The 57,671-nt window shown below is 45.4% G+C and carries 58 protein-coding genes (1 of these 58 running past the window's edge); 35 read left to right on the top strand and 23 right to left on the bottom strand.

Translation table 11 applies throughout. The annotated features are described in order from the left end of the window. The 10 genes from kdsC to mgtE all read left to right on the top strand — a co-directional run. A protein-coding gene (kdsC, locus tag ACX5KA_RS14835) for a 3-deoxy-manno-octulosonate-8-phosphatase KdsC (RefSeq protein WP_458731521.1) crosses the window boundary here: on the top strand, positions 1-360 show its 3' portion. 189 nt of this gene lie to the left of the window's left edge; the window shows 360 of its 549 coding nt (coding positions 190-549); its start codon lies beyond the left edge, outside the window; it ends in the stop codon at positions 358-360. Then, entirely contained in the window at positions 357-935 is a 579-nt protein-coding gene (lptC, locus tag ACX5KA_RS14830; protein ID WP_039219635.1) for an LPS export ABC transporter periplasmic protein LptC, read from the top strand. Before kdsC ends, lptC begins: the two co-directional genes overlap by 4 nt. Continuing rightward, positions 904-1,449: a lipopolysaccharide transport periplasmic protein LptA gene (lptA, locus tag ACX5KA_RS14825; RefSeq protein WP_039219637.1), complete on the top strand. Its 546-nt coding sequence runs from the start codon at positions 904-906 to the stop codon at positions 1,447-1,449. Before lptC ends, lptA begins: the two co-directional genes overlap by 32 nt. 2 nt (positions 1,450-1,451) lie before the next feature. Next, positions 1,452-2,177 carry an LPS export ABC transporter ATP-binding protein gene (gene lptB / locus ACX5KA_RS14820; protein WP_014948343.1) on the top strand — a complete coding sequence of 242 codons (726 nt, stop codon included), beginning with the start codon at positions 1,452-1,454 and terminating at the stop codon, positions 2,175-2,177. A 73-nt stretch (positions 2,178-2,250) separates the two neighbouring features. Continuing rightward, a complete protein-coding gene (locus tag ACX5KA_RS14815; RefSeq protein WP_458731520.1) occupies positions 2,251-3,732 on the top strand; it encodes an RNA polymerase factor sigma-54 in 1,482 nt (493 codons plus the stop codon). Positions 3,733-3,762: 30 nt separating this feature from the next. Continuing rightward, the gene (hpf, locus tag ACX5KA_RS14810) at positions 3,763-4,050 is read left to right on the top strand and encodes a ribosome hibernation promoting factor (protein WP_012517338.1); all 288 of its coding nucleotides are present in this window, start codon (positions 3,763-3,765) and stop codon (positions 4,048-4,050) included. A 13-nt stretch (positions 4,051-4,063) separates the two neighbouring features. Then, the gene (gene ptsN / locus ACX5KA_RS14805) at positions 4,064-4,507 is read left to right on the top strand and encodes a PTS IIA-like nitrogen regulatory protein PtsN (protein ID WP_039219648.1); all 444 of its coding nucleotides are present in this window, start codon (positions 4,064-4,066) and stop codon (positions 4,505-4,507) included. Positions 4,508-4,591: 84 nt separating this feature from the next. Then, positions 4,592-5,437, top strand: a complete 846-nt coding sequence (gene rapZ, locus ACX5KA_RS14800) for an RNase adapter RapZ (RefSeq protein ID WP_039219650.1) — start codon at positions 4,592-4,594, stop codon at positions 5,435-5,437. Continuing rightward, positions 5,437-5,709, top strand: a complete 273-nt coding sequence (locus tag ACX5KA_RS14795) for an HPr family phosphocarrier protein (RefSeq protein ID WP_014948339.1) — start codon at positions 5,437-5,439, stop codon at positions 5,707-5,709. Before rapZ ends, ACX5KA_RS14795 begins: the two co-directional genes overlap by 1 nt. Before the next feature lie 174 nt (positions 5,710-5,883). Further along, positions 5,884-7,242 carry a magnesium transporter gene (gene mgtE / locus ACX5KA_RS14790; protein WP_039219653.1) on the top strand — a complete coding sequence of 453 codons (1,359 nt, stop codon included), beginning with the start codon at positions 5,884-5,886 and terminating at the stop codon, positions 7,240-7,242. Between the two features lie 51 nt (positions 7,243-7,293). Here the strand turns inward: mgtE and ACX5KA_RS14785 are convergent, their stop codons facing one another. Next, the gene (locus ACX5KA_RS14785; RefSeq protein WP_039219654.1) at positions 7,294-8,046 is read right to left on the bottom strand and encodes a response regulator transcription factor; all 753 of its coding nucleotides are present in this window, start codon (positions 8,044-8,046) and stop codon (positions 7,294-7,296) included. Between the two features lie 222 nt (positions 8,047-8,268). On the opposite strand from ACX5KA_RS14785, the gene ACX5KA_RS14780 reads away from it, so the two are divergent. Next, entirely contained in the window at positions 8,269-9,084 is an 816-nt protein-coding gene (locus ACX5KA_RS14780) for a spondin domain-containing protein (protein ID WP_110288463.1), read from the top strand. A 12-nt stretch (positions 9,085-9,096) separates the two neighbouring features. Beyond that, a complete protein-coding gene (locus ACX5KA_RS14775; RefSeq protein WP_039224559.1) occupies positions 9,097-9,945 on the top strand; it encodes a spondin domain-containing protein in 849 nt (282 codons plus the stop codon). Positions 9,946-10,140: 195 nt separating this feature from the next. Here the strand turns inward: ACX5KA_RS14775 and ACX5KA_RS14770 are convergent, their stop codons facing one another. The 7 genes from ACX5KA_RS14770 to rplM all read right to left on the bottom strand — a co-directional run bounded on the left by ACX5KA_RS14770 (position 10,141) and on the right by rplM (position 15,312). Next, positions 10,141-10,614, bottom strand: coding sequence for a ClpXP protease specificity-enhancing factor (locus tag ACX5KA_RS14770; protein ID WP_014997382.1), 474 nt, complete (start codon positions 10,612-10,614; stop codon positions 10,141-10,143). Next, positions 10,611-11,243, bottom strand: coding sequence for a stringent starvation protein SspA (gene sspA / locus ACX5KA_RS14765; protein ID WP_012517332.1), 633 nt, complete (start codon positions 11,241-11,243; stop codon positions 10,611-10,613). The genes ACX5KA_RS14770 and sspA overlap by 4 nt, the downstream gene beginning before the upstream one ends. A gap of 168 nt (positions 11,244-11,411) precedes the next feature. Further along, positions 11,412-12,146: a cytochrome c1 gene (locus ACX5KA_RS14760; RefSeq protein ID WP_014948333.1), complete on the bottom strand. Its 735-nt coding sequence runs from the start codon at positions 12,144-12,146 to the stop codon at positions 11,412-11,414. After that, on the bottom strand, positions 12,143-13,408 hold the full coding sequence (locus ACX5KA_RS14755; RefSeq protein ID WP_458731519.1) for a cytochrome b: 1,266 nt from the start codon (positions 13,406-13,408) through the stop codon (positions 12,143-12,145). The genes ACX5KA_RS14760 and ACX5KA_RS14755 overlap by 4 nt, the downstream gene beginning before the upstream one ends. A 1-nt stretch (position 13,409) precedes the next feature. Then, positions 13,410-14,042, bottom strand: a complete 633-nt coding sequence (gene petA / locus ACX5KA_RS14750) for a ubiquinol-cytochrome c reductase iron-sulfur subunit (RefSeq protein WP_458731518.1) — start codon at positions 14,040-14,042, stop codon at positions 13,410-13,412. A 436-nt stretch (positions 14,043-14,478) separates the two neighbouring features. Continuing rightward, positions 14,479-14,871, bottom strand: a complete 393-nt coding sequence (rpsI, locus tag ACX5KA_RS14745; protein ID WP_014948330.1) for a 30S ribosomal protein S9 — start codon at positions 14,869-14,871, stop codon at positions 14,479-14,481. A 12-nt stretch (positions 14,872-14,883) separates the two neighbouring features. After that, positions 14,884-15,312, bottom strand: coding sequence for a 50S ribosomal protein L13 (gene rplM, locus ACX5KA_RS14740; protein WP_014948329.1), 429 nt, complete (start codon positions 15,310-15,312; stop codon positions 14,884-14,886). 271 nt (positions 15,313-15,583) lie between these two features. On the opposite strand from rplM, the gene ACX5KA_RS14735 reads away from it, so the two are divergent. The 16 genes from ACX5KA_RS14735 to ACX5KA_RS14660 all read left to right on the top strand — a co-directional run bounded on the left by ACX5KA_RS14735 (position 15,584) and on the right by ACX5KA_RS14660 (position 30,495). Then, a complete protein-coding gene (locus tag ACX5KA_RS14735) occupies positions 15,584-16,483 on the top strand; it encodes an ABC transporter substrate-binding protein (protein WP_015066272.1) in 900 nt (299 codons plus the stop codon). Between the two features lie 74 nt (positions 16,484-16,557). Beyond that, a complete protein-coding gene (locus ACX5KA_RS14730) occupies positions 16,558-17,223 on the top strand; it encodes a response regulator (protein WP_014975721.1) in 666 nt (221 codons plus the stop codon). A 1-nt stretch (position 17,224) separates the two neighbouring features. Continuing rightward, entirely contained in the window at positions 17,225-18,514 is a 1,290-nt protein-coding gene (locus tag ACX5KA_RS14725) for a sensor histidine kinase (RefSeq protein WP_458731517.1), read from the top strand. Next, the gene (locus tag ACX5KA_RS14720; RefSeq protein ID WP_239240137.1) at positions 18,498-18,863 is read left to right on the top strand and encodes a cupredoxin domain-containing protein; all 366 of its coding nucleotides are present in this window, start codon (positions 18,498-18,500) and stop codon (positions 18,861-18,863) included. Before ACX5KA_RS14725 ends, ACX5KA_RS14720 begins: the two co-directional genes overlap by 17 nt. Then, positions 18,853-19,617 carry an FTR1 family iron permease gene (locus ACX5KA_RS14715; RefSeq protein ID WP_239240135.1) on the top strand — a complete coding sequence of 255 codons (765 nt, stop codon included), beginning with the start codon at positions 18,853-18,855 and terminating at the stop codon, positions 19,615-19,617. The genes ACX5KA_RS14720 and ACX5KA_RS14715 overlap by 11 nt, the downstream gene beginning before the upstream one ends. Continuing rightward, on the top strand, positions 19,614-20,315 hold the full coding sequence (locus ACX5KA_RS14710; protein ID WP_283626961.1) for a hypothetical protein: 702 nt from the start codon (positions 19,614-19,616) through the stop codon (positions 20,313-20,315). Before ACX5KA_RS14715 ends, ACX5KA_RS14710 begins: the two co-directional genes overlap by 4 nt. Before the next feature lie 90 nt (positions 20,316-20,405). Then, entirely contained in the window at positions 20,406-21,143 is a 738-nt protein-coding gene (locus tag ACX5KA_RS14705) for a glycosyltransferase family 2 protein (protein WP_283625827.1), read from the top strand. Beyond that, positions 21,133-21,810 (top strand): TVP38/TMEM64 family protein, encoded by a 678-nt coding sequence (locus tag ACX5KA_RS14700; protein WP_458731516.1) that lies wholly within the window; start codon positions 21,133-21,135, stop codon positions 21,808-21,810. The genes ACX5KA_RS14705 and ACX5KA_RS14700 overlap by 11 nt, the downstream gene beginning before the upstream one ends. Then, entirely contained in the window at positions 21,807-23,618 is a 1,812-nt protein-coding gene (locus tag ACX5KA_RS14695; RefSeq protein WP_202941149.1) for an ArnT family glycosyltransferase, read from the top strand. The genes ACX5KA_RS14700 and ACX5KA_RS14695 overlap by 4 nt, the downstream gene beginning before the upstream one ends. A 116-nt stretch (positions 23,619-23,734) precedes the next feature. Then, positions 23,735-24,478, top strand: a complete 744-nt coding sequence (locus ACX5KA_RS14690; RefSeq protein ID WP_458731515.1) for a thermostable hemolysin — start codon at positions 23,735-23,737, stop codon at positions 24,476-24,478. After that, complete coding sequence (locus ACX5KA_RS14685; RefSeq protein WP_458731514.1) at positions 24,468-25,982, top strand: AMP-binding protein; 1,515 nt, start codon at positions 24,468-24,470, stop codon at positions 25,980-25,982. Before ACX5KA_RS14690 ends, ACX5KA_RS14685 begins: the two co-directional genes overlap by 11 nt. 3 nt (positions 25,983-25,985) lie before the next feature. Further along, the gene (locus ACX5KA_RS14680) at positions 25,986-26,657 is read left to right on the top strand and encodes a TenA family transcriptional regulator (protein ID WP_014975712.1); all 672 of its coding nucleotides are present in this window, start codon (positions 25,986-25,988) and stop codon (positions 26,655-26,657) included. A gap of 65 nt (positions 26,658-26,722) precedes the next feature. Continuing rightward, positions 26,723-27,568, top strand: coding sequence for an SDR family oxidoreductase (locus ACX5KA_RS14675; protein WP_239245018.1), 846 nt, complete (start codon positions 26,723-26,725; stop codon positions 27,566-27,568). A 15-nt stretch (positions 27,569-27,583) separates the two neighbouring features. Beyond that, positions 27,584-28,285, top strand: coding sequence for a tetratricopeptide repeat protein (locus ACX5KA_RS14670; RefSeq protein ID WP_168533657.1), 702 nt, complete (start codon positions 27,584-27,586; stop codon positions 28,283-28,285). A gap of 188 nt (positions 28,286-28,473) precedes the next feature. Next, positions 28,474-29,121 carry a tetratricopeptide repeat protein gene (locus tag ACX5KA_RS14665; protein ID WP_458731513.1) on the top strand — a complete coding sequence of 216 codons (648 nt, stop codon included), beginning with the start codon at positions 28,474-28,476 and terminating at the stop codon, positions 29,119-29,121. A gap of 207 nt (positions 29,122-29,328) precedes the next feature. Continuing rightward, positions 29,329-30,495, top strand: a complete 1,167-nt coding sequence (locus ACX5KA_RS14660; protein WP_458731512.1) for a hydroxymethylglutaryl-CoA reductase — start codon at positions 29,329-29,331, stop codon at positions 30,493-30,495. A 91-nt stretch (positions 30,496-30,586) separates the two neighbouring features. On the opposite strand, the gene ACX5KA_RS14655 is transcribed toward ACX5KA_RS14660, so the two are convergent. The 12 genes from ACX5KA_RS14655 to djlA all read right to left on the bottom strand — a co-directional run bounded on the left by ACX5KA_RS14655 (position 30,587) and on the right by djlA (position 43,272). Further along, positions 30,587-30,955, bottom strand: a complete 369-nt coding sequence (locus ACX5KA_RS14655) for a YbaN family protein (protein ID WP_458731511.1) — start codon at positions 30,953-30,955, stop codon at positions 30,587-30,589. Positions 30,956-31,264: 309 nt separating this feature from the next. After that, positions 31,265-32,218, bottom strand: coding sequence for a nucleoside triphosphate pyrophosphohydrolase (gene mazG, locus ACX5KA_RS14650; RefSeq protein ID WP_458731510.1), 954 nt, complete (start codon positions 32,216-32,218; stop codon positions 31,265-31,267). Further along, on the bottom strand, positions 32,196-34,379 hold the full coding sequence (gene relA / locus ACX5KA_RS14645; protein WP_458731509.1) for a GTP diphosphokinase: 2,184 nt from the start codon (positions 34,377-34,379) through the stop codon (positions 32,196-32,198). Before relA ends, mazG begins: the two co-directional genes overlap by 23 nt. Positions 34,380-34,391: 12 nt before the next feature. After that, on the bottom strand, positions 34,392-35,852 hold the full coding sequence (gene rlmD, locus ACX5KA_RS14640) for a 23S rRNA (uracil(1939)-C(5))-methyltransferase RlmD (protein ID WP_039219708.1): 1,461 nt from the start codon (positions 35,850-35,852) through the stop codon (positions 34,392-34,394). A 101-nt stretch (positions 35,853-35,953) separates the two neighbouring features. Continuing rightward, the gene (gene acpS, locus ACX5KA_RS14635; protein ID WP_014948318.1) at positions 35,954-36,334 is read right to left on the bottom strand and encodes a holo-ACP synthase; all 381 of its coding nucleotides are present in this window, start codon (positions 36,332-36,334) and stop codon (positions 35,954-35,956) included. Between the two features lie 27 nt (positions 36,335-36,361). Continuing rightward, complete coding sequence (gene pdxJ / locus ACX5KA_RS14630) at positions 36,362-37,099, bottom strand: pyridoxine 5'-phosphate synthase (RefSeq protein WP_014975702.1); 738 nt, start codon at positions 37,097-37,099, stop codon at positions 36,362-36,364. A gap of 165 nt (positions 37,100-37,264) precedes the next feature. Beyond that, a complete protein-coding gene (gene recO, locus ACX5KA_RS14625) occupies positions 37,265-37,978 on the bottom strand; it encodes a DNA repair protein RecO (protein WP_039219713.1) in 714 nt (237 codons plus the stop codon). A gap of 55 nt (positions 37,979-38,033) precedes the next feature. Next, entirely contained in the window at positions 38,034-38,315 is a 282-nt protein-coding gene (locus ACX5KA_RS14620; protein ID WP_333970583.1) for a hypothetical protein, read from the bottom strand. Positions 38,316-38,388: 73 nt separating this feature from the next. After that, a complete protein-coding gene (gene recJ, locus ACX5KA_RS14615) occupies positions 38,389-40,110 on the bottom strand; it encodes a single-stranded-DNA-specific exonuclease RecJ (RefSeq protein WP_458731508.1) in 1,722 nt (573 codons plus the stop codon). A gap of 243 nt (positions 40,111-40,353) precedes the next feature. Then, the gene (gene dsbC / locus ACX5KA_RS14610; RefSeq protein ID WP_458731507.1) at positions 40,354-41,076 is read right to left on the bottom strand and encodes a bifunctional protein-disulfide isomerase/oxidoreductase DsbC; all 723 of its coding nucleotides are present in this window, start codon (positions 41,074-41,076) and stop codon (positions 40,354-40,356) included. Between the two features lie 405 nt (positions 41,077-41,481). After that, entirely contained in the window at positions 41,482-42,408 is a 927-nt protein-coding gene (xerD, locus tag ACX5KA_RS14605) for a site-specific tyrosine recombinase XerD (protein ID WP_458731506.1), read from the bottom strand. After that, on the bottom strand, positions 42,409-43,272 hold the full coding sequence (gene djlA / locus ACX5KA_RS14600) for a co-chaperone DjlA (protein WP_458731505.1): 864 nt from the start codon (positions 43,270-43,272) through the stop codon (positions 42,409-42,411). It lies immediately after the preceding gene. A 495-nt stretch (positions 43,273-43,767) separates the two neighbouring features. On the opposite strand from djlA, the gene ACX5KA_RS14595 reads away from it, so the two are divergent. The 7 genes from ACX5KA_RS14595 (at position 43,768) to ACX5KA_RS14565 (ending at position 52,711) form a co-directional block, all read left to right on the top strand. Further along, entirely contained in the window at positions 43,768-46,020 is a 2,253-nt protein-coding gene (locus tag ACX5KA_RS14595; protein ID WP_458731504.1) for an LPS-assembly protein LptD, read from the top strand. A gap of 29 nt (positions 46,021-46,049) precedes the next feature. After that, on the top strand, positions 46,050-47,363 hold the full coding sequence (surA, locus tag ACX5KA_RS14590) for a peptidylprolyl isomerase SurA (RefSeq protein ID WP_276203238.1): 1,314 nt from the start codon (positions 46,050-46,052) through the stop codon (positions 47,361-47,363). A gap of 13 nt (positions 47,364-47,376) precedes the next feature. Beyond that, positions 47,377-48,363: a 4-hydroxythreonine-4-phosphate dehydrogenase PdxA gene (pdxA, locus tag ACX5KA_RS14585; protein WP_039219722.1), complete on the top strand. Its 987-nt coding sequence runs from the start codon at positions 47,377-47,379 to the stop codon at positions 48,361-48,363. Beyond that, complete coding sequence (rsmA, locus tag ACX5KA_RS14580) at positions 48,360-49,187, top strand: 16S rRNA (adenine(1518)-N(6)/adenine(1519)-N(6))-dimethyltransferase RsmA (protein WP_039219724.1); 828 nt, start codon at positions 48,360-48,362, stop codon at positions 49,185-49,187. The genes pdxA and rsmA overlap by 4 nt, the downstream gene beginning before the upstream one ends. 8 nt (positions 49,188-49,195) lie before the next feature. Further along, entirely contained in the window at positions 49,196-49,570 is a 375-nt protein-coding gene (gene apaG / locus ACX5KA_RS14575; RefSeq protein WP_039219726.1) for a Co2+/Mg2+ efflux protein ApaG, read from the top strand. A 7-nt stretch (positions 49,571-49,577) separates the two neighbouring features. Beyond that, positions 49,578-50,405 carry a symmetrical bis(5'-nucleosyl)-tetraphosphatase gene (locus ACX5KA_RS14570; protein ID WP_039219728.1) on the top strand — a complete coding sequence of 276 codons (828 nt, stop codon included), beginning with the start codon at positions 49,578-49,580 and terminating at the stop codon, positions 50,403-50,405. Positions 50,406-50,686: 281 nt separating this feature from the next. Further along, positions 50,687-52,711: a HAMP domain-containing methyl-accepting chemotaxis protein gene (locus ACX5KA_RS14565; RefSeq protein WP_039219729.1), complete on the top strand. Its 2,025-nt coding sequence runs from the start codon at positions 50,687-50,689 to the stop codon at positions 52,709-52,711. A 69-nt stretch (positions 52,712-52,780) separates the two neighbouring features. On the opposite strand, the gene lysC is transcribed toward ACX5KA_RS14565, so the two are convergent. The 3 genes from lysC to acnB all read right to left on the bottom strand — a co-directional run bounded on the left by lysC (position 52,781) and on the right by acnB (position 57,324). Continuing rightward, positions 52,781-54,130, bottom strand: a complete 1,350-nt coding sequence (lysC, locus tag ACX5KA_RS14560; RefSeq protein WP_014948303.1) for a lysine-sensitive aspartokinase 3 — start codon at positions 54,128-54,130, stop codon at positions 52,781-52,783. Between the two features lie 60 nt (positions 54,131-54,190). Next, positions 54,191-54,640 (bottom strand): DUF192 domain-containing protein, encoded by a 450-nt coding sequence (locus ACX5KA_RS14555; protein WP_014948302.1) that lies wholly within the window; start codon positions 54,638-54,640, stop codon positions 54,191-54,193. A 71-nt stretch (positions 54,641-54,711) separates the two neighbouring features. Beyond that, positions 54,712-57,324: a bifunctional aconitate hydratase 2/2-methylisocitrate dehydratase gene (gene acnB / locus ACX5KA_RS14550; RefSeq protein ID WP_458731503.1), complete on the bottom strand. Its 2,613-nt coding sequence runs from the start codon at positions 57,322-57,324 to the stop codon at positions 54,712-54,714. Positions 57,325-57,671 lie beyond the last annotated feature (347 nt).

Below are 57,671 nucleotides of genomic sequence, written 5' to 3'. Positions count from 1 at the left end.
GTGAATGTCGCAGTTATCACAGGGCGACGGTCAGCAATTGTAGAAAATAGAATGAAAGCCCTTAACGTTGCGTACATTATTCAAGGCGAGGAAAATAAAGCAGACGCACTGAGTGAACTGATGCAAAGCCTAGAGTTAGCCCCTAATGAAGTTGCAGCGGTAGGTGATGACATGCCTGACACAGGTATGTATCAGCATGTTGCTGTTAAAATTGCAGTGGCCGATGCTCACCCTCACGTCGCCAAACAAGCCAGTTGGATAACTACACTTCCAGGTGGGTTTGGCGCGGTCCGAGAAATATCAGACACTATTTTGCAAGCCAAAGGGGTAGCAAACGAGATTTTTGGAGCGAGTGTATGAGCCTATTTGGCTTCAATCGCTTAGGTCTAAGTATATCGGCGCTATTTATCTTAGCGCTTTTGATGTACATCCCTACGTGGATGGAAGAGCAGCCTGAAACTCAAGGCAGTAGCGAAAATGACGCCTTGAAGCCAGCATATAAGGCTAAAAACCTAACGACTACGTTATACAATCAAGACGGTGAGTTGAACCACAAAGTCTTTGCAGAGTCGATGGAGCACTATGACCAGCTGGGTTTTGTTTTATTTCAACAGCCAAAGTACACCTTGTACACGGAAAACGCTTCATCACCTTGGGTTGTCACGGCACAAGAAGGAACGCTTTATAACAATGAGCTGATTCAACTAGAAAACAGCGTTGTTATTGAAAATCAAACCAGCGATGACTTTGTCAAAAGGTTATCAACTGAATACATACAGATAAATTTAGAAACGAAACAAATGACATCTGATCAACCCGTTGAGATACTGGGTACACAATACCTTATTTTAAGTAATGGGTTTAATGCGAACTTACGCACACAAGAATACGAGCTTTTAGATCATGTACAAACGACTTATTCCCCTAGCAACTAGTTTTATGCTTGCCATCGCTAGTGGTGCGGTGCTTGCCAGTGAAGACGACTTTTCACAACCTATCAAAATAGGGTCGAACACCCAGTTTATTGACGGTAAAAACAAAACTGCGCTTTACAAAGAAGACGTCCTTATCACGCAAGGTTCGCTTGTCATCAAGGCTGATGAGGTCGAAGTTATCGCTACAGACGGTAGCGGACGAGAAATATTTATCGCACGAGGTAAACCTGCTAGCTATTCTCAATCGCTTGAGGACGGTACGCCAGTGTCAGCAAAGGCCAATGAGATACGCTATGAAGTTGTTAATCGTACCATCTCTCTGGCAGGCAGCGCTGAGCTACAGCAGGACACCAGTAAAGTGCAAGGCGACAAGATTACCTTTGATATGATTACCGAGCAATTACTTGCAACCGGTGGAGCGGGTAAAAATGGCGAAGGCCGGGTAACTACGGTATTTACGCCGGAAACTATTCGCAAAACATCGTCAAAGAAAGATAACAAGGACAATGAATAGCAATGGCTACTTTGAGTGCTAAAAACCTTGCTAAAGCCTACAAGTCACGACAGGTTGTTCGCGATGTGAGTCTTTCTGTCTCAACGGGTCAAATAGTCGGCCTTCTTGGGCCTAATGGCGCTGGTAAGACCACTACATTTTATATGATTGTCGGCTTGGTAAACCTAGATAAAGGCAAGATTGAGATTGACGACAACGAACTCACTCACCAACCAATGCACGAGCGTGCACGCCGCGGAATTGGCTACCTTCCACAGGAAGCATCAATTTTTAGAAAGCTTACGGTACATGAAAATATCATGGCTATTTTACAAACCCGTAAAGATTTAAATTCACAGCAGCAAGAAGAAGAAGCTGACGCCCTACTTGATGAATTTAATATCAACCATATACGTAATAGTACAGGGATGAGTTTGTCAGGGGGCGAGCGCCGTCGTGTTGAAATTGCACGCGCTTTGGCCGCAAAACCACAATTTATTTTGTTAGACGAACCATTTGCTGGTGTTGATCCAATATCAGTTAATGATATAAAGAAGATAATACAACATCTTCGGGATAGGGGCATTGGTATCCTTATCACAGACCATAACGTACGCGAAACATTGGATGTTTGCGAGAAAGCGTACATTGTGAGTCATGGCGAGCTTATTGCGCAAGGAACGGCGGAACAGGTTTTAAGTAATCAAAAAGTAAGGGATGTATACCTAGGCGAACAATTCAGGCTATAGTTAGTGTAACCGAATTGTCATTTTTCAGTTTAGCTCTGGTATATTTAATTTAGAGCATTTAAATAAGACGTAGATGAAACCATCTTTACAGCTAAAATTTAGCCAACAACTTACCATGACACCACAGCTTCAGCAGGCAATTAAACTGCTGCAGCTTTCTACGCTTGATCTCCAGCAAGAGATACAAGAAGCACTCGATTCAAATCCACTATTGGAAGTGGAAGAAGGCAGTGACGAGCCACAGCTAGAAAAGAACAATATCGACAACGATGACAGCGGCTCTGAGGCCACTGCTTCTGCGTCTAGTGACACGTTAGAAGCGGGTGATGCATTAGAGAAAAATGACCTTCCCGACGAGCTACCTATCGATAGCACGTGGGATGAATATTACTCAGCTTCATCTGCGCCAGCGCCAGGCCCGTCTAATGACGACGAGCAAATCTTTCAAGGCGAAACCACTGAAGATATTCAAGAACATCTTCTTTGGCAAATGCGCCTTACTCACTTTTCAGACACTGACCGCGCAATTGCCACTGCTATCATCGACTCTATAGACGAATCCGGTTATCTAACCGTTACCCTTGAGGATATTTTAGAAGCAGTAAATGACGACGACTTAGAAGAGCCAATAGAGATGGACGAAATAGAGTGCGTACTTAAACGCATTCAGATGTTTGACCCCATTGGCTCAGGTTCCCGAACGCCTCAAGAATGCCTTATGGTGCAGTTACGTCAGTTTTCAGACGATACACCGTGGCTTGCTGAAGCAAAGCAACTGATTGAAGAGTACTCTGACTTACTGAGCAGCAAAGACTATCGTACGCTTATGCGTAAAAGCCGATTGAAAGAAGATCAGCTACGCGAGGCAATGCGTTTACTGCAAACCTTGAATCCTCGCCCAGGTAGTGCTTTAGTTACTAAAGAGCCTGAGTACGTTATTCCTGATGTCTCAGTAACCAAGAAAAATGGCCGTTGGGTGGTTGAGCTGAACCCCGACAGTCTGCCTAAATTAAGCGTTAATCAACAATACGCTGCAATGAGTCGCCGTGCCAAGAATAGTAGCGATTCACAATTCATCCGCTCACACATGCAAGAGGCTAAGTGGTTCATAAAGAGCCTTGAATCTCGTAACGAAACCTTAATGAAGGTTGCAAACTGCATTGTGCAGCAGCAAATGGGCTTTTTTGAGCACGGCCCGGAAATGATGAAACCAATGGTGCTAAATGATGTCGCAGAAATGGTAGATATGCACGAATCCACTATTTCGCGAGTGACAACGCAAAAGTACATGCATACGCCACGTGGAATCTTCGAATTGAAGTATTTCTTCTCAAGCCACGTTGCAACAGAGTCTGGTGGTGAATGTTCATCTACAGCGATTCGTGCATTGATCAAGAAATTAGTGGCTGCGGAAAATCCTAGTAAGCCGCTAAGTGATAGCAAGATTGCTTCATTGTTGGCCGAACAAGGCATTAAAGTTGCCCGGCGAACAATAGCAAAGTACCGGGAATCGTTGTCGATCCCGCCGTCGAACCAACGCAAAAGCCTTATTTAATCGGGCTTAATAATATAAGGAAGACGAAATATGCAAATCAACCTTACTGGTCATCATGTCGAAATCACCGACTCTTTGCGTAATTATGTCGATACGAAGTTCAGCAAACTTGAACGTCACTTTGATCACATTTCTAATGTGCATGTCATCCTGAACGTTGAAAAATTAAATCAAAAAGCCGAAGCGACCGTTCATTTAAGTGGCGCTGAAGTATTCGCATCCTCAGAAAATACCGACATGTATGCGGCGATTGACAGCATGGTTGATAAACTCGACCGGCAGGTAATCAAGCATAAGGAAAAACTGAAAAAACATTAGTAGTTAATTAAGCATGGATATACAAGCCATCGTAAGTCTGGACCGCACCGAGTGTGCGGTTCAGTGTAATAGTAAAAAGCGAATTCTTGAGATCATCGCTGATATCGCTGCCAAGCAAAACGAAAACATTGACCAGGCAACGGTACTTAATAGCTTAATGGCTCGAGAACGTATGGGTAGTACAGGCATTGGTAATGGCATCGCTCTGCCCCACGGACGCCTGCCGGGCCTTGAGAAAGTGATTGCCATTGTTGTAACCAGCACGCCAGCTATCGACTTTGACGCCCTTGACGAAAAACCCGTAGACATCTTTTTTGCACTGCTTGTTCCCGAGGAACAAACAGAAGGACACCTTCAAACGCTGGCTACCGTGGCGGGTAAACTTAGCGACAAAGAAACGATTAAGGCAATACGTCGCGCAACGACGAGCGACGATATTCTAACTGCATTAAGTTAATCGTTGTGCGCCTAAGTATTGATAGTTAGGTGTGTTATTCGACAACGAGTATGCGATAAAACCAGAGTATTAGGGAGAAATTAGGTGAAGCTGATCATTATCAGTGGTCGTTCGGGTTCTGGTAAGTCTGTCGCACTTCGCGCATTGGAAGATTTAGGTTATTACTGTGTTGATAATATCCCGGTAAACTTACTTCCCACCTTAACCCATACAGTTGTTGACGAATACGATCAGGTAGCGGTAAGTATTGATGTTCGCAATTTGCCTAAGAACCCTGACGACTTGGTCGAAATTCTAGATTACTTACCTTCTTCGTGGTCGATGACTATCGTTTACATTGACGCGAGCGATGATGTACTAGTTAAGCGTTTTAGCGAAACACGTCGTCTTCACCCTCTCGCCAAGCTTAATAAATCGCTTTCAGAAGCCATCAAAGCCGAATCAGCTCTACTTGCGCCTATTGCTGAACGCGCAGATTTATATTTAGATACAGATAAGCTTACCATTCACCAACTGGCAGAGTTAATTCGAGAGCGTATCCTAGGTAAGAAAAGCTCACGCCTTGTGCTTGTTTTTGAGTCGTTTGGCTTTAAGCACGGTATTCCTAAAGATGCGGATTACGTTTTTGATGCCCGCTTTTTACCTAACCCCCACTGGGAGCCCGATCTTAAACATCTGACCGGTTTAGACGCACCGGTGGAGGTATTTTTGGGCTCGCAACCCGTAGTTACGAAGTTTATTTGGCAGATTCAAAACTTAATGACCACATGGCTTCCCCATTTAGAGCGCAATAACAGAAGTTACGTAACCGTAGCGATTGGCTGCACTGGCGGCCAACACCGCTCGGTTTATATCGCACAGACCCTGTCGAAAACCTTCAGTGAAATACACCCTGATGTTCAAATTCGCCATAGAGAGCTGAATCAGTAATGACTATTCAAAAAACGCTAACTATCGTCAATAAGTTAGGGTTGCATGCAAGAGCGGCGACCCAACTGGTTAAACTGGCGAATCAATTCGACGCTAAAATCATCTTAAAAAAAGGCGATAAGGAAGCAGACGCAAGCAGTGTATTGGGATTAATGATGCTTGAAAGCCATCAAGGTGAACAGGTAGATGTAATTGTGGACGGCAGTGATGCTGTTGATGCACTTGCAGCTATTGAAGAACTTATTGAGGGAAGATTTAACGAAGACGAATAGTCTTATTTGCCCAATCCATTGACCAATAAATCAACACTTAGCGCAGTTATCTTAAAATCCTGCGCAAAACCTACGCAATTATCATGACAGACTCATCATAATTGCGATATTCTACGCCCACTTAGGCTCTATGGCCTGCATTGTTCATCTTTTAGCTTGTAGGAATAACGCCTTATGGCAGAAGCGCTTGTTTCTAAATACGTACAAACTCAGTTACGCGCACTCAACGCTGCGTTGACCAACGGTCAATTCGTATCTGTACGTAAGCTTCTGCTTGAATTACCACCTTCAGACGTCGCCCACATTCTTGAATCTAGCCCTAGCAGAACCCGTGACGAATTATGGGAGCTCATTGATGGTGACTTTCACGGCGACATTTTAGAAGAACTTTCTGACGATGTTCGAAACGGTATCATTACAAAGATGCTTCCCGCTAATGTGGTTGACGCACTTGAAGAGATGGATACCGATGACTTAGCAGAGACGCTAAGCAGTCTTCCAGAGCCAGTACTGGCCGATATTCTAGATTCGATGGATGCACAAGATCGCGTGCGCGCAGAGCAAGCGCTGTCTTACGGTGAAGAAACCGCTGGTTTCATCATGAACACCGACACCATCACATTACGCCCTGATGTGACCATTGACGTGGTTTTGCGCTATATCCGTTTAAAAGGCGAGCTGCCAGAGAATACGGATACGTTTTACGTAGTAAATCGAACTGACAACCTTGTTGGTATTGTTCCAGTTACCCGTTTACTCACCGCAGATACCGACGATAGAGTGTCTGACGTTATGGACGAGGAATCTGAAGCGATTCCTGTGAATATGCCCGACGATGAAGTGGCAAGCCTGTTCGAGCGATACAATTGGCTTTCAGCACCTGTTGTAGATGAAAACCATCGCTTAGTGGGGCGAATTACCATTGACGACGTGGTTGACATTATTCGTGAAGACGCCGAGCACTCGATGATGAGTATGGCGGGTCTTGATGACGACGAAGATACCTTTGCTCCGGTTATGCAAAGTACTAAACGCCGCTCCGTGTGGCTGGCCGTTAACTTGGTCACTGCGCTGATGGCTGCTATGGTGAGTGATTTATTTGAAGCAACGCTCAGCCAACTAGCTGTGTTAGCTATTTTAAATACCATCGTGCCGAGTATGGGAGGCGTGGCTGGTAACCAAACGCTGACCCTGGTTATTCGCGGTATGGCACTAGGCCATGTAAATGCCAGTAACTCACGATGGCTTATCAGTAAAGAAATATCCATCGGCTTTTTAAACGGTGCCATTTGGGCGGTGCTTATTGCCTCTGTCATTGCGTTATGGAAACAAGATTACATGCTGGGCGTAATTATTGCCTTTGCCATGATGGTAAACATGATTGCGGCTGCTTTAGCGGGTGCAACCTTACCTATGATCATGAAGCGTCTTAAGATAGACCCTGCGCTAGCTGGCAGTGTTATCTTAACTACGATAACCGATGTAGTGGGTATTTTTGCTTTCTTAGGTACTGCGACGCTGTTTCTAATTTAAGTTAATTTTGAACTCTCATGCCTGATAGGGCATGGGTGAGCTAAACAACACTCATGCAATAAGCGCTTTCGCTATATATCCATTGACGTTCAGCTTGTAACCCACACCCCAGACGGTTTCTACTAGCTGTCCACCATTTTCAATACTGTTGATTTTATCAAGCTTAGTGCGTAACCGATTTATATGGGTATTCACCGTGTGCTCGTAGCCTTCGTGGTTATAGCCCCACACCTCACTGAGCAATTGATTGCGAGAAAAAACTTGGTTTGGATGACGACAAAAATAATCCAGTAGCGCAAACTCCCTAGCCGTTAGCGTTAGCACTTGGCCATTTAAGGTTACGCTATGAAATCGCTGGTCGACTTTAAGGGGTCCTATTTCGATGCGCTCTTCACTACCTTGAGATGGTCTTACATGTTCTTGGCTAGGCATACTCCTACGCATATGGGAGCGAATACGGGCAGTAAACATGCGTGCATCAAATGGCCCTGATAGATAATCATCTACGCCTACTTCATAGTAGTTTGCTTCATCTACCTCTTCGTCGGCCACATCGTCTGCCATCGCGTCACTTTCCACCGCCATCACCCAACTTTCTGGGTTCGTCTCAACAAGGCCTTTTATACGATTAAGGCAGATAATATCTCTATGCGACTCAACAATAATAAGCGAATAATGTTGCGCCTTAAGCAAAGACTCTGCGGATTGAAAATTAGAAACTGCGTCGTAAAGAAAGCTATGCTTACTTAAGCATTGCGATATGTTCTGTTGAAACATATTTCCACTGTAGATGATAAGGATCATATCTCGCTCCTAATTCGCCAATAAAAAACAAGACCAGTGCGTTCGTGGTTTTCTTTCACAGTGATTACAATTTTTTTATAAAAAATATAAATTCAGAATTTATAACAGCACTGTTATTTATTGAGACGAATCTGTGTGCGTTTTGTGAAAGTTCTGTGATGAATTGGACATTTTACTGCCCTAAATTTTTATGCGATTTAAGCCATAAATAAGGACAATAAAATGAAATTCACTAAACTTGCTAGCGCAACGCTTTTGTCGCTAGCAGCAGTATCAGTAAGCCAAGCTGTCACTTTAGACATTGAAATTACCAACCTGACTCAGGCGCAGAGTTTTACGCCGCGCTTAGTCATAGCTCACGATGACACCGTCGATGCCTTTGAAGTTGGGCAACCTGCGTCATCAGCTCTAGCGTGGTTAGCTGAAGCGGGTGTTATTGACGACGAACAAAATGCTGATTCAAGCGGCGCAAACTTTGAAGCGTTACTCGGCCCTGTTGATACCGACAATGGTTCAAATACGTGGCACCGTTTTGGCGGACTTCTCGCGCCGAAAGCTACGTTAAGCTATCCCTTCGATACTATGGACAAGCCATATCTTTCGCTACTTTCCATGCTAATACCTACTAACGACGCTTTTGTTGGTATGGACAGTATTGAAATTCCAACCGAGCCGGGTACCTACACTTATTACCTTAATGCATACGATGCCGGTACTGAGCTTAACGATGAACTAAATAGTGCCCGTACAGATGTTGTTGAAGCTGGAACCGGAAATGCGCTGGGTGGATATGGCGTACCGGGTGTTGCCGGTGGCGGCGCTCCAACTCGTATTGTTGATTTGGGTACAGGTGGCACGGGTGTGGGTGCACAAATCGTTAATGGCGAAATTGAAGATGGTGAAGATGGCCCAGTACACATCCACCGCAATGCGCTTGGTGATACTGATAGCGCCGCTGGTGCAAGTGATCTGGACTCTACCGTACACCGTTGGTTGAACCCAGTAGCACGTATAGTTATTACTGTTCCTGCATCTTAAGGAGCCAATACGATGAATAATCCAATAATTAAACTCAGTACATTATTGATGCTTTCAGCGCTTCTTGCTGCCTGCGGCGACGATGGTGATACAGGCCCTCAAGGACCAGCTGGTCCGCAGGGGGAAGCAGGTACTGACGGACAAGATGGTACGGATGGTCAAGACGGTTCGGACGGACAAGACGGTATTAACGGTAATTCTGCGGTTTATACCGTACAAATTACCAACTTAACCTACTCTCAACCCTTTGCACCTGCCGCTGTCATATTGCATGAGTCAGGCTTCCATTCATTTAATGAAGGCGAGCCAGCCAGCATGGGCATTGAAATAATGGCTGAAGGCGGTGACCCGTCTATGGTCATTACTGAAGCCATGGACTCCACGGACTTTTTGGATGCGCAAAACTCTGGGGGCATATTGGGTCCTCGCTCAATGGGCGCAGAACTAACTCTTGTGGTTCCAGAACTCGATGCTGACGACCTTCGCCTTACGGTAACGACCATGCTGGTCAACACCAACGACGCATTCACCGGCTTAAACGCTGCGAATGTAAGCAACATGGCGGTTGGTGATATAAAAACGTTCATGACAGTGACTTGGGATGCGGGTACAGAAGCAAACACAGAAACCGCTGCTACGATGCCAGGCCCTGCCGCTAGTGCAGCGGGTGGCGGCGGAGAAGCTGCGGGCTATGATGTGGTAAGGGATGATCTTGCCGATGCAGTAAGACTTCACCAAGGTGTAGTCACTAGTGCAAACGCTGACGATCCAAGCCGTGAGGGCCTGTCTACATCGGTACTAACCGAGGCCCATCGTTTTGATTTCCCAACGAGCCGCGTGGTGATAACCCGAACCCGTTAAATGGTCGAACGCAGTACACGTGAAAGCGCCCTATTACACAGGTAATGGGGTGTTTTTACTTTTGTGCGAAGGGGAAACGGAGATAAAACTTAACGGGAATAAGAAAGATAGGCGCTGGCTTTGCTGAGTAGATAAACTTCACAAAACCAGGCTAATACGTTATTTGATAAGCTATTTAATAAGTTACTTAATAAGCTATTTAATAACCTTGAGGGTAGGCTTACCCTTTTTAGGTGGAACAGGTGCGTCCTTCACGTCGCTTGCATCAGCATCTTCCAGCGACGTTGGGCCGCTAGGTTGAGGCGTATCTTCAGACGTATCTGTACGCTCTTGCTGAGCACGGGCCACATCTTCTTCAGTGGCAAATACCGTACCTGCACCATTTTCCCTTGCGTAAATTGCCATTACCGCTTCACAAGGCATGCTTAATCTTCTGGGTTGCCCAGAGAAGCGTGCTTGAAACGATAAGCCATCTAAATCAAGAGAAAAGTTAACACACGCACTAGGCGATACGTTTAAGACGATTTGACCATCTTTCACGAACTCCTGAGGGACTTCAACCAACTCGTTGGTTGCATCTACCACAATGTACGGCGTTAAATCGTTATCAACAATCCACTCATAAAAAGCCCTAAGCAAATAGGGCTGGTTTGACGTCATAGATGTCATAGCGGGTTGTGGATCTCACGCTCTTGGTCAGTCAAAGACGCTTTAAATGAGCTACGAGAGAAAATACGGTTCATGTAAGCGTTAATTTCTTTGCTGCCAGCGCCGTTTAGTTCGATACCTAGTGCAGGTAAACGCCATAATAACGGAGCAAGGTAGCAATCCACTAAGCTGAACTCTTCACTCATGAAGTAAGGCATTTCACCAAATACAGGCGCTAGTGATAGCAATGCTTCACGTAGCTCGTTACGCGCTGCTTCTACGTCGCCTTCGCCACGGAAAATACGGGCAGCAAGCGAGTACCAGTCTTGCTCGATGCGGTGCATCATAAGACGGCTTTGACCACGTGATACTGGGTAAACCGGCATAAGTGGTGGATGAGGGAAACGCTCATCAAGGTATTCCATGATGATGTGCGACTTGTAAAGTACAAGTTCGCGATCAACTAGAGTTGGAACAGTACCGTAAGGGTTAAGCTCCAACAGATCTTCAGACAAGTTGCTAGGATCTGTATAGCTGATTTCAACACCCACACCTTTTTCTGCCAACACAATACGCACCTGGTGGCTATAAATATCAATTGTGTCAGAGAACAACGTCATAATAGAACGTTTATTCGCGGCTACGGCCATTCAATTTCCTCCGTCGAGAAACAAGTTTACGCTTACAAACGGTAAGCTTATTACGTTAACTCGTGCTACCTGAAGAGCCTATTGGGAAGGGTTTTCAGGTAGCACGAGTAAATACCAAAAAAAGGGGGCGAGAAGCCCCCTTTTCATATTATACATAAATCTGCGCGATTAGTGCACTTCTCGCCAGTATTCTTTCTTCAGTAAGTAAACAAATACAAACAATACTGCGATAAAGATAAGTACCCACTTACCGATTTTGTGAGATTCAAGTTTAGAAGGCTCACCTGTGTACTCTAGGAAATTCACGATATCGGCAACGGCTTGGTCGTACTCGTCAGGAGACATTGCGCCAGTACCATCTGACTTAATGCCTACATAACGCTTAACCATTTCGCCATCAACCATTTGCTCTTCATAAGTACGTGTTGGCGTACCTTGAAGTGGTTGAAGTACGTGTGGCATACCTACTTCTGGGAATACTGTGTTGTTCACACCAAATGGGCGGCTTTCGTCAACATAGAAAGATCGCAGGTAAGTGTAAATCCAGTCTTCGCCACGAACACGAGCCACTAGCGTTAAGTCTGGTGGAGCAGCACCGAACCAGCCAGCAGCGGCTTCTTCTGGCATTGCACGAGTGATGTAGTCAGACACTTTTTCACCCGTGAACTGCAGGTATTCTTGACCTAGTTCGTCAGGAATACCCAAGTCTTGGAATGAACGCTGATAGCGCTGATACTTCATTGAGTGACAGCCTAAGCAGTAGTTCATGAACAATTGTGCACCGCGTTGTAAAGACGCCTTATCGGTTAAATCGATAGGGGCTTTATCTAGGTGTACGTTCCCGCCTGCCGCAAGCGCTACGCCAGGTAGGAAGAAGGCTAAAAAGCACATCATTTTTTTCATTTAGAAATCCTCTCTGGCACAGGTTTAGTGTTTTCGTTTTTGCTGTACAAGAACAGTGCTAGGAAGAAACCGAAGTACATTACCGTTGCAACTTGCGATGCAATGATTTTCCAGTTTTCTTGTGGTGTACCACCTAAGTAACCTAGGAAGATAAACACAATTGCAAACACGATAAGATTTACTTTGTGTAGGCCACAACGATAGCGCCATGATTTAACGCGACCACGGTCAACCCAAGGCAGAGCAAATAGCGCAGCAATAGCACCAAACATGGCAAGTACACCGAACAGCTTATCAGGTACCGCTTTCAAAATGGCGTAGAACGGCGTGAAGTACCAAACAGGGAAAATGTGCGCAGGAGTCTTCAGCGGGTTAGCAATTTCAAAGTTAGGGTGTTCCAGGAACTTACCACCCATTTCAGGGGCAAAGAACAGCACATAAGTGAATAGTGCTAAGAACACGCAGAACGCCACAAGGTCTTTAAGAACAATGTGCGGGAAGAACGGTAACACGTCATCAGCAATGTCGTACTTGCTTGTGTAGTACTCGTGAATTTCATACTTCGTCTTTTCAGACTCAGGCAGTGAGCCTTTCTTGTGCTTAATCGCAATACCGTCTGGGTTGTTAGAGCCCACTTCGTGAAGAGCGATGATGTGAAGGAACACAAGAATAACGATAACCAGAGGCAGCGCAATTACGTGAAGTGCGAAGAAACGGTTAAGCGTAGCGCCAGAGATAACGTAGTCACCTTGTAGCCAGATAACAAGGTCAGGACCAACAACAGGAATAGCACCGAATAGTGATACGATTACCTGCGCACCCCAGTAAGACATTTGTCCCCAAGGTAGAACGTAACCCATGAAAGCTTCTGCCATAAGCGCTAGGTAAATAAACATACCAAACACCCATAGAAGCTCACGAGGCTTCTGGTAAGAGCCGTAAATCATGCCACGGAACATGTGTAGATATACCACAATAAAGAACGCCGATGCGCCAGTACTGTGCATGTAACGGATGATCCAACCGTAGTCGATCTCACGCATGATGTATTCAACAGAAGCAAATGCGCCTTCTGAAGATGGAACGAAGTTCATGGTCAACCAAATACCAGTAACAATCTGGTTAACCAAAACAATAGTTGCTAGAAAACCGAACACATACCAGAAGTTCATGTTCTTTGGAGCAGGATATTGAAGAGCGTGCATATTCGCAACGCGCATCATTGGGATGCGCTCTTCAATCCAACCTAGGAAAGCATTCATATTACACGGCCTCCGCTTCTGAACCGATGATGATGTTATTGTCATCAACGAATTGATATGGCGGTACAACCAGGTTCAACGGTGCAGGAACGTTTTGGAATACACGTCCAGCCATGTCGAATTTCGAACCGTGGCACGGGCAGAAGAATCCATCTGGAACGCCTTCAACCACTTCTTCAAATGCACCGTCTTTAAGATGCTGTGGAGAACAACCCAGGTGAGTACAGATACCAACAAGGATAAGGTACTCTTCCTTCATTGAACGGAAACGGTTTTGAGCAAAGGCAGGCTGCTGCTCAGCTTCAGAGTTAGGATCTTTCAGCTTATCTTCGTGCGTGCCTAGTTCTTCAAGAATTTCAGGCGTACGACGTACAATCCACACAGGCTTGCTTCGCCACATCACACGTACTAACTGTCCAGGCTCAATCCCGCTGATATCTACTTCAACGTCAGCACCGGCGGCTTTCGCTTTGGCGCTTGGATTCCAGGACGCAATAAAAGGCACAGCAGCACCAACGACACCTACACCACCAACTACCGACGTGGCAACGGTCAAGAACCGACGACGATTGTTGTTTTCTGGCTGGTTTTCATTGTGTGCAGACTCTGTTGCATCTACAGATACATTGCTCATCCACATTTCTCCAGGTTTGGATAATTATGATGTGTAACCCAAGCTTATACTGGTTTTATCACGCTTGCGTCATGCATCATATGGCTTGTCATGACAGCGACATAACAGCAAAAATTTACTGATTTACGAAGTCACGAAAGTTTTCAAAATTTTCGACCGCAAATGATAAAAGAAAAGCCCTTATAAACACAAGGTTTTACTGATATTTAAGCGATAAATTAATTCAAAAGGTGTGTTTAGGTTTACTGAGGGAAAGGCCTGAAATCAAGGTTTCGAAGAATATTTGGTTAGATAACTCCAGAAAATTAAACCTTTGTTATGAATTGTAGAGGCTTGAAGACTCTACTGAATGTGGCACGCAAACAACTTGTGATAGAAAAAAGAGCAAAAAAACCCGGCATAAGCCGGGTTTTTGCAAATACAAAAAACGTAAAAATTAACGCTTTGAGAATTGTGGACGCTTACGCGCTTTGTGTAGACCAACTTTCTTACGTTCAACGCGACGTGCGTCACGAGTAACGAAGCCAGCTTTACGAAGTGCTGGACGTAGTGCCTCATCATACTCCATAAGAGCACGAGTAAGACCGTGACGGATTGCACCCGCTTGACCGTTAGAACCACCACCTTTAACAGTGATGTATACGTCAAACTTTTCAGTCATTTCAACAAGTTCAAGTGGCTGACGAACAACCATGCACTCTGTTTCACGACCAAAGTACTCGTCAAGAGCGCGTTGGTTTACTTTAATGCTACCTGTGCCTGGACGTAGGAACACACGAGCAGTAGAACTTTTGCGGCGGCCTGTGCCGTAGTATTGAGTATCTGCCATGTTAATAGCTCCTTAAATGTCCAAAACTTGTGGTTGCTGTGCGGTGTGCTTGTGCTCTGCACCTGCGTAAACTTTCATTTTACGGAACATTGCGCGACCTAGAGGGCCTTTTGGCAACATGCCTTTAACTGCTTTTTCAATAACCATTTCTGGCTTGTGAGCAATTAGTTTTTCAAAGTTTGTCTCTTTAAGACCACCTGGGTAACCAGAGTGCGCATAGTACATTTTGTCTTGCGCTTTACGGCCTGTTACCGCAACTTTCTCAGCATTGATTACTACGATGTAATCACCAGTGTCCACGTGAGGTGTGTACTCTGGCTTGTGCTTACCACGAAGGCGTAGTGCGATTTCAGAAGCCAAACGGCCTAGAGTTTTGTCTGTGGCGTCTACCACATACCAGTCACGTTGAACCGTTTCTGGCTTAGCAACAAAAGTTTTCATTTTCAAATTCACCCGAATAATATCGTCGTTACTGATTTCTGAACACCAGAAATCACCTTAAAATCAACACAATGACCCCTTCGAGCCGGCTGATTCTTCCACCTTCCCAAAGGTGGGCGTAACTGGGCAGGGCGCGAATTATACAGGAATTGAAGGAAATGCGAACCCCTAAGCACAAAAAATATGGATAAAATTCCATCATCTGCCGATGACACAGAAACAGATTTAAGGTAACGTCAAACTGTTGTGTTCGGAACCAATATAAAAACAAATGAAAATGTCTCGCTTCGTAGCTTCAATGATGATGCTACACACGCTACTTTTGTCCAGTGTAAATGCTGAGGAGTTAGTATATACACGTGCGTTTGCCGATGATGATTATGGAAGTTATCACGTAGCTGTGCTCAATGCCGTATTTAAGGCAACAAAGGAATATGGCGATATAACCCTTGTCCCTCATCCTCAGCCCATGACGCAAAGTCGTCAGATGCTATCCCTATTAAAGGGAGAAGCAGACGTACTGTGGAGCGTAACGAACCAGACTCGAGAACAAAAGCTCATTCCTATTAAGCTTCCTTTACTCAAAGGATTTGCTGGATTCAGAGTGCTTGTTATTAACCCATCCCGGCAAAGCGAACTCACCGAAGATGCCGATAGCCGAACCTTGAAAAACCTTACAATGGTTCAAGGCACTGATTGGCCAGATATGGATGTCTTAACGGCTAATGGGTACAGAGTTGAAGGAGAAGATTGGAGTTCGTGGTTTGGCTCAATGTATTCAATGGTCTCTCGCAACCTTGTCGACGCCTTTCCCCGCAATATTATCGAAGTACACCGCGATTTAGAACGCCACAAAGATAAGCATGTCTCTTTAGAGCAGTTCCACCTATTAAAATACCCCAACTATGAGTACTTTTTTGTTAGCCCAGATAACCCTGCCCTCGCGAATAGATTGAGATTAGGTCTTATCAGGATTCTAGACGATGGAGAACTCGAACGTATCTTCAATAGCTTCGAAGGGCACAGAAAAGCAGAAATGCTTGCCGATGCTGAAAGTAGAAAAATTCACAAGCTCGGCAACCCAACAATACCTTATAAACTAGATTACGCGCGTTGGGATAAATACAAAGATATAGCAATACGCGCGCTCGAAAAAGAGATGTCAGAGTAAAACACTAAGCACTTAAGGTTTTCTTAAGGTCTCTCGTTTAGTGTTTTGATTTGTTTTTTATCAATGAGTTTTTTATGCGTGTACTGCTTGTAGAGGACGATAGGCCGTTGTCTGACGCCCTCGCCCTTTCACTAAAGAATGCCAACTTCACGGTAGACTGTGTTTATTCAGGCGCAGATGCCCTTGCAACGCTTCGAGCGGGCCAAAGTGACATTGTCATTCTTGACTTGGGTTTACCCGACACAGATGGCCTCGACGTACTAAAATCTATTCGAAAGAAAAACGCAACGCTTCCTGTTTTGATCTTAACTGCACGGGACAAAACGCTAGACAAAATCTCTGGCTTAGATGCAGGCGCCGACGATTACTTACCTAAACCGTTTGAAATAGAAGAACTGTTAGCTAGGATTAGAGTACTTGAGCGTCGTCTGAGCACAGCATCTCACACCATTGTTAGTGTTAAGAATGTCAGCCTTGATACTGCCCATCATACGCTTACTATCGACAATCAAAACGTTCACTTACCTCGACGTGAACTCATGCTACTAAAAGCGCTTATTGAAAACGCAGGGCGCATACTGAGTAAAGATCAGCTGGAAAATAAACTTTATGAGTGGGGAGAGGAAGTGGCAAGCAACACAATAGAAGTACACGTGAGTAATTTGCGTAAAAAAATGCCTCCTGAGTTTATTAAGACTATTCGAGGCGTCGGTTATTGCATTTCAAAATCGGGGGAGTGAATTGTCTTCAATTCGCCGCTTTCTAATTCTAACACTGATCAGCGCGCTTGTTTTAGTGATATTTAGTGCAGCACTTAAAGGCTACCGCGCAACGCTGGGTATATCGAATACCTTGTTAGATAACGAATTAGTTGAGCTATCCCGCGCAATCTCTTACGTAGATAGCGGCACCCGCACACAGCAACAGACACTTTTCTTCCAAGTATGGAAACATGGTAAGCTGGCCAGCTCATCTACTGACGCGCTAAGCACGCCATTAACCAGCTTCTCCGAGGGCTTTTCTGAAGTAAACGCACTGGGTACACGCTGGCGGGTACATACCCGGTTTAACCCGAATAATGATAGCTGGTATATGGTGGCTCAACCCGTAAGTAGTCGCTTCACTTTAACTGACTCGCTAACTGTAGCCGCCATCACCCCTTTTATAATTAGTGTGCCTATTCTTGCATTCATTCTCTTTTTTGGCATTACTTGGGGACTATCGCCGTTAAAACACCTATCAAAACTCCTTGCCAGCCGACAGGGTAATGATTTTTCTACCTTTGCGTTATCCCGTGAGCCCAGTGAACTTAGCCCTGTTGTTAGTACGTTAAACACTATGTTCACGCGACTAAATTCAGCGTTCGAACGAGAGCAGCAATTCGCATCAAACGCAGCGCATGAGCTTAGAACTCCGCTCAGCGTGATGAAAATAAACATTCACAATATAGCGAACGAGTTAGGTGAAAAAGGCCACGTGTTAGCTCCCCTTAAAGCAGACACTGACAGAATGATCCACGCGGTAAATCAATTCCTTTTGCTTACTCGCACCAGCCCAGAAACGTTTGCAGAACAGCGAGAACCTGTAAATGTGCACGTGGTCGCGCAAGAGGTAATTAGTGACCTATACGGCGCTATTGAAAATAAAAACCAAGAGATAGCACTGGAAGGAGAAGAGGCCTGGTTGCTAAGTTCTCAATTTGTCCTTTACACCTTGCTTCAGAACTTAGTGAGCAATGCGAGTAAATACTCGCCTAGCGGTGCACAAATAATAATTAGGATTGAACGACGGAAAGACGAGCTTATTTTAAGCGTATGCGATTCTGGGCCAGGCATCCCTGCTGACCAGCGCGCTGTCGTGCTAAACCGGTTCAAAAGAGCATCTAACAGCTCCCCTCACTCGGGAAGCGGCTTGGGGCTAGCCATTGTAGAACAAATCGTTGTATTACACGGGGCTGAGCTCTCTTTAGATGAAAGTTCGCTCGGGGGATTAGAAGTTAGGGTGGCATTTTCCAATGACTACATACTCTAAGATTTCTTTATTCTGCTTTTCAGCCCTTTGTGCATTTTATACGCCCCTTGCGTTCGCCTTACCTGAAGTGGTGGTGGAAATTAAAGAGCACTTATTCTTTCCTCAGGAAGTGATTGTGCCTGCAGGGCAAAAAGTAAAGCTAACCTTTGTCAATTTCGATGATACTCCCGAAGAAATAGATAGCTTTTCGTTGAACAGAGAAAAAGTGATATTTGCGAAAAGCCGAGGGACCATCTTTATTGGCCCATTAAAAGCCGGTGAGTATCCTTTTTTTGGCGAGTTTCATCCTAATAGCGCCGTAGGAAAGGTAATAGTTAAAAACAAAGAGGACATGCTGGATGCTAATTAATACTGTCGTTCTCTTCTTGCGTGACACCTTGCCCATATTCCTGCTCATTAGTGTATTGCTGGCGCTGCCGCGTGTGTCTACGCTTGCCGTTGCGTGGCGGGTGTTGCTGCTGGTATTGCTCGCTGTATTTACCTACCCCAAGCTAGGACTGGTATCGCAGCTATCAGAAGGTGCCGGATTTGAGTATCTCAAATCAATACTGTTTTTTATTGCGTGGTTGGGTATGTGCCTTGTTGTACTTTTGCCGTCACGTATCTCAAATAGGTTCAGTCTAGGCCTCACCCTGCTAGTAATAGGTATTGGCTTACCCAATTCGCTGCACTTTTTAGTTTATTTTGTTTCCGAGTTATCACGTAATAGTGATAGTACGTTATTGCTCTTGGGCACTATTATTGGTCTGGGTATAAGTATTAGCATCGCGATTCTACTTAATATTTTGCTCACCCATTTTGTTAGCAAGCGAGCAACATACTTTTTTGCAACCACATTTGTGGCAGCTCAAACCGCTAATATCGCATTACTATTGGAACAAACTGACACCTTCCCATCGCCAAGGCAGCTATGGGATAGCAGCACAATAATTAGCGACAATAGCGAATATGGTCATCTTCTGAATTCTCTCGTTGGCTATGAGGCTACGCCCTCGACGAGCTATTTATTGGTGTTTTTCTTCGCACTTATCGTGCCTAATTTAATTGCTTTCTTTTCTTCAAAAAAGAGATTCTCTGATGAAATTCAGGAGGTCGCACAGTGAGACGTTTTCTCCTTACTGCTATCGCATTATGCGCCGTGTTTTCAAGTAACGGTTATGCAGATAATTTTACCGTAGATAAGGTTTATCACCCTTATGTATTACCCTTTGAACGTGAGTTTGAGTGGCGACTTACCTCAAGACAAAATGACGATGGCAATGTTTTAATGCAACGCTTCTCATTCGGCCATGCACTTTCAGAATTTATGATCCTCGAGACATACCTTGTCGGTGCGCGGGATGAAAATGAAGATTTTGGCTTAGAAAGCTACGAAGTAGAGTTACGCTGGATGATGACTGAACAAGGGCGATACTGGGCTGATTGGGCAACGCTGTTTGAGCTGGAAAAGCAGCACAATACCGATGACTGGGAAGTTAAAGCGGGGATATTAACAGAAAAAGAATTTGGCCAATTCAGTTTAACAACTAACGTTAGCTTGGTGTACGAGTGGGGTCAAACTGTTGAGAATGAATGGGAAAGCGAATTTAAAGCCAAGTTTAGGTATCGCTGGATCCCTGAAGTACAACCTGGATTGGAAGTGTATGTAGCAGAGGATTTTACCGGGGTTGGTCCAGCATTCATGGGTATAAAACGCTTTGACCGACAAAAGCAGTTAAAATGGGAACTGGGCTTTATTGCCGGACTAAATGGTGACAGTAAAGATCACACACTTCGCATGTCGTTGGAATACGAATTTTAATGCAAGTTTGCACTTTAGCGCCTAACTTAAGCTTTCCTTAAGGTTCAACATTTAAAGTGCACGTCATTCGATGATTTACCAAATATTCTTATGCACCAGTTTGACGTCAGTGTTGTTTTACCTGCTAAAAATGAAGCCAAAAACCTTTCTGCTTTGTTACGAGAAATTGCAGAAGTGGTTCCAAGTACAACGACAGAAATTATTGTTGTTGATGACGGTAGCAGCGACGACTCCCTATCCTTGCTGCATAACCTTTCAAGCACCTTGCCGGTAAGTTGTCGTGTCATCGTCCACCCTATGAGCTGCGGTCAAAGCACTTCGGTTTTTCACGGCGTTTTACAGGCAAAAGGAAAGTGGATCATCACCCTTGATGCTGACGGGCAAAACGATCCTGCTGATATACCGCGACTTATTCGCGCAGCTAAAGACACTAATACAGTGCACTTCTGCGTTATCGGACATCGTAAAAAGCGAAAAGATACCCCGTGGAAGCGATTTCAGTCTAAAGTTGCCAATCGTGTTCGCCAGTGGATCCTGCAGGACGACACACCAGACACGGGCTGTGGCTTGAAACTCCTCCCAAGAAGTACCTTTTTACTTTTGCCCTACTTCGACCATATGCACCGATATATTCCCGCTTTAACTAAAAGGCTTGGGGGAGAAGTGGTATGTGTATCGGTTAATCATCGCGCGCGCTTAGAAGGTAAATCAAATTACACAGCGTGGAATCGTGGCTGGGCAGGGATCATCGATATGCTTGGCGTCAGATGGCTAATGTACAGAAACAAACTTAATCACATTGCCAGCGGAATTGGTCATGAAGACTAATCTTCGCCGCCTCAAAAGCTTCATACAGTTTTTCATCGGGGCAGCAAGCATCGCGCTTATCTGCTATGTGTCGCTTGAGGTCACTGGTGAAGTATGGAAGCACGGTGATGATACAGATTGGTTGAATGCCTATATTTCAAATTTAAATTGGCAATCGCTGTGCATGATACTGAGTGGTTGTGTTGTACTTTTAACCATGGGTTTTCCCCGTCAGGCTGTCAGTTTTTTTTGCGGAGTGGGCTTTGGCGCATTGCAGGGAGGATTAATTGCCTTGTTGCTAACGGTATTGTCAGCATGTATAGCCTATGCATTAGCAAATGGCCCTCTGCGCTCACTTGCCGTCCGTCTTTTAGGTACAAGATTAAAGCCTGTTGAAAACAAACTGGCCAAACGCAGTTTTCGCAATGTGCTAATTGTTCGTTTATTCCCTGTTGGCTCCAACCTAATCACAAACGCCGTCGCAGGTGTGCTAAGCGTTCCGTTTGTCCCGTTTATTGCTGCAAGTGCAATCGGCTTTGCGCCTCAAACTTTTTTATTTACCTTGCTTGGAAGCGGTTCTCGATTTGTCAGTTCCCTCGAACAGCCTTTACAAATTGGTGGCTTAATCATTAGCCTTCTTCTACTTCTATCCTTATCAGGCATTGCTCGTAGGAGTGAGCCGTCGTGAGGCTTATGCTTAATTCAAATAGCCATGCCTCTACCCTGTTCTTTTTTGCCTGTGCTCTGATATTTGTTGGTCTGGGTTTCAGAGATGCTTGGCCCCCCGATGAGCCTCGATTCGCATTGGTCGCAAAAGAGATGGTGAACAGCGGACAGTGGCTTGTGCCCATGCGCGGTGGCGAAATTTATCCAGACAAGCCCCCTGTGTTTATGTGGTGTATTGCCTTCTTTTACCTTATTACGGGTAGCCTAAAGGTGGCTATGCTCCTGCCTAACGCTATCGCAAGCCTTGTCACTTTGGGGTTAACCTACAAGCTATCGCTAAGACTTGCCAATGAAAAAGCGGCAATGTTGAGTATGCTCGTACTTCTACTGAGCCCTCAGTTTCTTATTCAAGCCAAATTCGCTCAAATAGATGCCCTTGTCGCCTGCTTTATTTGGATTGGCGTCTACGGACTCATTCAGCACTTTTATGTGCATGTTAATTGGCGGTGGTACTTTGCAGCATGGTTCTTTATGGGGCTTGGGATCATAACCAAAGGCGTTGGCTTTTTACCTGTTCTTTTATTTATCCCCATTGCATTTTTCGCATTTACCAGCGGCTCACATCGCGGCAAGTGGTCATTGGGCATGTTGTTTGGCCCCTTAATCATGCTATCAGTTGTGGCGATGTGGCTTGCACCTCTGCTTTATCTTGGTTTGATAAAACAAGAGCCTCAAATACAACAATACTTGTCGAACATTTTGTTTAAACAAACGGCTGAGCGATATGCCAATGCCTGGCACCACATAGAGCCCTGGTATTACTATATTGTTGAAGTTATTCCTGTATTTTGGATAACTCCAATTGCCATACTTGTATCAAAAGCTAAGTCGTTAAAAAATGTACTTACTCACAACCCCGCTTACTCATCCTTGTTGATATGGGTAATATTGGTTGTCATTTTCTTTAGTATCAGCCCAGGTAAACGTGGTGTTTATGTGCTACCGGCACTGCCTGCGTTGAGTATGCTTGCAGGTCTGGTACTTGCGAATTCGACTGTATCAAGAGGATTGATGCTTTTTGCGCGCGCAGTTACTTCGTTAATCTCTGCCGTTTTATTGATTGCTGGCTTAGCACTGCTTTTTCACGAGCCCACCGCTGTTAAGCTTATGACGCGCTTTGACAGCGACAGCGAAACCCTTGTTCGTTTAAGCATTGTATTACTTGTACTCGGTTTCGCTGGGCTTTGTACTCATATTGTCTACTATGTTTACAATAAAAAGCGCAACGCAGGGGATGGAGAATTACTCGCCCGCCAATTACTGGCATGGCTTTTCATTTTAACTGTAATTCCTTCCACATTCGGTGCATGGCTGCTAAACGACTACCGTACTCCCCGTATAGTCCTTCAAAATGCAGAAAGCCAAATAAGTAATATGTTGACGAAGGATTCAACTGCCTTCGAGGTAGGGATAGTCAGCTTTAAAGAACAGTATTTGCTTTATTCACCCTTTGAAATGGCTCATTTTGGTTACCATACTCCGAAAGAAGTAGAAAACGGTACAGCGTGGGCTTGGTTGACCGATACTTCCGAGCCTTCCCGCGAGCAGACAAAGATTTCAGGCCAGCGGGTTAGACCTCCAATACGTCAACGCTTTCTGTTAGTTCCAAGTGACTACAAATTTCAGTGTGTAGACTTATCACAAGCCACTTCACTGGGCGTAGCCCACCGTGACGAATGGTTATTGCTTCCTGCCACTGCTGCGAACGCTACCTGTGATTTACCGGCTAACGGCCCAGTTTTTAATAGCTATGACGGCTCAAGCGATTAATTAGCTTGGGCGTTCTTAACATTTTGGACTGACATTTGTAAAAGTTTTTCCCACTTAAGGTTCTCTTAAGGTCTCGCGTAAATACTCATAACATCGCAAAACCAATGAGCATGTTTATGAGTCACGTTTTAGCTTCAGTTCCAACCCAGATTGCTAGTCAGCAATCTGCGATTGTCTCAAAGGAAAAGCCCGCTATAACCTTTATCGCGGCAAAACATGGACATAATGCCCGCCGCCGTATTGAAGCGTTTATAGCGAGTGGTTTTAAAGCTCGCTACAACGCACGAGTGACTTCCTTTATGCCTATGCTGTTTGCTCTTGACGCTAAGGGAGTTAAAGCCGCCGCAGGCGCAAGATTTGCCGCCTATGATGGTCAGTATAATTCTCTTTTTATAGAGCAATACCTTAACACTTCGGTAGAAACTGCCCTCACCTTACAAGGGATAACAGTAAACAGAGCGCATATTGCTGAAGTTGGTAACCTTTTTAGCAGTGCATCGCGCTATACCCTCCCCTTGTTATTTGCCCTGTTCTTCGTTTTAAAACGATGTGGTAGCAAATATCTGGTTTTCAGTGCGACCTCACAGCTCACCTCTTTACTCATGGGCGCGGGTATTCAACTCCTCCCCCTTGTTAAAGCCGATGCGTCAAAACTTAAAGGGAATAGCGATGACTGGGGCACCTATTATGACACCGCTCCTCAGGTTACTGCCCTGTCGCTACATCACGTAACCCAACACATAATTGGCTGCCCTGAACTTAATGCTCATTACCAACGTGCAATTGAGCTTATTTCCGCAAATGTGGATGCGTTAACGCAAAATATCTGCACAAAAAAGGAAACAGCGTATGTTGCTTAATCAGTATATAAACGGGCACGACGATGACGTTGCGCTGAAATGCAAAGACGGTTCAATGACTTACCGCGCCCTTTTGAGCGCCGTCGAGAGCCTCGCAAGCTGGATAACAAACCACAATGCCGAGAGGGTGGGCATTGCCTTTGACAATAGCTTTGCATGGGTGATTGCTGATTTAGCCTGCCAACAGGCTAACGTCTGCTGTGTCCCCGTTCCGCTATTTTTTACCGCTTCCCAACAAGAACATGTATTAAATGAGAGCCAGTGTCACTTTTTATTGACCAATCGCGGTGGTGAACTAAGTGAATGGAGTGAGTCACCGACTGTTATTGATAGCGAACACGACATTGTCGCTCATCCACTCAAACATGACTCTCGTGTATACACACCTGTAGGTACTAATAAAATAACCTTTACTTCTGGCTCTACGGGCTCACCGAAAGGCGTGTGCCTGTCAACTGAATCTCAATGGAAAGTTGCCCATTCTATTGAGCGCGCTGTTCAACCAGAAATAGTGAACCACCTGTGTTTACTGCCATTGTCTACCCTACTTGAAAATATTGCAGGTGTTTACGCCCCTCTGTACCACGGCGGCACGGTTTATTTAGCCACGGCATCTGAGCGCGGATTTCAAGGAAGCAAACTCGTCAATCCAAACGCACTGCTGTCACTGATAGACCGTGTTCAACCAACGTCTGTGATCTTGGTGCCCGACTTGCTAATGGTGCTAGTACAGGCATGTAATCAGGGCTGGACACCACCTTCATCACTAATGTTCATTGCTGTTGGCGGTGCACATGTAGCGCCCACTTTGCTGGCGCAAGCTCAAGCGAAGGGACTACCAGTATTTGAAGGTTATGGCTTATCTGAAGCGGTATCAGTATCAACATTGAACACGCCCAATTGCAATACGATGGGCAGTGCCGGAAAAACGCTTGGTCATAATCAACTGCACATCGAAGAGGGTGAAATTGTAGTTACAGGCAACCACTTTCTGGGCTATCTGAATCAACCTTCCTCATTTTATCCGACCCAGGTCAGAACCGGCGATTTAGGCTTTTTTTCTGACAACACACTTACGCTGAATGGGCGTATAAAAAACATAATGGTGAACAGCTTTGGCAGAAATGTATCGCCAGAGTGGATTGAATCTTTATTGCTGGGAACGGGACTGTTTAGGCAGGCTTTGGTGTATTGCGAAGCTAAACCCTACTGTGTCGCGCTCCTCGTACCCGCTTCCAATACTATTTCTAATACACAGATTCAAAGCACCGTGGCGCTTATCAATAAGCAGTTACCTGACTATGCGCAAGTTGTTAATTTCGCCACCATCGGTCTTTGTACGCCAGAAAACCAACTGCTTACCCCAACGGGAAAACTGAAACGTGACGCAATAATTGCCCGCTACGCGACTGACTTAGACATGCTCTACCAGGGCCAAGACCAACACCAGTACAGCGTTCAAAGTACAACAGCATTTTCTTCTCAATTTGTTATCAAGGAATAATTTATGAACTTCTATCAGCAACTTCAAAGCAACACCGAACATGCCAGACAGTCATTCTTACAGGCGCCGATTATACAACGCTGCTTTAACGGTGATTTTAACCTAAACGACTATATTGCCTTTCTTCAACAGGCTTATCATCACGTTAAGTTTACTGTTCCCCTGCTTATGGCTACAGGTGCCAAACTCAACGAAGATAAGGAATGGCTAAGAGAAGCAATTGGTGAATACATTGAAGAAGAAATGGGTCACCAAGAGTGGATCCTTAACGACCTTGCAGCCTGTGGCGTTGATAAAGAACAGGCGAGGATAAGTCAGCCTGCACCCGCCACCGAATTAATGGTTGCCTATGCTTTTGATGCAATAGCACGCAAAAGCCCACTGTATTTCTTCGGCATGGTATTCGTTTTAGAGGGCACAAGTATTGCGCTTGCCGACGCGGCTGCAAAACAAATCAAAGACAAGTTATCTCTGCCTAAATCAGCGTTTAAATACCTTACCTCTCACGGTGCGCTAGACCAAGAGCACATTGTTTTCTTTGAAGGGCTTATGAACAAAATTACTGACCCCAAAGAGCAGCAAATGATCATTCACAGCGCGAACATGTTTTATCGCTTATACGGAGATATCTTTCGCGAATTAACACCTGAACACGGCTTGGAACAGGTTGCTTGAATTCAAGGGTTTACCTCTGGTGCTTATCCCCCGAGGTAAATTGATAACACGTTAAGGTAAATACAATGAATATTCAGTGGCGTAATCAAGTGGTACTTCTTACAGGTGCAACTGGCGGTATTGGTCAAGCAATAGCCAAGGCGCTTGATGAAAAAGGCGCGCACATTATCCTAACTGGCAGAAGTAAGGCGAAGCTAGAACAGCTGCAACAAAATTTAACCCTTCATCATACTGCCATTGTGGCTGACATTACGTCAGATGAAGGCAGAGATAGAGTAGTAAGTGCCTGCCAACGACTTCCTTTAAGTATTCTGGTTAACAATGCTGGCATTACCTATGTGGGCGAGTTTGAGGGCACCCCAATCGAGTCAATTGTGTCGACAAATATGCTGGCTCCGATGCTACTAACCCAACGCCTACTGCCGTTACTCGAACGTAGACCGTCTGCGCACGTCGTGAATGTAGGCTCAGCTTTTGGAAGCATAGGTTTTGCTGCGCACGGAACCTACTGCGCAACTAAATTCGCTTTGAAAGGCTGGACGGAAGCGATGCACAGAGAATTCAGCGATAGCAAAATTAAATTTCACTATCTAGCGCCACGCGCAACGCGTACCGACATAAATGACGATCGCGCTAATGCGCTAAATGAGGCATTGGGCAACCAGACAGACGAGCCTGATGCAGTAGCGCAAGCATTCATTAAACAGTTAGAAAACAATTTGCCAAGGGTCGCGCTCGGACGTGCTGAACGCTTTTTTGCCAAGCTTAACGCGCTAGTTCCTAGTGTTGTTGACAATGCGTTGGCAAAGAAACTTCCAACAATTAAACGCTATGCCTTTCAAAAAACGCAATCACAAGACAAACAGACCAGCGCTCAAAACGAAACCCGTCTGGGTAACAAGCTGGTTTAACACGAGGACATTATCATGAAGAAATTAACCACGCTTAGCACCACGGTAATTCTGGGACTCGGTTTGGCATTAAGTCACACTGCTATGGCTCAAGCTAACGAAGTCACAGAAAGTACAGCGCCGACATCAGCCTTAAGCGAAACGGCTACCAGCCCTTTAAAGATACTTCAGCATCAATGGGCACATATTAACTATGAACTTGATGATGCAGAAAAGGAAAAAGCATTCGTCGCCCTTATTAATACCGCTAAATCTTTCGTAAAGGCGGAACCCAATAACCCTGAGTTATTGATTTGGCAAGGCATAATTCAATCCAGTACAGCCGGTGCCAAAGGGGGACTTGGTGCTCTGGACTACGCAAAGGATGCTCGTAAGAGTTTCGAACATGCAATGCGACTAGATGAAAATGCACTCTCGGGCTCAGCGATGACCAGTCTAGGCGTGCTGTACCATAAGCTTCCGGGTTGGCCTATTAGCTTTGGTAACGACAAAAAAGCTGAGAAATTGCTGAAGCATGCACTTGAAATAAACCCTGACGGGATAGACCCCAACTATTTCTACGCCGAGTACTTGTTCGATAATGGAAAATACGAGCAAGCTCTCAAGTTTGCCAAGAAAGCGCTCGACGCCCCAGCGCGCGCTGATCGTCCTATTGCAGATTCAGGTCGCAAAAGAGAGATCGCTTTATTGGAAGCGAAAATAGCGAGAAAAAGTTAGTCACCCTAAAGGTATACAGGGAAAGGCAATGCTCTTATTGCCTTTCCATTTTCAACAAGTATTAGATTTTCGCTGCAAATACCGTTAGATTAGCCGCCGATTCAACGATAATTCATGAAATTACTAACAATTTCGTCGAGTTATCTCGTTTATTCCTAACTACCTCTATCTTATAAAGGCGACTTTTCATGCAGAAAAAGAATTTCTTCTCTCCTTTTCTATTCATCCTTATTACTACGTTGTCGATATCTACGGTTCATGCAAACACCCCTGATTTACTACCGTTACAACACGCGTGGGCAAAAACGAACTATGAGCTTGAAGGTGAAGCCCAATTAGAGGCATTTTCTGCACTGATTGCGCAGGCGAAAGTGTTAGTCGAGCAATCAGAAAATAGCGCTGAAGCACTGACCTGGCTAGCTATCTCTCAATCAAGTACTGCAAGTGCGAAAGGCGGTTTAGGTGCCCTGGACTTTGCTGAAAGTGCGAAGGAAAATTTAGAACGTGCCATTGAAAAAGAGGAAGCGGTATTAGAGGGGACGGCACTCACTGTATTAGCGGCACTTTATCATAAAGTACCAGGCTGGCCAGTTAGCTTTGGAAGCGATAAGAAGGCAAAACAATTATTTAAGCGTGCATTAGAAATTAACCCAGAAGGTATGGACCAAAACTTCTTTTATGCTGAGTTTCTTTTCGACGATGGTGAATACGAAGAAGCCCAAGGGTTCTTAATCCGTGCTCAAAACGCCCCTGAAAAAGCCAACCGCCCTCTAGCCGATAAAAAACGCAGAGAAGAGATTGCTATACTTCAGTCAAAATTGGATAAAAAAGTATAGTATCATTTGCTTTATGCGGGGTTATCGCGTGTCGCTTATGAATTCGAAATAAGCAACATCCCCGCTTTTTGCGTGTAGAAAGGTGAATTTAACGCCTTTCTACATAAAAAGCGCATACATAGGTGGCACTTATCCTCATGTATAAATTGTAAACAGTTCTCATTCGGTATCAGCACTCCTATTATGAAAGAAAAAAGGAGTGGCCCAATGCCTAAAATCCCACGTTCCTCAGACAACGACTATACCGATGACATGAGCCGAACACGCCGCGAATTCATTGCGCGCGAGACCGGCACTCAGCTAAACCACTTAGGACACTATTCCATACCGCCCGAAACCTTATCGGGAAACATAGAAAACTTCGCCGGCGTTGCACAGGTGCCTATTGGCTTTGCAGGCCCAATGCTAGTGAACGGAGAGCATGCCAAAGGTGAGTTCTATGTGCCAATGGCAACAACAGAGGGCACCTTGACCGCCAGCTACAGTAGAGGCATGCGCTTAACAAGAGAGGCTGGGGGCATAACTACCACAGTCATTGACGATGCCATGCAGCGAGCGCCTATGTTCGCGTTTTCTAACGCAAGAGAAGCCCTCGAATTTGGCAAATGGGTTGAGCAAAACTTTGAAGCCATCAAACGCGCCAGTGATAAAACCACCAGCGTGGGCAAACTAAGGGATATCGAGCAGTACGCTGCGTCTAAGCTTCGCTGGCTAAGATTCAATTTCACCTGCGGCGATGCGGCAGGTCAGAACATGGTAAGTAAAGCCACTAAAGCGGGTTGTGAGTGGATACAAGCGAACTACCCACGTCCTATCGAGCACTTTGTACTAGCCGCTAATCTTGATACCGATAAAAAGCACTCTCACTTAAACTCGCTGCATACCCGCGGAAAGCGCGTTGTAGCAGAAATAACCCTGCCAAAAAAACTAATGACTGACATTATGCATTGCCCGCCAGAAGCATTATTTAAACAGCGCCAGTATTCAAATATGGGCGCACTAATGGCAGGTAGTGTTAATAACGGCGCACACTTCGCTAACGGCATCACCGCCATGTTTATCGCTTGTGGGCAAGATGTCGCTAATGTGGCTGAGTCGTCGGCGGGGTTTACCTACGCTGAAATTACGCCAAATGGAGACTACTACTTCTCTGTTACTATTCCATCGTTAATCGTTGCTACATACGGTGGTGGAACCGGTTTAGCTACACAAAACGAATGTTTAAGCGTACTTGGCTGCACAGAAAGGGGCAGCGTAAATAAGTTTGCGGAAATTGTCGCTGCGACCGTATTGTGTGGCGATCTGTCGCTGGGTTCTGCAGTCGTCGCAGACGAATGGGTAAGCAGTCACGAGCGACTGGGTAGAAACCGTTAAAGTTTTTTAAACCTGCCACCTAACGCTTAGCAATGCAGTTTGAATAAACTGTGCGCTACTGAAGAAGGTAAGTAAATTCTGTATAGAGAAATTATACAGCAGGCATGCTAGGGCGCGTAACAACAAAGTACGCGCCTATTCCCATAAATAGACCTATGCCTATGTAAGCTGGAATAGGCATTGATGCGAACAGGCAAACCAGAATAAAGCTCACCAATATACTGCAACACGCTATGCATTTCACTTTTTTCGAAATTGCACCATGTTTTCGCCACGCAACAAGACTGGGGCCATATTTAGGGTGTTGAAGTAACCAGTTTTCAAGGCGCGGTGAAGATTGAGTAAAACAAAAAAGCGCACCTATCAAAAATACCGTGGTCGGCATAACAGGTAAAAACGCGCCTATAATGCCAAGAAGCGTTAAAAACAGCCCCAGTGTAGAATACAGTATTTTTTTCATAAAACGGTTACGCCCAATTCAGTCCAACTCCTTGGTAAGTGTCATGACCTAACACCAGCGACACATCCTTCCAATATGCCAAATTTATACTCAGATATTAGATCAAGTGGATCTACATTGCTTTGTCGTAAATCAAACCTACCTTATAACCATACGCCAAAATAATGAAGTTTCCATCTACATTGGTCTAATTATGAAAACTAACCATAACGCGTAGTAACGTTTAAAAAATCCACTACACGCTTTGTGGTAGGTAAACTTATGGGGAGTGAATTAACGGAGAAAGCTGTTAGTTAGCAAAATGTCAGTTCACTTAACATTTAAAGACGAATATTCTTTGACCTGCTGCCACAGCGCTTCCATTTCATCAAGCGTCAATGCGTCGAGCTTGTCGCCCTGTTCAGCCGCTAAGCGCTCTACGCCTTTAAAACGGTTAGCAAACTTGTTACTGGCGTTTCTAAGTGCGGTATCAGCATCTACCTTGCAATGTCTTGCCAAGTTAACCATGGCAAAAAGTGCATCACCAATTTCTTCTTCAATTGCTTGTTGGTTGTCGGGCACGCCACTGTTTAAAGGTACAACACCAGTCTTCAGTGCCCCTTGTGCTCGCTGTTTGAAATCCAGCTCTTGCTGAATCTCTTCCACTTCCTCACGCACTTTATCTATGACAGGTGCGGCATCAGGCCAATCAAATCCTACCTTTGCACAGGCTTTCTGCAGCTTTTGCGCGTACATAAGTGCTGGCATACCTTTTGGGACGCTATCTAGAATACTGGTTTCTATTGCGTCGTTTTGCTTTAAACGCTGCTTTTTAAGCTGCTTTTCTTGGGCTTTGATAGCATCCCACTGCGCGTTTAAAGCACTGTCGTTCAATTGGGTACGTTCGACCGTGACGTTTTCATTTGTATCGCTGACACCTTCAGATGCAAGCGCGTTCGCAAACACATGAGGGTGGCGACGCACGAGCTTATCACTAATGCTTTTCGCCACATCGTCAAAAGAAAATGCACGCGATTCACTGGCTATCTGTGCGTAGAACACCACTTGAAACAGCAAATCACCCAACTCATCTTTAATGTCGTGCATATCACCATTGGCAATAGCATCGGCCACTTCGTAGGCTTCTTCTATGGTGTAGCGAGTTAGGCTTTCCATGGTTTGTTTTACATCCCACGGGCACCCAGATTGCGGGTCGCGCAGCTGCGCCATAATTTTAAGCAGCCGCTGCATTTCGCTAAGCTTAGCTTTGTTTGCGTTTTGCATCGGTCACGCCTTTAAGCTGTCGCAATCGGGTTAACACTTTAGACACCGTATCGAGGTCCTGAACCTCTATCGAAATAGTGATAAGCGCCGTCTGTCTATTTTTATCACTTAGGCTGTTCACGCCTAGAAGAGGCACGTTTTCATTCGCCAATACCGTAGTAATATCGCGCAACAGGCCAGTTCTATCGTGACAAAATATATCAATACCCGTCTCAAAACCTACTTTAAGCTCTTGTGACCAATTCACTTCTATCTGACGCTCAGGGTGCTGTGACAACAAGTGTTGCAGCTGGTCGCAGCTTTCTTTATGAACGCTTACACCACGGCCTTGTGTGATATAGCCTAAAATCGCTTCGCCAGGAACCGGCTTACAGCAGTTCGCCAGCTGGCTCATTAAATGCCCCACGCCCTGCACCACCACTGCATCTTTTTTGCCTGATCCGGCCGCAGTTTTGCGCGTTTTAACCTTAGGACTAATTTCGGGTTCTGGAGCTGGCGGCTCCTGCAAGTGATGAATAAAGTTAATCACCTGCATAACGCGCACATCACCGGCACCTACCGCAGTGTACAAGTCATCGAGGGTCTGTAAGTTAAACTTCTCAAATGCCTCATTAGGTACTTTGGCAGGCAAGTGGGCACGCTGAAGTTCGCGTTCTAGCAGCTCTTTACCAGCAGCAAGGTTTTTGTCTCTGTCCTGCTTTTTAAAGAAGGAATGGATAGTGGCACGCGCCCGTGATGAATGTACATAGCCAAGACCTGGGTGCATCCAGTCGCGACTTGGGTTTGGCTCTTTTCCGGTAAGTACTTCTATCTGATCGCCACTTTGCAGTAAATAAGTGAAAGGGACTATTCGCCCATTCACTTTTGCGCCAATACAGCGATGGCCTACATTGCTGTGAATATAGTAAGCAAAATCAAGCGGTGTAGCACCTTGGGGAAGGTCAATAACATCGCCTTTGGGTGTGAACACATACACCCTATCGTCAAACACCTGGCTGCGAAGTTCTTCAACCAAATCGCCAGACTCAGCCACTTCCTCTTGCCACGCTAGTATGCGACGAAGCCAGTTTATGCGCTCGTCATAGCCTGACTGCTTGCCCGTACTGCCCTCTTTATATTTCCAGTGAGCAGCCACACCCAGTTCTGCATCCTGATGCATTTTTTGCGTACGAATTTGAATCTCAACCGACTTCCCTTCAGGCCCCACAATAACGGTGTGAATAGACTGGTAACCGTTAGGTTTGGGGGTTGCGATATAGTCGTCAAACTCGTTAGGTAAGTGCTTATAGCTGGCGTGAACCGTGCCAAGCGCGGCGTAACAATCTTGAAGTCGCTCGGCAATAATTCGCACCGCACGAATATCAAAAAGCTGCTCAAACGTAAGGCGCTTTTTCTGCATTTTTTTCCAAATGCTGAATATGTGCTTGGGACGGCCGTAGACCTCTGCGCGAATTTCTTCGCTATCAAGCAAGCCTTGCAAGTCGCCTACTATGGTTTCTATATACTCGGCGCGCTCTCTGCGCTTACCATCTAATTGTTTTGCAATTTGTTTGTAGGTGATGGGGTGTAGATAGCGGAACGCAAGGTCTTCCAGCTCCCATTTTAACTGGCCTATGCCCAAGCGGTTTGCCAATGGCGCATAGATGCTGGCGCACTCGCGGGCCACCATAACGCGGGTTTCTTCATCGGCTTTCTTAACCTGCTGCAATGCACAAATGCGTTCTGCCATTTTGATCACAACAGCACGCACGTCTTCTACCATCGCCAACAGCATGCGGCGAATACTGTCGATATGCTGTTCGTCTGACTTTTCGGCAAAGCTAGAGCCATTCACTTTACGCGCATGTAACGATTTAATGGCATCCATTCGGCGCACGCCAACGATTAGATCGCGTATTTCCCCGCCGAATTCTTCATAAATATCGTCTTCACTTAAGGCGTGCTGTTCGCAATATGGAAAAACCAGGGCCGCCTGAAGCGTTGCATCATCCATATTAAGCTGGCATAAAATTTCGACCATTTCCTGACCAACCAACAGTCGCTCTGGAATAGATGACACTGCACTTAGTTTTTCTTTTGTTTCTGCACTTAACTCAAGGCTATCTAACCACGCTTCAAAGGGTGGTCGGTCGGCTTGGTGGACCTTTCTTGTCGATACCATATCCTTTACTCGTTACTGCTGCTTTCGCGTAAACAAGGCCATCATTTCCATGTGATGGGTGAAGGGGAACATTTCTGCTACGCCCGCTTTTTCCATTTCATAACCTCCGTCTATCAACACCTTCGCGTCTCTAGAAAACGTACTTGGGTTGCAAGAAACATACACTATCGTTTTTGGTAGTGCTTTTACAAGCGCATGACAAACGGTCAACGCCCCTTCTCTTGAGGGGTCTAGTAGTACCTTATCAAAGCCCAGCTGCAATGAAGCCTCGACGTTGGTCTTATCAGCCAAATCTAAATGCAGCCACTCTACATTTTCAATGCCCTGTTGCTGTGCATTGTCTTTGGCGCGGCGCACCATCTCTGCCACACCTTCTACCGCCTGAACCTTTGCACCTAACTTAGCAATAGGTAGAGTAAAATTGCCCAGCCCGCTAAACCAATCGGCGATACGTTCGTTGGGCTTTGGGTTTAGCCATCCTATTGCCTGATTAACCATTTTTTCGTTAACCACTTTATTTATTTGAATAAAGTCGTTAGCGCTAGGTGAAATTGAGCAGCCATTTACCGTGTTCATCACCATATCAGTACCACAACCCACACTGCGAATTTGCCCTTGCTTATTTTCAAGCTTTAATTCAATTTCGTAGCCGTTAACCGATGAACTCGTGTTCACCAATTCACTCACTGCATCAATCAGCTCAGCTTCAAGGGCTTTGGTGTGTTTAATAACAAGGTGCGAAGTGTTGTCGCCTGCAATAAGGCTGATATGCCCAATATGACGCGCTGACTCGAACCCTGTAAGCACATCTCGTAAAGGGCCAATAAGTTTAGATAGCGGGTCGACCAGTATTGGGCAGGTTTCGACATTAATAACGTTATTGCTATTTGCTTCACGGAAGCCTAACTTAATTTGATTGGGGTTGCGGGCATCTATAGCCAGCCTTGCTTTTCTGCGATATTGAGGGCGCGGCCCTGCTAAAGGTGCTTGCCAAATGTCTGGCTTCATTGCAAGGTGACGTTCCATCATCACTTTAAGAGCACGGTCACGTTGCACAAGGGCAGCGTCGGGCTTTATGTGCTGTAGCTGACACCCACCACATACATCAAACACAGGGCAAAAAGGCGCTTGTCTTTCATCACTTGGCGAATGAATGTTTGTTGCCTTGGCGTTAATGACTTTCTTTTTGCTAGATAGCACCTCTATGTCGCAGCTTTCTCCCACAAGGGCACCTTCAACAAATACCATAGGATTGCCGCGCACTACGCCATTGCCCATCCAGTCTAAATCTTCAATGGTGACCGTGTTAGGTTTTCGACTTTCACTGGTACCAGCTGCTTTTTTGCTTTTCCCAAATCGAAGTCCTGCGACCTGCGCGTTGGCTCTGGCATTCCCTTTTTTTGAAGCGCCACGCTCAGTAAGCGACGTTTTGCCTTTTTGCTTGCTACGAGATTGTTTAAAAAGGTTTGCCAAGTGTGACTCCGGTTACTTGCTTTACGTCGTTTGATGTTAGTAGAGGTTTTTGCGCGCGCTCACCAAATAGAAGTCGCCCACGTGGGTTAGGGGCAGTTGCTCTATTCAGATTCTAGTATAACGGTGGCGACAGCATAATGCTGCTCATCTGAAATACTGACCACGCTTCGCGTGATACCTCGGTTTTTGCACATTGCAGCAAACTCGCCAGAAAAATGAAGCTCTGGCGCACCTAAATCGTTATTGCGCACTTCTATATGCTGCCAGCTGATCCCGTTTCCAATCCCTGTACCAAGGGCCTTCACTGCCGCTTCCTTGGCGGCAAAACGTTTGGCTAAGAAGCGAACCGGCGTACCGTGCTCGCTGAACTGCTGCCACTCGGCAGGCGTAAGTACTCGCTTGGCTAAGCGTTCATTAGCGCCATCGCCTTTACCAAGTCGCGCTATCTCTACAATGTCAGTACCTAGCCCTGCAATCGCCACGTTATCTACACCCTTTTGAATCTAAGGTTAAATGCCCGCTCGTGCTTCTAGCATAAGTTTACGCATATCAGCTACAGCCGTATGAAGGCCATCGAACGCGGCGCGAGCTATGATAGCGTGGCCAATATTAAGTTCGATTAACTGAGGGATAGCCGCAATAGGCTTAACATTGTGATAGTGCAAGCCGTGACCTGCATTTACTTTAAGCCCTAAGCTATCGGCGTACTCGATACCTTCAACTAAACGCGCTAGCTCTTTATGCTGCTCTTCTTCGCTGGTAGCTTCTGCGTATTGTCCGGTGTGAATTTCGATGTAAGGGGCGTTACATGCTGCGGCCGCGTCAATTTGCGCTTTGTCGGCATCAATGAACAACGACACCAAAATGTTCGCATTAGCGAGTCGCTCGCACGCCGCTTTGATGTTTTCAAAATTCCCTGCCACATCAAGACCACCTTCGGTAGTCAGCTCTTCGCGCTTTTCTGGTACTAAGCAACAAAAAACAGGCTTTACTTCTTCTGCAATTGCCAGCATTTCATCAGTTACTGCCATTTCCAGATTGAGTCGAGTATTGATCGTCTGCGCTAAAATGCGTACATCGCGGTCTTTAATGTGACGGCGGTCTTCACGTAAATGAACCGTTATGCCGTCTGCACCTGCGCGCTCTGCAATATCCGCTGCATGTACTGGATCTGGATAATGTGTACCGCGCGCATTGCGTAGCGTTGCGATATGGTCGATGTTAACGCCTAATAAAATCGTGCTCATTTCACCACCTAGCCTGTAAGAGCGATAGAAGAGGGCTGCTCTTCCTGTTTAATACGTTGCTTTAAGGGTAAAAATACCCTTTTAAGGAAAGTCGCAATTGTAGCAAATTTTTTTGTAGAACGTGCTGTTTAAGCGTTTGAGTTAAGAGAAAATAATTTAATGCTTTTACCGCGGTTTGGGCATAAAAAGCTCGCGGCTTTTAAGTGGCTTGTCACCAATTAACGGTTTCAGCAAGTCCCGGCAAAGCACCTTAGCCACTTTTTTACTAAGCGGCGTAAATTCCCCCCGTGACAAACTAAGCAGCGCTTGTCCAGGAAAGCCTCGCATACCGCGGGTCCCTGCCATATCGTCAGGCAGTCGCACAAACCCTGCGTCTATATGAAAATGATAGCTACCGGTTTCTTCTATGGGCAATTCATATTCGACGTCGGTGGTGAAGTCGGGTAACAGCCCCATTTCGTCAAGCAGTGCAAATTCGAACTGACGTAAGGTCACTTCTATGTCGCTTTCATCGCGAAGAGACAGCAGCGCATTTTCATAAGCATTGTGAACGCCATCGCTGGCAAGCCCTGCCGGCATAACGCGATTAGTTAGCTCGTTAACGTACATGGCGCAAAATAACGCCGTGCCCACTAGGTTGATAGAAGGCGAAACGCTTTCAACGTGACGTAAGTTCTTTAACTCTGACTTTCCGCTTAACTGTAAACGTAGATGCTGAAAAGGTTGAAGCAGGCTTTTCTTGTCAGATTTACTATTCTTCACCCCTTTCGCTACCGCACTAACACGCCCTTCTTCTAGGGTAAAAAAGTCAACAATATAGCTGGTCTCCCTGTAAGGGCGTCTATGCAGTACATAGGCATTTAACCATTCATTATTCATTGTTGCTCACTGTGTGTTAATTGTTGTCGAATTGGTGCCTGTGGCAACGTTAATATCAGCTGCGCTTAATTCGTACCACTTTCATGGTTTCAAACTCAATGCCAGCCAGATCTTCAACGTGGCGATAATAGGTTACGTTCACCCGCGCGCCTTTTAAGCTTTGGTATTGCTGTTTGCGCCGGTAGATAAAAGGGACATCAATGCCTTCTAGCATAATGGTGTGGCGTACCCAGTCGCTGTCTTTCTCTTCTCGCTGAACGTGAGAAATCACTTTAGCATTGTCGGTTTGATTCAGCTGACTGTGCTTTTCCACCAGCTTTTGTCTTTCGCTTTTCACCCTTGCTCCTTTTCCACTGCTTACACTTATTGCTTACTAGGCTTATCGTCATCGCCTGCGTGTGAACTCGCTGCTAACGCGCTTCTATTTGCTCCACAATAAGTTGCACGGTTTCCTGACCGCGAAACACATTGATATCAAGTCGATAGGCAATATGTACACGCTTAACCGTGGCATTCGGCCATGATTTTAAATCGACGTTAAACGCAATAGCATCGACCTCGTTAGCACCGTCACTTTTCAACACCATTTTTAGGTGCTTTTGGCCAACTAAGCGCTGGTCAAGTAGTGCAAATTCACCATCGAATAGTGGTGATTCAAAGCCCTGTCCAAACGGACCTGCTTGACGCAGTAAATGCGCAAAGGGTAAACACAGCTCTTTCGATGACAAGTCACCGTCGGAAAGTAAAGCATGATTTCCATCAAGCTTTGCCATGTGCGCACGCGCAATATCAACAAAAGCCCGCTCGAAGTCTTGAAGCTTAGCTACGGGCAAGCTCAATCCAGCGGCCATGGCATGCCCGCCAAATTTTTCGATAACGCCAGGGTAGCGCGTATTAACTTCATCAAGTACATCGCGAATGTGCACGCCGGGAATTGAGCGTGCCGAACCTTTAATGATCTCGTCGTCTTGATGGGCAAAAGCAATAACAGGCTTAAGATATTTCTCTTTCAAACGCCCTGCCACAATACCAATAACTCCCTGGTGAAAGTCTTCGCGATAAACCACCAGCGCGCTTGGCATATCGCCTTCATCCAGCGCCATTTGCTCTAGCACGGTTTCTGCTTGCGCTTTCATGCCGGTCTCAATTTCACGGCGTTCTTTATTAAGCGCATCGAGTTCCGCAGCGATCATTCGCGCTTGAATGGTTTCATCTTCCAACAAGCACGCAATGCCTTGGGACATGTCGTCTAATCGACCCGCGGCATTAAGCCTTGGCCCAACCACAAAGCCTAAGTCAGTTGAGGTTAAGTGAGCGCAATCGCGATTCGCTACTTCGACCAATGCTTTAATGCCAGGTCGACACTTACCCACCCGAATGCGCTGAAGGCCTTGATGAACTAAAATTCGGTTATTTTTATCAAGCACGACTACATCGGCCACGGTGCCAACCGCAACAATATCAAGTAGCGACGCTAGGTTTGGTGGCGCTACTCCCGCTTTTTCAAAATGCCCTTGCTGCTGTAACTCGGCTTTAAGTGCTAGCATGATGTAAAAGGCAACGCCAACCCCAGCCAAATTTTTAGAAGGAAATTCACAGCCAGGTTGGTTAGGGTTTACTATCGCATCAGCGGGAGGTAGAACATCACCTGGCAAATGGTGATCGGTAACAACAACCTGCATTCCCAACGACTTTGCATGGGTTACACCGTCAATACAGGAAATGCCATTGTCCACTGTGACAATAACCTCTGCCCCCTGTTTGGCAGCTTCATCCACAATAGGCACGCTAAGGCCGTAACCAAAGTCAAAACGATTAGGTACAAGAAAATCAACGTTGTGATAGCCCATGGCTCGAAGCGCCAATATACATACCGATGTACTGGTTGCTCCGTCGGCATCAAAATCGCCCACAATAATAATACGTTTATTTTGCACAACAGCATTGGCGAGAATTTGCGCGGCCTGCGGCATCCCCTTCAAGACATTGAAGTGGGTTAGTCCTTTTAGACCATTCTCCAAGTCATCTAAATTCGCAATATTACGACCGCGATAAATTCTATCGATAACAGGATGTAAGTCGGAACTAAGCGAGGCGCCGGTAACCTCACGGCGAACAATAGGCAAAATCATGAAATACCACTAACCAATACTGTAAATGCAGTTGTCGATGTCAGTTCAAATAGGCTTTAAATAAAAAGACTGGAGTCGGGACACTTGATAATTAGTGCAGATTCCAAGTGAACGCCCGTGTGAACTACAAAGCAAAACTGTACGAAAAAACGCTAGAAATTATGAGGACGAATAATACCGCAGAAAACAAAAAAACGCACAAAGCGTGCGTTTTTATCATATTTAAGGTTAAGGACTGAATGGCTATTCAGCTTCCTCTAATGCTTTAGCAAGCAACGCCGCTGGCTGATAACCAGGAATCAATGAACCGTCTGGCAATATGATATTTGGCGTTCCGTTTACGCCTAATTTTTGACCTAACATGTACTGCTCTGCTACTTTATTTTTACAGCTTGCGCTAGCTACGTCATTACCCGCTTTCGCTTTAGTCAACGCTTTTTGCGGATCTTTCGCACACCACACCGACACCATATCGTTGTAGTTTTCACTGTTTAACCCAGAACGTGGAAACGCAAGATAGTGTACTGTAATGCCCGCATCATTGAGTTCATCAATCTCGTTGTGAAATTTACGGCAATAGCCACACGTAATATCGGTAAATACGCTTATTTCATGCTTTTCGTTTTTGGCCTTAAACGTAATAGACGATGATTCCATCTCTTTTACGCCTTCTTTGCGCAGCCCAGATAGTGCCAGCTCTGTTTCGTTACGCATCTCTTCATCAATGTTAAAAACACGAGCCTGAAGCAGATACTGCCCGTTTTCACTTACGTAAAATAAACCGCGGTTTGTTGATACCTGAACCAGCCCTGATACTGGAGAGTCAGCAATGGTTTCTACATCTAACCCTAGCATTGAGGTTAATTTATCACGGATAGCCGCTTCATCAGCCGCGTGCGCACTAAGCCCTAATAGAGAACCTGCCGCAACTACACTGGCTAACAATACTTTCTTTACTGCTTTCACTAAATACTCTCCAATTTGCCTAATAAGCTTGTTTGTTCTTACAGGCCTGATGTGCGCTTGCTTGTATAGGTATCTTTCGACTTAAAGCAATCGCTAAAAATTTTTACACTCATTATTTCCAGACCGTAAAACTTAGCAAAAAATTGCACTACTGACGCTAACTTTTACTGCTCTGCGTACTTATTACGCCACAAATAATAGCTAAATGAATATGAGTAAACGATTTGGCCAATATACTTCACCGTTAATTTAACGCGTTAAACCAATGCGTTTACCCTCAAAGATTTTCTTAAAAAAGCTCTTGTTTGAGTATCCTATCACACACCTTTTCATTTACGACATGTCTTAGCTGAGTCTCGTCGTGTCCAAAGACCAATTTGTAGCATTCTTTTTTCAGTTCTTATATTAGCCACGAGGGTGATGACTATGAATAAGCGTTTGAAGTCGCTCTGTTGCTACATGGGTGTATATTTGAGTCGTTGACAAATCGCTGTGCCCCAACAGCATTTGTACAACGCGTAAATCAGCACCGTGATTCAAAAGGTGTGTCGCAAAGGCATGACGCAACGTGTGGGGAGAAAGGTGCTGCTCAATTCCCGCTTTCACCGCATAGTATTTAATGCGATGCCAAAATGTTTGGCGCGTCATTTTCTGTCCACGCTTACTCAGAAAAACTACGTCAGAAGTTTTTGTTGCAAGAATAGGCCGCGCGTTTTTTATATAAGTTAATAACCATTCTATTGCTTCTTCACCAAGGGGCACTAAGCGCTCTTTATTCCCTTTACCCACAACCCTAACTACGCCTTGCTGAAGACTTATTTGATCCATTGTTAACCCAATAAGTTCACTTACACGAAGGCCAGTTGCATAAAGCACTTCAAGCATGCTCTTGTCCCGACACTCAATAGGGTCGTCGGTAAGGGGGGCATTTAGCAAATCTTCAACTTGTTGCTCACTGAGTGAGGAAGGCAAAGCTTTGGGTGTTTTCGGATTAGACAGCGCGGAAACTGGGCTATCAACGCGAACCTGCTTACTAATTAGGAATACGAAAAACGCCCTTATAGCGCTAAGCGCCCGCTGTGTGCTGCGTGTGGAGAGCCCCTTGTCGTGTCGATAAGCTAAATAATCCTGAAGCTGCTCAGTGGTCAGCACTGCGATATCTTTTACGCCTTGATTGTTGCTAAAAATAGCAAGCTTAGTGAGGTCGGTGCGATAGCTTTGCTGTGTATGCTCTGATAACCCTTTTTCAAGCCAAAGCATCTCAATAAAGCCGTCAATATGTGCCTGACTCGCTGCAGGCACATAGGTTAGCTCACGTTCAGTTTTTGCCATTTAAAAGTCACGCTTTTGCTTAATCAGTTCATAGGCTGATTGAATATCTTGTGCTTTCTTTTTGGCAATCTCCATTGCCTGTTCAGGCAGCCCTTTAGATACCAGCTTATCTGGGTGATGCTCAGACATGCGCTTCCTGTAGGCACGCTTTATCGTCTTTTCATCGTCAGATGCCGACACGCCTAATATCCGATAGGCATCATCTAAACTTTGCTGTTCTGAGTAGGCTGATTGGCTGTGCTGACGTTGACCTGAGTGAGAGCGTTGCCCTGCACCTGAGTGTGCCCGCTGCCTGAATCGAATTTCAGCTTCGTACATTGAAATAAGATAATCTAAATCACGACGCCTAAAGCCCAGTGGCTTCGCTACTTTTTCAAGTACATTGTATTCTTCTTGAGAAAGCTGACCGTCGGCAAACGCGGCTTGAATAAGAATTTCTAAGAATACTTGAAGAATATCGCGCCGACCGTGGCTGGCATCATAGAAACCTTTCAACGTATCGACTAACGGAAAGTCTCGCGCTTTGCCTTCTCTAAATGCATCTTGCGCTTCGCGGCGTGCATCTCCAGTTAAACGCATCTCGTCCATTAACGCTGTGGCAATTTGAATTTCTCGGTCTGTTACTTTGCCGTCAGACTTAGCAAGGTGACCTAACGCGCTAAACAGGCTGTGAAAAAAAATTGCCTGCTGTTTTAAATTGTTTTGGTCGGTAAAAAAGCGCCCAAAACCGCCTAGCTGATTGAAATCTTGGCGGTAGGCTTTATCAAAAAAGTGGCCTATTAGTAAACCAAAGATAGCCCCAATTATGTGTTTGAAAAACATAAAGCCAAATAAGGCGCCGAGGATTTTCCCCCAAATTGACATCGCGTCATACTCCGTTGGTGCACTTTATAAAAAGTTGATGTTGCGTTTTCTAGTTCACGCCGTGCACAGCGTGTTTACCACATCATATCAAAAGCTTAAGTATATTAACCAGAGCAGCAGACAGTTTGGGTTTTTATCGTGCGCAAGGGGCTTAAAGAGCACTTACCAAAACTGATCACCCTAGCGACCAAATTTATGGTCTAGGCAAGGTGAAATCAAGCTACACTGCCCAATTTGTTTTGCTGTTTGATAAGTAATGTGTTTAAAAGTGCATTTTTTTGTCTGAATGGTTGGTAATTACGACAGAAGTGCTTAGAATTGAGCGCTTGAATAAAATAGTTATAGCTAGTGAACGCCCTAATTCTTTAACTAGAAGGTCAATCAAGGGGATGTAATCACTGTTTTTTTAAAACGTTATGTCGAACTAATCGAGACGCATGTCGTCTTATTTGGGTTTATAAGCAACATACAACAAAACAGGCCACCCATTTACGCATGAAAAATACCTGCGCCATGCTTGTTTCCGCGACCCTTTTGCCTACAGTCGCGTTTGCACAGGAAACGACAGCTTCAAATTCTCAATTAACCCCAAATGCAGCCCCGCTTGCATTTTGCTCTGTTGAACCCGTTACTTTTAGTAGCCAGGCATTAATGCCTAAAGGTCATGTGAAAGTTGAAGCTAACCGAACTGAAATTATTCAAGACACTGTGGCATTGTTTTCTGGCAATGTAGACATAACGTCAGACACCGCGGTGATTAGTGCGTCTCAAGCGCAAGTGAACGGCAGTGGCCGAGACCTCATTGCTAAAGGCGATGTGACTTACCAAGATGCGCAATTGAAAGTTGAAAGTGACGCGGTAACCCTGCGCTCTGAAGAAGAGCGTTTAGAGATGCAAAACACCCGCTATAAACTTACGGGGTTTGTAGGACAAGGAGCCGCAAAAGATATCGTGCTAGATACCGATACCGGTATCGTACTTAAGGAAGTCAGTTTCACTACTTGCCCGGAAGGGGGAGAAGACTGGATGATCCGTGCCAGTGAGATCAGTTTGGAAAAAGGCACGGTATGGGGCCAAGCTAAACACACCCGATTTTACATCGCCGATGTACCAGTATTTTACTTACCTTACTTTGCGTTTCCCGTAAGCAATGAACGACAAACCGGCTTACTATTCCCCGAACTCACCAGCTCTAGTCGCACGGGCGTAGACTACACCCAGCCTTTTTATTGGAACATTGCGCCAAACTACGACATGACGATTTCACCTCGGTTGATGACCCTTCGCGGCGTTCAGCTGAATACTGAGTTTCGCTATTTAACAGAGCGCAGCCAAGGTAAAGCCTATGTTGAATATTTACCCAGCGACTCGGACATTGCAGGTAATCCAGACCGCTATTTTTACCGCTTAGAACATCAGGGGTTAGTTGCTGATAATTGGCTACTTAATATTGATTTTAACGGCTTAAGTGACAACAACTACCTAGTTGACTTGGGTTCAGACTATTATAGTCGCGCAGACACGCACCTGTACCGCAACATTGGTTTAAGTTACTACTCTCAAAATCTATCGGTAAATATGCAAATAAAAGATTTTGAAGTATTAGGCAATACGGCAGACAGCTACCGTGCAGTGCCAGAGATTAAAGTTAACTATAACAGAGCGTTTGGCGAATATTTCGAGTTCAACCTTGACTCTGAGGTTGCTCATTTTGATAACACGTTGGAGACTGCGCCAACAGCAACTCGCTTCCATATTGCGCCAACACTTGCCATGCCATTTCGCGCTGCATGGGGAGAGTTTGTTGCTGAAACCTCATTATTTCAAACGGTTTATCAGCAAGACAATGTTGAAGGCACTAATTTGAAAAAAGATGTTGAGCGAACTCTCGGACAAGCTCGTCTTTACGGTGCATTATATTTTGAAAGAGACACATCTTGGTTTAGTGACGATATGTCAATGACCCTAGAACCCAAGGTGCAATATCTCTACACGTCTTATGAAGATCAAACTGCTATAGGTTTTTATGACTCAACGCCGCTTTTAACCGACGTTGAGGGATTGTTTAGGGGACAAGAATTTACCGGCCTTGATAGAATTAGTGACAACAACCAAATTACCCTTGGTGCAACCACACGCATGTTAGACAAAAACAATAGGGAACAATTTGTTCTTAGTGTGGGTCAGATATTCTACCTTGAAGATAATAAAGTTATTGCGGCAACAAAAAATCAAGACCGCTCAGCCCTTGCCGCTGAGGTGGATTGGCGCTTTAACAACAATTGGTTTTTCCATTCTGATGTACAGGTAACCACTGACACAGACAAAGTTGATCTAAGTAGCGTGGGTATTGAATACCGTAGAGATGACGCGCGTTTTATTCAATTGAGTCATCGCTATGTTCGCGACTTAAGTGGTGAAACCATCGATCAAATTGGTATTTCAGCAAGCTGGCCTATTTCTGAGAATTGGCAATGGGTTGGTCGTACTTACCGTGATCTAGAGCGCAATCGAAGTGTGGAAACCTATGCAGGTATTCAATATGAATCTTGCTGTTGGGCGGTTCGACTTGTCGCACAGCGCAGTTTAAACAACCGCTACAACGACAGTGGTGTTCAAACAACCGACGATTTCGACTCTGGTGTATCGCTCCAGTTTATTTTCAAAGGCATAGGTTCATCAGGAACCCGAAGAAGCATGCTTCAAGACGGTATGTTTGGCTATCGCCAGCCTTATAGTTTAAATTAACCCGCAGTTGAGCGCTTAACCGCGCTTAAATGCAATCAACCAATAATAAAAGAGTGTGTATGAAGTTCATTATCCGTGCATTGATGTTAGGTGCCCTACTCTCGTTTAACAGTGTTGCGCAAGAAGTTATGCTTGACCGCGTTGCTGTAATTGTTGACCAAGGTGTTGTGCTTGAAAGCGAAATTGATGCCCTTGTACAAGAAGTTAAACGCAACGCTGAAGCTAATAATCAACAGCTGCCATCAGATCGTGCGCTTCGAACTCAGGCCATTGAGCGCTTGATCAGTAAGAGTCTTCAGTTACAAATGGCTGAACGCATGGGTATTCGTATTAGTGACCCACAGCTTGAGCAAACTATTGGCAATATCGCGTCTAATCAAAATGCGACTGTTGAACAACTTCGTGCACAATTAGCTGCCGAAGGTATTGCGTACGATGACTATCGTGAAGATATTCGTGAAGAAATTATTATGGGTGAAGTGCGCCGTGCAAACGTACGTCGTCGCGTCTATATTACTCCTCAAGAAATCAATACCCTGATAGACCTTATGGAGCAACAGGGTGCGACGCAGGCAGAATACCGCTTAGGTCACATTCTTATTGGTTTCCCACCTGAACCAACAGACGAAGATATTCAAGCCGCCCGTGAGCGCGCAGACAAAGTAATAGCCTTGTTAGAATCAGGTTCTGATTTTGCTAAGATAGCCATCGCGTCATCGTCTGGTAACGAAGCGCTAGAAGGTGGTGATATGGGCTGGCTTAATATTAACGCCATGCCTACACTTTTCGCTGAAGCTATTCAAGACAAAGATAAAGATGCCCTTGTTGGACCAATCCGAAGCGGTGCAGGATTTCACATACTTAAAGTGTTAGACACCCGCGGTATTGAGAAAGTCACCGTGGAAGAAGTGGACTCTCGCCACATTCTTGTGAAGCCGTCTATCATTCTTAGTGAAGAGAAAGCAAAAGCTATGCTTGTTCGCTTTAAAGAAGAATTGCAAAGTGGCGAAGCTGATTTTGCAGAGTTAGCCAAAGAGCATTCTGAAGACCCAGGTTCTGCCCTTCGAGGTGGCGAGTTAGGCTGGTCTGACCCAAGCAATTATGTACCAGAGTTTAAAGATGCGTTGTCTCAGCTTGAGCCTGGAGAGTACAGCGACCCAGTACGCACAGTTCACGGCTGGCACTTAATTCAACTTATCGACCGCCGCATGGATGACGCAACGGATAAGCGTAAAGAAGACAAAGCATATCAGCTTATCTTCAACCGTAAATTTTCAGAAGAAACCGAAAACTGGTTACGTGAGATGCGCGATGCCGCTTACGTCGAAGTAGTCGAATCTTAATAAAAAGTTATTCATGAGCACACCAATTAAAATAGCAATAACACCGGGAGAGCCGGCAGGTATCGGGCCAGATTTGATCATTAAACTGGCCCAAGAAACATGGCAAGCCCAGCTTGTCGTGTTTGCCGATGGCGACATGCTAAAAGCACGAGCGAGCGCCTTAGGGCTTCCGTTAACGCTAATCGATTACGATGCAAATAACCCGCAGATACAAGCTGCGGGTTCGTTGTTTATAAAGCAGATAGACAAAACCGCTGACGTTATCCCCGGAACCCTTGATAGTGAAAACGGGCTTTATGTGGTTGAAACCTTACGTCAAGCGTGCCAAGCCAATATTGACGGTGACTTTGATGCCGTTGTGACTGGTCCTGTACACAAAGGTATCATTAACAAAGCGGGGGTTTCTTTCAGCGGCCATACAGAGTTTTTCGCTTACCAGTCCAACACGATTGACGTGGTGATGCTGCTAGCAACGGAAGGCCTGAATGTGGCACTAGCTACGACACATATCCCCCTTGAATATGTAGCAAAAGCAATAACCCGCGAGCGACTGCACAAAGTTATTCATATAATTAATACTGACTTGAAGCTGAAGTTCGGCATAAAAACGCCTCACATTTATGTATGTGGTCTAAACCCACACGCAGGTGAAGACGGTCATATTGGCACTGAAGAAATTCACACTATTATTCCGGCACTTAATGAGCTTAGGGAAGAAGGCTTAAATATTACAGGTCCACTGCCTGCTGACACTATATTTCAGCCTAAATACTTAGAAAATGCCGATGTAGTGCTAGCGATGTATCACGACCAAGGCTTACCCGTGCTAAAATATAAGGGTTTTGGGGCGTCGGTGAATATCACGTTAGGGTTACCTTTTGTTCGCACTTCAGTCGACCACGGTACTGCATTAGATTTAGCAGGTACAGGTGAGGCCGACGCCGGTAGTTTCAGAAAAGCATTGGAAAAAGCCATTGAGCTTGCACATCATCAACAATGAGTAAAACACACTTAGGCCATACGGCCAGAAAGCGATTTGGACAGAACTTCCTTCACGACGAGTACGTGATAGGAAAAATTGTTGCCGCAATCGCGCCAAAGAATGAACAAAACTTGGTAGAAATAGGACCTGGTTTAGGTGCATTAACAGACCCTGTTTGTGAAGAAGTAGACGCACTTACCGTTATTGAGCTAGACCGAGACCTTGCCAAACGACTACGTCACCATCCATTTAACGGCGATAAACTCACCGTAATTGAACAAGATGCGATGACGATGGATTTCGGCGCGTTATGCAAAGAGATGCCAATAAAAGACAAGAAGCTGCGGGTCTTTGGTAACTTGCCTTACAACATTTCTACGCCGCTAATGTTCCATCTTTTTGACCATGCTCACTGTATTGAAGACATGCACTTTATGCTTCAAAAAGAAGTGGTTAATCGACTAGCCGCGGGGCCAGGCTCTAAAAATTACGGCAGACTTTCAGTAATGGCGCAGTATTACTGCCACGTTATACCTGTACTGAACGTTCCGCCCGGTGCTTTTAAGCCACCACCGAAAGTAGATTCTGCCGTTGTAAAGCTAGTACCGCATCAATCTCCACCCGTTGATGTTGAATCAGTGAACACGCTGGAACGTGTCTGTGCCCAAGCTTTCAATCAGCGCCGCAAAACAATTCGCAACTCACTGAAAGACAGCTTAGGTGAGGAAGAAATCCGTGAATTAGGGATAGACCCAACTTCTCGCGCAGAAGTGCTATCGCTTAACGATTTTGCCACTATAGCCAACGCTGTATCGGCGAAAGAGCACCAACAAGAGCAATAACTTTCTCTATGGATGTACTTGATATAAAGGTGCGGGTGAAAACCCGTCACCTTCCTGACCACCTCCCCTCTGACTCAAAGCAGTTTGCATTCGCCTACCACATTACTATTGAAAACAATAGTGAGCATACGGTACAGCTGCTAAGTCGCTACTGGAAGATAACCGATGCTAACGGTAAAACGTCAGAAGTAGAGGGCGATGGAGTGGTTGGGAAACAGCCAATAATGAAGGCAGGTGAAAATTTTGACTATACCAGCGGAGCAGTCATTGACACTCCGGTTGGCAATATGGAAGGCTACTATGTAATGGAACTAGAGAGCGGCGAGCGTTTCCGCGTTCCTGTAAAAGTATTTCGCCTAGCCATTCCAAGCATTCTTCATTAAGGTTTTTATGTCCAAAGGTAACACCTACGTCATTGGCGATATTCAAGGCTGTTATGACGGTCTTCGCCGCGCATTAGATAAAGTCGAATTTGACGAGACGAACGATAAACTGCTTGCCGTCGGTGATTTGGTTGCACGAGGAGAAGATTCGTTAAACACATTACGCTTTCTGAAATCACTTGGCAGTCAATTTAGCAGCGTATTGGGTAATCACGACCTACATTTACTCGCCGTTGTTAACGATATCCGTAAAGCCAAAAAATCAGACAAATTAACGCCATTACTCAATGCTTCAGACTTGACCGAACTTATTTATTGGTTGCGTCAATTTCCGCTGGCAATGAAATTAGACGAACAATCAGTAATGGTCCATGCTGGGCTCTATCCTAAATGGTCTATCGATAAGTGCATTTCACTGAGTGATGAAGTTAGCAACATCCTAAAATCCGATGATTACGCTACGTTTCTATCCAGCATGTACGGGAATACACCAGACAACTGGTCAGATAATCTTGAAGGTGACGAGCGACTGCGTTTTATTGTGAATGCCTGTACCCGCATGCGGTTTGTTCATACAGACGGCACACTCGATTTTGAAAATAAGTCTCACCCTGGTGCGGTATCACACAGCACCAGTAGCACGCTAAGACCATGGTTTGAGGTTGAGAATAAAAAGCTTGGCGATGATCAACGAGTAGTATTTGGGCATTGGGCTGCTCTGTCTGGCGAGACAAATAGTTCTCGGTTTATTGGCTTAGATACGGGTTACGTGTGGGGACAAAGTATGACGCTACTAAACCTAAACACATCATCGCTCGTTAGCGTCTCGGCGTAATATCTCATTTCAACACATCATTGGGCTGGAAAAGCGCAAATGAGGAGACTTTTCTCCCACCCCAACTGGTTGTACCAGTGAAAACATTAGCACTTAAGTGCTAATTAAAATAAACATTAAGTTGTTGTAGCCGATACACTTACTTGTGATAGTAACGATGATGTTTCGTTATCCCCTCTCATTACATGAGCAAATACGCTTATACAACCGCTATATTTTGTTAGCTGAGACGGGTAATATCGTTAGGGATAAAAACAAAAAACACTCATCCAGGAGTTCCGATGAAATTAACGGTAGCCACACGCGTAATCGGGGGATTTGTATCGATTAGTGCACTTCTAATCGTCATAAGTGTTGTTTCGCTATACAACCTCAATTCTATAGGCTCTGCGACAGAAGAAGTAAACGACGTTGCGCTTCCCACCGTAGCAGGCAGTAACGCATTAAAAGCAAGCTTTCTAAACATGGGACGACTGACCTTCGAAAGCTACATTGAAGAAGATCTAAATGGCTTAAAAGACAAACGAGCATCTTTTAACTCTGCCAAAGATACCTTTGAGAGTGAATATAAGAAACTGGCGCAGGCAGTTAATAACGAGCCTGAACTAAAGAGTACGCTGAATACTGTACGAGAATCTTATGAAGCGTATGTCACCAACGTAGAAGCGATGTACAAAAACCATCAAATGTACCTCGACCTGCGCAATAGTATTCAAGACCGACTTGGTGACGCGGAAGACAACGCCGACGATGCTTCTACCTACCTTCTAGACTTCTCAGACTTAGACGCTGTTCAGCGCGACTCTAACCTCCGACGTGCGGCAGAAATCGGCGGCCAACTTGAGACGTCGCTGCTTTCTTTGCTAACGGTTTCATACGAGTACATTAAAACAGAGACACTGGTTCGTTCGCAGACGCTAGGCAACGAAGTTGATTTGGTTGTCGAGAAAGTGGTCACGCAATTAAGCGACATGATGCAAACTGCGGGCGGACGCGATGCTTCTGGTACTCTTGATGACATTAACGACTTGGTTAACGACGCCATCAATGCGATTAAAGCTAACGACGGCGTGGTGCAGCTTCATGTAGATCGCCTAGAGCGCAGAAATGATGCTGAACAGGCACTTAATGCTTCTGATGCAAACATCACGCAGGGGGTTGTGGCGCTTGAAAACCTTCTGAATCTTGCAGATAAAAAAGCATCTCACATAGAAAACCAAGTTAATGGCGCCATTACAACAGGCAACACGTTCGTTATTGTGGTCGTTATCATCTCGATTGCTGTAGCGGCCTTCATTGGATACGTAACCGTTCGCGCTATCACACGTCCGCTTTATCGCGTAAATGAACTACTTACGGTGGCTTCATCGGGTGACCTTACTCACCGCTTAGATGATTCTGCACAAGACGAATTTGGTCTTTTAGCTCGAAACTGTAATACGCTTATTGGAAACCTTAAGGAGCTCATTACAGCCATTAACGTTCGTGCAGAACAATTGGCGGCAGCTTCAGAGCAAACATCTGCGGTAACGGCGCAAACTACCCATTCAATTCAGGATCAAAAATCTCAAATTGGCCAAGTGGCAACAGCAACCACAGAAATGCACTCTACGTCGCAGCTGGTTGTTCAGAACGCAGAAGATACGCTTAGCCAGATTCGCCATGCAGATGCTGAGGCCGAAAACGTTCGTCAAATCTCGTTAGAGAACAAGAACACTATTGAAATTTTGTCTCGTGATGTTCAAGAAGCGGCGGATGTTATCAACAAGCTTCATCAAGACAGTGCAAGCATTGGTGGTATTCTTGACGTTATTCGCGGTGTTGCCGATCAAACCAACCTATTGGCCCTGAATGCTGCTATTGAGGCTGCTCGCGCGGGTGAACAAGGTCGGGGTTTCGCGGTTGTTGCAGACGAAGTAAGAACCCTAGCTAGCCGTACACAAGAATCGACACAAGAAATTAATGCCATGATTGAAGTGCTTCAAGCAGGCGCGGAAAAAGCGGTGTCGGTGATGAATCAAGGTAAAGATCAAACCGCCGCATGTGTTGCGCAAACAGAAAAAGCCACACAAGCGTTGGATATCATTACCGATGCGGTTCACAAAGCCCATGACGTGAGCTCTCAAATTGAACAGTCAGCTCGTGAACAGAATACGGTATCACAAGAGATCAGCGAAAAGCTTGAAACTATTGTGAGTATTGCTGAAGAGACAACCGTTGGTGCACAGCAGACGTCTGAATCAAGCCATGAAGTGGCTCGCCTTGCTGAAGAGCTACAGCAGTCTATTAGACAGTTTAAAGTGTGATCCTCACACGTTAAAGAAAACAAAAACGGCCGATTCAATATCGGCCGTTTTTTTTAGTCTGATATTTGATTACTCAAACAATGCCGTATGAAGCTTGCGAACCACATCGTCACTGTCGGTTTCGTTGACCAAGAACGATAGGTTGTGAGGGTTGGCGCCAAAGCAAATCATGCGAAGGTTGAAATCTGAAACCGCAGCTAAAATCTTGCTAGAAACACCTACAGCGGTTTGCATGTTGTTACCTACAACGGTGACAAGGTCGTAACCTTTTTCTACTTTCACATCACAGATAGTTTCAAGTTCAGCAATGGTTTCTTTGTTTAGTCGCTGAGCCACAGAGTTTGCAGGGTTATCAAGGGTAAAAGATACCGAGATTTCTGATGTGGTAACCAAATCAACACTTAGCTTGTGCTTAGCGATGATGGCAAATACCTGCTGTAGGAAGCCTTGCGCATACATCATCTTCGGAGTTTTCACTGTCACCATTACCTGCTCTTTACGGCGAGTAATAGCTCGATACGGTGGTTCGTGCTCACAATCACGCACAATCCATGTACCGCCCTTTTCTGGCTCCTTACTAGAGCCTACAAACACCTTAATGTCCTTGCGAAGTGCAGGCTCCATAGTGGCAGGATGTAGTACCTTGGCACCAAAGGTGGCCATTTCCGCCGCTTCTTCAAAGCTGAGTTCAGGTAACGGATGAGCAGCTGGCGTGATGCGCGGGTCAGTTGTGTACACCCCTGTTACGTCAGTCCAAATCTCACACGATTCAGCATCAAGCGCTTCAGCAAGTAGCGCCGCCGTAAAATCAGAACCACCACGACCTAGCGTTGTAGTTCGGCCTTCCTCGTCAGCACCAACAAAGCCTTGAGTAACCACTATCGCGTCTTTAATTTCAGGTGCCAGCAATTGTTTAGACAGCTTTTCGATTTCTTCGATTTGCGGCGCACCTTCTCCAAACTCACTGTCCGTACGTAACACCTTACGTACGTCAAAGTTCATGGTTTTTACGCCCTGCTCTGCAAGCACGGAAGAGAACATCAGCGATGACATCCGCTCACCCATTGAAAGCAGCTGATCTTTTAAATCATCACGGTGAAGGATTTCTTCGTGAAACGCTAAGCTTCGCATTTCATCTAACAAGTCGTTGAGTTTTGGCTCAACCGCGTCTTTATCTTTCAACTTGTTAAGAATGGCAAGCTCAATATTGATAATGGCCTGACAGGTCTCTTCAATTTGCTGTTGCGTCATAGGTGTGTGCGCTAAGCTTACCAGGTGATTGGTTACACCTGCAGCAGCGCTCACTACCACAATGCGCGTTTTATCATTACCGGCAACAATTCGGGCGCAGTTTTGCATTACTTCGTAATTCGCAACGCTAGTTCCACCGAACTTAGCTATCGATAAGGCATTTGTCACTATATTTAACTCCAGAATAAAACTAGCATTTCGCTAGCAGCAACCGCGCCTTTTGCGCGGTTAATCAATCGTTATTTGGTCGCCTACTTTAATATTATTCTCGGCAAACCACCCTTGGTTCATTTCCAACGCGTAAAGTACCTCTTTCGATGATCCGACCGACTCCAAACTATGCGGAGTGAGAGGTTTTATATCCGTTATTACGCCTTTTCTGTCGATAAATGCTACGTCTAGAGGAACAAAGGTATTTTTCATCCACATGCCCGCAAACTTTGGGCTAGAAAACTTAAAAAACATACCGCAGTCTTCACACAAGGCTTTGCGAAACATAAGACCCTGTGCGCGTTGTTCAAAGGTTTTGGCATACTCAACTTCATAGTGCTTGCCGCCAATCTCAAGTGTAATGGATTCAAAGTCCACTGAATTCAGCGACGATACAGGGTCAACCTGCGCTTTTGCACACCCTAAGGTTAATACAAGTGCAGCAACAATAAAGAAAGATTTTCCCATTAGACATTCCTTTTCGCCATAAAAAAGCCGGTCACCCTAACGGTCACCGGCTTTGTAGTTTATACACTATTTTAAGCAACATTCAATGTTGGAATAATGCGCGCTTTTGCTTCTTCCTCAGCCTTTTTAAAGCTGGGCATTTTGTCGAAGTTTAAGTAGCGGAATACTTCACCCGACATTGCGTTAATTTTGCTGGCGTATTCCATGTATTCTTCGGCAGTTGGAATGCGCCCAACAATGGCACCCACCGCAGCAAGCTCTGCTGAGGTCAAATAAACATTCGCCCCATCGCCCAAGCGGTTAGGGAAGTTTCGAGTAGACGTGGAAAGTACGGTTGTTCCCGCATCCACCCTTGCTTGGTTACCCATACATAGTGAGCAGCCCGGCATTTCTGTACGCACGCCTACACGACCATAAATGTTGTAGTAGCCCTCTTCCATTAACTGGGCTTTGTCCATCTTGGTCGGTGGTGACATCCATAAACGAGTGGGCAGTGTTTTGTTGTACTGCTCAAGTAGCTTACCGGCTGCCCGGAAGTGACCAATGTTTGTCATACATGAACCAATAAATACCTCGTCTACCTTATCGCCTGCAACGTCAGATAAGGTTTTCGCATCGTCAGGATCATTAGGGCAGCACACAATTGGCTCTTTAATATCGTTAAGGTCAATTTCGATTACCTCTGCATACTCAGCGTCTGCGTCTGCTCGCATTAATTCCGGGTTAGCTAACCATTCTTCCATTTTCTGCGCGCGACGCTCTAAGGTACGTGGGTCGCCATAACCTTCGTTAATCATCCAGCGAAGCATGGTAATGTTTGAACGCAGGTATTCAGCAATCGACGCTTCAGATAAGTTGATAGTACAACCGGCTGCTGAACGCTCCGCCGATGCGTCAGAAAGCTCGAACGCCTGTTCTACGGTTAAGTTCTCTAGTCCTTCGATTTCTAAAATACGGCCAGAGAAGGCATTGATCTTGCCTTTTTTCTCGACCGTTAATAGGCCTTGTTTAATGGCGTACAGCGGAATGGCGTGTACTAGGTCGCGTAACGTAATGCCCGGCTGCATTTCCCCCTTAAATCGCACCAATACCGACTCGGGCATATCTAGCGGCATAACGCCAGTAGCCGCAGCGAACGCGACCAGCCCAGAACCTGCAGGGAAAGAAATACCTAAGGGGAAACGAGTATGCGAGTCACCACCCGTACCTACTGTGTCAGGCAGCAGCATGCGGTTTAACCAGCTGTGTATAATACCGTCACCAGGACGAAGCGATACGCCACCGCGGTTCATTATAAAATCAGGTAGCGTGTGCTGCGTTTCTATGTCCACCGGCTTGGGGTAAGCGGCGGTGTGACAGAATGACTGCATGGTCAAATCGGCCGTAAAGCCAAGGCAAGCTAAGTCTTTAAGCTCATCGCGGGTCATTGGCCCTGTGGTATCTTGCGAGCCTACGGTCGTCATTTTAGGTTCGCAGTAGGTGCCTGGGCGAATACCGTCAACACCGCACGCCTTACCCACCATTTTCTGCGCTAGCGAGAAACCCGCTCCACTGTCTTTTGGCTGTTCAGGCGTACGGAATAAGTCCGTCGGGCCTAAACCTAGTGTCTCACGCGCCTTCTCGGTAAGGCCACGACCAATAATCAGGTTAATACGCCCACCTGCGCGCACTTCATCCAGGATCACCTTCGACTTATAGCTGTATTCTGCAAGAAGTTCACCGGTTTCATGGTTGGTGATTTTTCCTTCAAACGGATAGATGTCTATCACATCACCCATGTTCATTTTTTCCACATCGGCTTCAAACACCAATGCACCGGCATCTTCCATAGTGTTAAAGAAGATAGGCGCAACTTTTGAACCAATGCACACACCACCGCCTCGTTTATTGGGTACACCCGGTAAGTCTTCACCAAAGAACCACAGCACAGAGTTAGTTGCCGACTTGCGTGACGAGCCTGTTCCAACTACATCACCAACAAAAGCCACGGGATAGCCCTTACTTTTAACTTCTTCTATTTGCGCCATTGGGCCTTTAACACCAGGTTCTTCTGGCTCTAAACCTTCGCGGGGCATTTTGTAAGCTGCAAGAGCGTGCAATGGAATATCTGGGCGAGACCATGCGTCAGGGGCTGGCGACAAATCATCAGTATTCGTTTCACCTGTTACTTTAAACACGGTGTAAGTGATTTTATCGTCCATTAATTTGCGCGACGTGAACCACTCACCTTCAGCCCAAGATTTAATGATGTCAGTGGCATGCTCGTTACCCGCTTTGTGCTTTTCTTCCACATCGTGATAAGCATCAAACATTAAAAGGGTATGTTTCAGCTCTTTCGCAGCCAACGGCGCAAGCGCGTTATCATCAAGTAGCTCTACTAAAGTGGCAATGTTGTAGCCACCATGCATATTTCCTAGCAGTTCAATGGCTTTCTCTTTAGAGATAAGCTCACAACTATCTTCACCTTTTGCGATTGCACTTAAAAACCCAGCTTTAACGTAAGCTGCCTCATCAACCCCAGGCGGTACACGTTCTGCCAGCAGTTCTAAAAGAAAGTCCCCTTCGCCTGCTGGCGGGTTCTTCAATAAATCAACCAGGCCAGCTACCTGTTCAGCGTTAAGCGGTTTAGGTGGGATATTTTGAGCGGCACGTTCTTCAACGTGATTGCGATAGTCTTGTAACACAGTCTCTTCCTCTAAGTTAGCTTGCGCAATGGGAGTAAACGGTCTTGTACGCACTTGACGCAAGGTGTGTTTAATAAATCATCAACAGTATAACTTCACGAGCTCACTTTTTAAATTTAGCGCCTTTTTAATTCAATTATAATCGCTATTCATACCATTACTTTTAAATGACAAAAGCGATTAAAAAGAAATAAGCAAAGTAACTTTAGCAATTAACATGTAGTAAAGTTATAGGGCTTTATGACTTAAAGACAAGAGGTTAGCTGTACACAATGCTTTTTCAATTAAAGCAAACCGTAAACGATTAATACCAGTCCGCATAGATAATTACCCACTCAGCGAGAGTT

The organism is Alteromonas alvinellae (genome assembly GCF_902705805.1).
This window is presented reverse-complemented; position numbering and strand designations above follow the sequence as displayed.

Bases quoted from the DNA above. Each gene is read 5' to 3' on its own strand.
- surA (WP_276203238.1), top strand. From the start codon at position 46,050: ATGCAATCAACCAATAATAAAAGAGTGTGTATGAAGTTCATTATCCGT.
- ptsN (WP_039219648.1), top strand. From the start codon at position 4,064: ATGGATATACAAGCCATCGTAAGTCTGGACCGCACCGAGTGTGCGGTT.
- mazG (WP_458731510.1), bottom strand. From the start codon at position 32,218: ATGCAAAACGCAAACAAAGCTAAGCTTAGCGAAATGCAGCGGCTGCTT.
- lptC (WP_039219635.1), top strand. From the start codon at position 357: ATGAGCCTATTTGGCTTCAATCGCTTAGGTCTAAGTATATCGGCGCTA.
- ACX5KA_RS14760 (WP_014948333.1), bottom strand. From the start codon at position 12,146: ATGAAAAAAATGATGTGCTTTTTAGCCTTCTTCCTACCTGGCGTAGCG.
- sspA (WP_012517332.1), bottom strand. From the start codon at position 11,243: ATGGCCGTAGCCGCGAATAAACGTTCTATTATGACGTTGTTCTCTGAC.
- ACX5KA_RS14715 (WP_239240135.1), top strand. From the start codon at position 18,853: ATGCTAATTAATACTGTCGTTCTCTTCTTGCGTGACACCTTGCCCATA.
- ACX5KA_RS14660 (WP_458731512.1), top strand. From the start codon at position 29,329: ATGCCTAAAATCCCACGTTCCTCAGACAACGACTATACCGATGACATG.
- relA (WP_458731509.1), bottom strand. From the start codon at position 34,379: ATGGTATCGACAAGAAAGGTCCACCAAGCCGACCGACCACCCTTTGAA.
- pdxA (WP_039219722.1), top strand. From the start codon at position 47,377: ATGAGCACACCAATTAAAATAGCAATAACACCGGGAGAGCCGGCAGGT.
- ACX5KA_RS14755 (WP_458731519.1), bottom strand. From the start codon at position 13,408: ATGAATGCTTTCCTAGGTTGGATTGAAGAGCGCATCCCAATGATGCGC.
- ACX5KA_RS14795 (WP_014948339.1), top strand. From the start codon at position 5,437: ATGACTATTCAAAAAACGCTAACTATCGTCAATAAGTTAGGGTTGCAT.
- ACX5KA_RS14815 (WP_458731520.1), top strand. From the start codon at position 2,251: ATGAAACCATCTTTACAGCTAAAATTTAGCCAACAACTTACCATGACA.
- ACX5KA_RS14665 (WP_458731513.1), top strand. From the start codon at position 28,474: ATGCAGAAAAAGAATTTCTTCTCTCCTTTTCTATTCATCCTTATTACT.
- mgtE (WP_039219653.1), top strand. From the start codon at position 5,884: ATGGCAGAAGCGCTTGTTTCTAAATACGTACAAACTCAGTTACGCGCA.
- ACX5KA_RS14720 (WP_239240137.1), top strand. From the start codon at position 18,498: ATGACTACATACTCTAAGATTTCTTTATTCTGCTTTTCAGCCCTTTGT.
- rplM (WP_014948329.1), bottom strand. From the start codon at position 15,312: ATGAAAACTTTTGTTGCTAAGCCAGAAACGGTTCAACGTGACTGGTAT.
- ACX5KA_RS14730 (WP_014975721.1), top strand. From the start codon at position 16,558: ATGCGTGTACTGCTTGTAGAGGACGATAGGCCGTTGTCTGACGCCCTC.
- lptA (WP_039219637.1), top strand. From the start codon at position 904: ATGTACAAACGACTTATTCCCCTAGCAACTAGTTTTATGCTTGCCATC.
- ACX5KA_RS14735 (WP_015066272.1), top strand. From the start codon at position 15,584: ATGAAAATGTCTCGCTTCGTAGCTTCAATGATGATGCTACACACGCTA.
- ACX5KA_RS14670 (WP_168533657.1), top strand. From the start codon at position 27,584: ATGAAGAAATTAACCACGCTTAGCACCACGGTAATTCTGGGACTCGGT.
- recJ (WP_458731508.1), bottom strand. From the start codon at position 40,110: ATGATTTTGCCTATTGTTCGCCGTGAGGTTACCGGCGCCTCGCTTAGT.
- apaG (WP_039219726.1), top strand. From the start codon at position 49,196: ATGGATGTACTTGATATAAAGGTGCGGGTGAAAACCCGTCACCTTCCT.
- xerD (WP_458731506.1), bottom strand. From the start codon at position 42,408: ATGGCAAAAACTGAACGTGAGCTAACCTATGTGCCTGCAGCGAGTCAG.
- ACX5KA_RS14780 (WP_110288463.1), top strand. From the start codon at position 8,269: ATGAAATTCACTAAACTTGCTAGCGCAACGCTTTTGTCGCTAGCAGCA.
- rpsI (WP_014948330.1), bottom strand. From the start codon at position 14,871: ATGGCAGATACTCAATACTACGGCACAGGCCGCCGCAAAAGTTCTACT.
- ACX5KA_RS14785 (WP_039219654.1), bottom strand. From the start codon at position 8,046: ATGATCCTTATCATCTACAGTGGAAATATGTTTCAACAGAACATATCG.
- ACX5KA_RS14565 (WP_039219729.1), top strand. From the start codon at position 50,687: ATGAAATTAACGGTAGCCACACGCGTAATCGGGGGATTTGTATCGATT.
- ACX5KA_RS14685 (WP_458731514.1), top strand. From the start codon at position 24,468: ATGTTGCTTAATCAGTATATAAACGGGCACGACGATGACGTTGCGCTG.
- ACX5KA_RS14680 (WP_014975712.1), top strand. From the start codon at position 25,986: ATGAACTTCTATCAGCAACTTCAAAGCAACACCGAACATGCCAGACAG.
- ACX5KA_RS14655 (WP_458731511.1), bottom strand. From the start codon at position 30,955: ATGAAAAAAATACTGTATTCTACACTGGGGCTGTTTTTAACGCTTCTT.
- ACX5KA_RS14675 (WP_239245018.1), top strand. From the start codon at position 26,723: ATGAATATTCAGTGGCGTAATCAAGTGGTACTTCTTACAGGTGCAACT.
- lptB (WP_014948343.1), top strand. From the start codon at position 1,452: ATGGCTACTTTGAGTGCTAAAAACCTTGCTAAAGCCTACAAGTCACGA.
- ACX5KA_RS14690 (WP_458731515.1), top strand. From the start codon at position 23,735: ATGAGTCACGTTTTAGCTTCAGTTCCAACCCAGATTGCTAGTCAGCAA.
- pdxJ (WP_014975702.1), bottom strand. From the start codon at position 37,099: ATGAGCACGATTTTATTAGGCGTTAACATCGACCATATCGCAACGCTA.
- hpf (WP_012517338.1), top strand. From the start codon at position 3,763: ATGCAAATCAACCTTACTGGTCATCATGTCGAAATCACCGACTCTTTG.
- ACX5KA_RS14555 (WP_014948302.1), bottom strand. From the start codon at position 54,640: ATGGGAAAATCTTTCTTTATTGTTGCTGCACTTGTATTAACCTTAGGG.
- ACX5KA_RS14770 (WP_014997382.1), bottom strand. From the start codon at position 10,614: ATGACATCTATGACGTCAAACCAGCCCTATTTGCTTAGGGCTTTTTAT.
- ACX5KA_RS14700 (WP_458731516.1), top strand. From the start codon at position 21,133: ATGAAGACTAATCTTCGCCGCCTCAAAAGCTTCATACAGTTTTTCATC.
- ACX5KA_RS14705 (WP_283625827.1), top strand. From the start codon at position 20,406: ATGCACCAGTTTGACGTCAGTGTTGTTTTACCTGCTAAAAATGAAGCC.
- rsmA (WP_039219724.1), top strand. From the start codon at position 48,360: ATGAGTAAAACACACTTAGGCCATACGGCCAGAAAGCGATTTGGACAG.
- recO (WP_039219713.1), bottom strand. From the start codon at position 37,978: ATGAATAATGAATGGTTAAATGCCTATGTACTGCATAGACGCCCTTAC.
- ACX5KA_RS14570 (WP_039219728.1), top strand. From the start codon at position 49,578: ATGTCCAAAGGTAACACCTACGTCATTGGCGATATTCAAGGCTGTTAT.
- djlA (WP_458731505.1), bottom strand. From the start codon at position 43,272: ATGTCAATTTGGGGGAAAATCCTCGGCGCCTTATTTGGCTTTATGTTT.
- ACX5KA_RS14595 (WP_458731504.1), top strand. From the start codon at position 43,768: ATGAAAAATACCTGCGCCATGCTTGTTTCCGCGACCCTTTTGCCTACA.
- ACX5KA_RS14775 (WP_039224559.1), top strand. From the start codon at position 9,097: ATGAATAATCCAATAATTAAACTCAGTACATTATTGATGCTTTCAGCG.
- petA (WP_458731518.1), bottom strand. From the start codon at position 14,042: ATGAGCAATGTATCTGTAGATGCAACAGAGTCTGCACACAATGAAAAC.